The sequence below is a fragment of the Moraxella sp. CTOTU48268 genome (assembly GCF_032069585.1).
In the GTDB taxonomy this organism is placed as follows: domain Bacteria; phylum Pseudomonadota; class Gammaproteobacteria; order Pseudomonadales; family Moraxellaceae; genus Faucicola; species Faucicola cinerea.
Genome location: NZ_DAMALV010000018.1, coordinates 1 through 50,872, shown reverse-complemented (window position 1 = coordinate 50,872; position 50,872 = coordinate 1). Strand labels below are relative to the sequence as shown.

Genomic DNA, 50,872 nt, shown 5'->3' with positions numbered 1-50,872 from the left:
TTTAAATAACAACACTCTAAAATAGACGCTGTATTCTAGGTCAAAACTACCAATAACGCAACATTTTTTTTAATAACTTATTTGGCAGGTGTAGGGCTTGCAGGTGCAGTACTAGTCGCTAGGCTAGTATCAAGGGTACGACTAGATAGCGATTGCTGTTTAGCAAATACTGCCAGTGTCATACTGGTGATAAAGAAGATTGCTGTTAAAACCGCCGTCAAGCGCGTCAAAAAATTGGCAGAACCAGACGCACCAAATACGGTTGCCGAACCACCTGCACCAAATGACGCGCCGGCATCGGCACCTTTACCATGTTGAACCAAAATCAGACCAATCATTGAAATCGCGACAATGATATGAACCACTAAAATTGCATTATACATACTTATCTCTACAAAACTTGATAGCACTGATGCCCAATAAGAACGCTGTCAGTGGCAAAAGTAAAAAATTTTAAATGAGTGATATTTTACCTTAAATTTGGGCAAATGCTTGAATAATTTGTGTAAAGCCAGTCGCGTCAAGTGACGCCCCACCTACCAACACTCCATTTACATTTGGGCATTGGGCGATTTCTGCCGCATTATCCGCTTTCACACTGCCACCATACAATATCGGTGTGGTGGCTAAAGAGGCATCGATGTCCGTTAAGGTGGTGTTGATAAAGGCATGAATGTTTTGTACTTCTTGTATGGTTGGGATTTTACCTGTACCAATTGCCCAAACGGGTTCATAAGCAATAATCAATCGCGATGCTAAGTTATCCGATTGGGCATTAGCAAATTCGGCGGCTAGTTGTTTAACTACCATTAATTGTGCTGATAGCACATCTTGGGTCTGATTTTGCTCATACTGGGCTTGTGTTTCACCGATACAAAAAACAACGGTTAAATCATGTGCAAAGGCATGGCGAATTTTTTGGATTAAACAAGCGTCATCTTCATTAAAATATTGACGGCGTTCTGAATGTCCGACTAAAACATAATTTACCTGAGCGTCCTTGAGCTGAGCCCCCGAAACCTCCCCAGTAAACGCGCCTTTATCGGCGTGTTGTGCACATAAGTTTTGCGCAGCTAGCCCGATGTTACATGACCCATGTTGGATGGCTTGTTGCGTGGTCGATAAATGTATAAAACTCGGGGCGACAACCACGTTACAGCTTTGCAGTGCATCTGCAGGTATCTGCTGCTGTAAATCGGTCATGAGGGCTGTGACAGTCAGCTGTGTGCTAGGATTCATTTTCCAATTAGCAATCACCCAAGAATTCTGCCAATTTGCTACATAATCAGATGCTTTCATAATGTCCCTGTCAATTGAGGTAAATGGTTATCTATGAATTTACAAAGTATAAATGTCAAGATAACATTAAAATATAAGTAACGCTATTTAACATATCATGATATAAAACATCACCATTTAAAGATATCAAGATATGAAAATAGGAATATTTAAAATACTAGGCGTAAAATGGTACGTATTATATAAGCAATTGCCGCGATTTGCCGAATAAATTATTGGGTCACGCAAGTGAGGGGTTTAAAGAAGGGATAAAGTATAAAACAGTTTTATGAAGGTTGATGGAGATAAAATGCGATAAAAATTATTTATCGTTGAATTCACGGATTTGTCGAGAATGATTTGTTAATATATAAATGAATAGTTTACACTAACAAACATTAGCCCATTTGAATAAATATTGAGTAAACGAGAAAAACGATGGCGGCATCACTTCCTGGTTTTGGTGGCATTGCATCGCGATTAGTGCATGAAGGACTAATTAGCGAAGCGGCAATGCAAAAAGTATTGGCAGAATCGCAGCAGCAAAAAATAAATTTAATCGCCTATGTAGTTGATAATAAGCTTGCGCAACCTGACGCAGTAGCGTGGGTGATTTCGCGAGAATTTGGCGATCCCCTCATTGATTTGGATGCCATCAATGTCAACTATATTCCAAAAGAAGCGGTTGATGAAAAAATTATTCGCGAATTTAATATTGTGCCGATTTTCCAACGAGGTAGCCGCTTATTTGTTGCCATGAGTGACCCAACACGGGTAGATGCTTTAGACGCGCTACGATTTGGTACAAGGTTTACTGTAGAAACAGTGGTTGCCGAACACCACAAAATCAAATCACTCATCGAAAAAATCTTTACTACCAGCAATTTAGCTGATTTTGATGATATGGAAGCGGTGGAGTTTGATGAAACCCGTGCCGATGACGACAGTAGTGCCACCAGTCATTTAGATGTCAATGATGAAGCGCCTGTCGTCAAGTTCGTTAATGGGATGCTTATCAAAGCCATTACCATGGGCGCCTCAGACTTACACTTTGAACCCTATGAAAAATCTTATCGCGTGCGTTTTCGTATTGATGGCGTGTTACAAAAAATGGCAAATCCACCGACGCAGCTAGCGGGTAAAATTGCTGCCCGCCTGAAAGTCATGTCACAAATGGACATCTCTGAACGCCGTGTACCGCAAGATGGTCGTATCAAATTAAAAATTTCCAAGGATAAGGCGATTGATTTTCGTGTCAACTCATTGCCAACCTTATTTGGTGAAAAAATCGTACTGCGTATTTTAGACCCATCATCAGCGATGCTAGGCATTGATGCACTCGGCTATGAGCCGGACCAAAAGCAGCTATTTATGGATGCGCTGGCAAAACCGCAAGGGATGTTATTGATTACCGGCCCTACTGGTTCGGGTAAAACCGTCTCCTTGTACACGGGTCTTAATATCTTAAACACAGTTGAGACCAATATATCCACCGCAGAAGATCCCGTTGAAATTAACCTTGAAGGCATTAATCAGGTCAACGTGAACAATAAAGTTGGCTTGACCTTTGCCAGTGCGCTCAAATCATTCTTGCGTCAAGACCCTGATATTGTGATGGTCGGTGAGATTCGTGACTTGGAAACGGCGGAAATTGCTGTCAAAGCTGCCCAAACAGGGCATATGGTGCTGTCAACCTTGCATACCAACTCAGCGCCAGAAACCTTAACGCGTCTGCGGAATATGGGTGTGGCATCTTTTAACATTGCCACCTCAGTCAATTTGGTAATCGCACAGCGCTTAGCACGTCGCCTATGTAAATCCTGCAAAAAACCGACAGATGTACCAAAAAATAGCTTGCTTGAAATGGGCTTTACTGAAGAAGATTTGGCAGATCCCAGCAATGTCATTTATGAGCCCGTTGGCTGCTCTGAATGCCGCGATGGCTATAAAGGACGTGTTGGTATTTATGAAGTCATGAAAGTAACACCAGAGATTGCCCGAATTATTATGGAAGACGGCAACGCTATTGAGATTAAAGACGCTGCTTTAAAGCAAGGGTTTAGGGATTTAAGGCGCTCAGGTATTTTAAAGGTTCTAAAAGGCACGACCAGTATCCAAGAGATGTATCGTGTTACTAGCGAATAGTGCGTTTTTCATCCGTCTTTATTTAAGATTAGTTCAGATAGTAAGGGGTTAAGGGTATGGCAAAAGTCCAAACAGAAATGTTATTAGACTTTGTCTATGATGGGGTCAATCGCCGTGGCGAGAAAGTCAAAGGCGAAACCACTAGCCGCAATATTGAGCTGGCAAAGGCGCAACTACGTAAGCAGGGCATCCAAGTCAAGACGATTAAGAAAAAACCTAAGCCCATTTTTCAAATGAAAAAAAGCATCAAGCCAATTGATATTGCTATCTTTGTGCGTCAGTTGGCTACAATGATGAAAGCAGGTGTACCCCTTACACAGTCGTTTGAAATCGTTGCAGATGCGCTCGATAACCCCTCAATGAAAGAGTTGGTGCTTAGTGTCAAGTCAGAAGTGGAATCAGGAAGCACCTTTGCTGCAGCGCTGCGCAAACATCCCAGATATTTTGATGACTTGTTTTGTTCATTAGTAGAGGCAGGTGAGCAATCAGGTGCGCTTGAAACCATGCTTGAGCGTGTCGCGACGTATAAAGAAAAAAGCGAGCTACTAAAAGCAAAAATTAAAAAAGCCTTGAAATACCCGATTGCGGTTATCGTGGTGGCGATTATCGTTACCATTATTTTGCTGGTCAAAGTAGTACCGGTGTTTGCTGATTTATTCAATTCATTTGGCGCAGAGTTACCCGCATTTACCCGAATGGTAGTCAATATGTCGGAGTGGATGCAAAAATGGTGGTGGTTATTGCTATTTAGCATTGCAGGCGCTGTCATTGGCTTTTCTGAAGCTAAAAAACGTAGCAAGCCCTTTAATGATTTTTTAGACCGACTTACCTTAAAATTACCAATCTTTGGCAATATTGCTTATCAAGCGGTGGTTGCCCGTTTTTCCCGCACTTTATCTACCACTTTTGCAGCAGGTGTGCCGCTGATTGATGCGTTAGATTCAACCGCTGGGGCAACCAACAATGTGGTGTTTTATAATGCCACGCAAAAAATTAAAGGCGATGTTGCGACCGGTCAACAATTGCAGTTTTCGATGCGTTCTACCAATCTTTTTCCGAGCATGGCTATTCAAATGGTCGGTATTGGTGAGGAGTCAGGTAGTCTAGAGGAGATGCTTGATAAAGTTGCGACTTATTATGAAAACGAAGTAGATAACGCCGTAGATGGGTTAACAAGCCTGATGGAACCGATAATTATGGCTGTTTTGGGGGTGCTGGTAGGGGGTCTGGTGATTGCCATGTATCTACCAATTTTCCAAATGGGCTCAGTGGTGGGCTAGATACGATGGGGATTTTTTCAGATTTTATTTTGTTGTTACAACAGTCGCAATGGCTTACTTTGCTCATCGTATCAATCTTGGGCTTGTGTGTGGGTAGTTTTTTAAATGTAGTGATTTATCGCACGCCTTTAATGATGGAGCAGCAGTGGAAGAACGAATGCCAGCTATTGCTCCATCCAGAAACCGTTATTGACAATCATGAATCCATTACCTTAAGCAGTCCTGCTTCTCGTTGCCCGCATTGTGGGCATTCAATACGTTGGTTTGAAAATCTACCTGTTGTTAGTTGGCTGCTGTTAAAAGGAAAATGTAGTGAGTGTCATCACGCCATTGGTTATCGCTATCCGCTTGTGGAAATCATCACCGCTATTTTGTCTGTGCTGGTGGTGATGAAATTTGGCGTTACTTGGCAAGCGCTGGCAGGATTAGTATTAACATGGACATTAGTGGCTTTGACAGGCATTGATTTTGATACCCAATTATTGCCTGACCGATTGACATTGCCGTTAGCGGGATTGGGCTTATTTGTCAATGCCTTTGGCTTGTTTGTCAGTCCCACGGCGGCTATTTTTGGCTATGTGTTTGGGTTTTTATGCCTGTGGATTGTCTACCAACTGTTTTTGCTGATTACGGGCAAGCACGGGATGGGGCATGGCGATTTTAAATTATTAGCGGCTTTGGGGGCTTGGCTAGGGCCTTTGATGCTACCCTTAATTGTGCTTTTATCTGCGTTTGTCGGCTCGGTTGTGGGTGTGATATTGATGAAGCGCTCAGGTGAAAGCAAACCTTTTGCTTTTGGACCTTATATCGCGATTGCCGGCATGATAGCGCTTTTGTATGGGCAATCAATAATGTCGTGGTATCTAGGCAAAATGTCATGAAGTCGTTTATGGGTCAATTTTGCGTGAATCAAGGAGGGGTTGCTATGTTGGTAGTGGGACTTACAGGTGGTATCGGTAGCGGCAAATCACAAGTGAGCCGTTGGTTTGCTGAGCATGGAATTGTCATTATTGATGCCGATGTATTGGCACGTGAAGTCGTTGCCAAAGGTACGCCAACGCTAAAAAAAATTGTCGCCAAATTTGGTGACTGGGTGATTGATGAGGCAGGCGAGCTTAATCGCCGTGCCATGCGAGAGCATGTATTTGGTAGTGCGCAAGCGTTAATGGATTTGGAACAAATTACCCATCCTGCCATTCGCAGCCGTGCCAAAGAATTACTAGCAACTGCACAGTCGCCCTATGTAATTTTGGTAGCACCCTTATTGCTCGAAGCATCCGAAGCAGGGTTAGCCAATCTGTGTGAGCGAGTATTGGTGGTCGATAGTCATGAATCCTTGCAGATTGAGCGTGCTAGTCAACGCGATGGTCAAACACCTGAACGTATTCAAAATATCATGGCAAATCAACTGTCGCGTCATGACAGACTCAGGCAAGCCGATGACATAGTTGATAACAACGGTAGCTTAGACGATTTGTATCTAAAACTTGAACAGTTGCACCAAAAATATTTGGCAATAGCAGGGTTAATTAGCTTTAACGATAAAAAGCCGTCTGATTAAGACGGCTGTTAAGATTGCGACAAGTTAAATTATGATTTTACCGATGAGCGTTGACGAATCGCGGTTAGCGTATCATCAACTAGTAAATCACCGTTCAAAAATACATCCTGCAACAAATTATTTTGCTCAGCAAGCTCATCTTCACGCAGCGTCATATAACTACCCTGACGTTTGACCAAGGCTAAACGCCCGCGTTTGCTGCGTTTGCTCACACTGGTAATCGGGTCTTTATATACATCTCGCCAAAAACCGTCCACCCGTGCGCTGCTGGTCTTCATGGCAAAATTCAAGGTATCGCGGTTGACTTGTTGCAGTAGCCCGCCACCCATCCCAAAGGTGATATTGTCACTACTAAACCCGGCTTTAATCACCGCATCAATTATTTTACCCATGCTGGTGGGATTAATACCATCCCCTTGGATGAGTCGCACATAGCTCGGCAGTAGCTTATAGCCTTTTGAGTTGGTGGTGGTGCCAAATTTTGCTGCCAGGCGCTGCAGGGCTTCACGCACCACTTTTATCGGATCGCCACTATCAGGGCGAATGACTAACGTGCCCCCTGTTTGCGCTACTTTTTCTTTTAGCTCACCACCCCAAATATTATCAATGGCATTCCATAAATCGTAGCTATCACTCACCACCGCAAAGGTTTTACCTTCACCGCCAAATTTGGCAATCATATTGCCATAGGCATCCGCTTCATGCTCACGTCCCCAAGTGGTCATGGTGCTATGCTCTGCTGCGGGAATGGAAAAAGCAGTCATGTCATTTTGCATACCATACCAACGATTGGCAGCCACAATCGCGCTTAAGGTATCCGTACCCGAAAAATTTACCAAGTGTGCAAGAGCGCCAAGCGCAGCTGATTCAAGGCTAGACACCCCACGGGCGCCAAAATCATGCAATTTAAACGGTAGATTATTTAAGTTATCAGCCGATTTTTCCAAGCCTGCTTTGATGATTTGTTTACAATAATAAGAAAGGCTTGCCACAGTGCTAGGATACCAAATAGCGCGTAATAGGGTGGTCTCGATATAGCTCGTCAACCAGTAAAACTCAGGGTCAGTATTCACCACCTGACACAATACTTGACCCGTTGGTACCACCATGCCTTCTGGTATCGCTTGAATGCGAAGCGGTAATAGACCGCCATGTTTGGCGACTAATTGTCGCCAGCCTGCTTCATTAAACGGTACGCCATGAGCAGCAAGTAGCACTTTGGCTTCGTCTATATCAGCGTCGGTAATGGGTTTGGTAAGATACTGTTTTAAAAAAGCTTGTAGACCAAAAAATAGCACATTTTCAAAGTTGCTATTGCCGCCACGCGCTTCAATATAGCTAGATACGTACTCGGTATTTGGTGGGTACTGCAGCCAATGCGACGTCTTATAGCTGTCAGTATTTAAAATAAAATTGTCAAAATTTTGACTAAACATCACAGAACTCCTCTGGTGATTGCTTGCGCAGGTTAAAACCAAACCGTCTATCAGTTTGGCGGGAAAAAATCAGAGACCGACCATTTTGCAAATAATGGCATAATGGTCTTCAAACAGTTTATCGGCTCTTAATTCAGCCAAGGGTAGCCAAAACGCTTTTTTGGCATCATCGCCACCTTTCACTGATGGTAAGCCTTTGGGGTCGTTTTTGAGCATAAAGTAAAACGCTTGGGTGATGGTACGACCACGAGCCGAGCGATACGGGTCATCAAAGGTGTGTTGACTATGGCGCGAACCGCGCAGAACCGCTTCAGGCACTTTTAACCGAGTCTCTTCACGTAGCTCACGAATACACGCATCAAATAGCGTCTCTTTCGGGTCAATAAAGCCACCAGGCAATGCCCATAGTCCTTGACCTGGCATACTACGACGCTCAACCAATAAGATGTGTCCTGATTGAATGACCACGGCATCAACCGTCATAAAGGTGGGTGGGTAGGGGCTTGATTCCCATTGTTTTTTGTATTTATCAATGAAGCCAGCCTCTTCGTGTAGGCGTTTATATGCTTCGGTCTTTTTAAATGCCTTCATGACATCAGTTGTCGATTGCGGTACCGTATCGGTTAACGGATCGGCACCCAGCAAAAAGCCTTCACGGATTGGCGTGGCAGACAACTCATGAAAATTAGGCACAGCCACTGACTGCCAATTTGGGAAAAGTGACAAGTAATACGATGAGCTGTCTTTTGAATGCCCAATTAGACCAATATTGGCGTTTAAATCGCCGGTAACCGACTTCACGCACTGCTGCACGTATTGAAGCCATTTTGTGTCATTGTATAAAGCATCATCCAAACCGACACAATGTATGCGTTTGGCATCTTTTTTGTCAAACGCGCCCAAAATCATCTGGCTACGTGCTTCGACACTAAAACTATTGCGGATACTACTTGGCAAATTGGCAGAGCCAATGAGCATAATCACATTTTCAGCAAGCTTTAATGCTTCATCGACAACCGATTTATGACCTAAATGAAACGGCTGAAAACGCCCGATAAATACCAAATAGTCATATTGATAACCTTTTTTATTTTTGGGTGTGCTAAATCGCCCTTTATCCTCGGTAACGTCGTTTTTAGCAACCATGATAGTGTCAGTCGTTTTATTTGGCATGACGCAAACTCCTTGCGAATGATAACGCCCTCGGTCTATCCAATAGCGTTTTGGTGATAAAGTTCGGTGATAAAGCATGTTTTTTTAACTATCTTGCCTAAACTTTTAATCAATGCCAAGTTATTTTTGGTTAAAGATAATGAATAGATTCAAGTTTTAGCTTACCTAAAAAATGTTGTGACGACCCTTGATAAGCCAAACAACCACCCCCAATAAAATCCGAGTAAATTACTCAAGTTTATGCTAAAATATGGGTAAAAATTGATGACAAGCTAGGGTGACATATGAGCGATATAGAAAAAACCACAAATATCAAAATTACCGATTCAGCGCAAGGTTATCTGACTGAGTTGTTGGCAAAACAAAATACTGACGGCATTGGCGTGCGTATTTTTGTTGAACATCCAGGCACGCCGCGAGCAGAATGCTGTATGTCATATAGCCAGCCAGATGAACACAATCCGGATGATTTAAAATTGGATTATGAGACATTCACCGCTTATATAGATACCCCGTCTATTCCTTATCTTGAAGATGCAGTGATTGATTACAATAAAGACCGTTTTGGCGGTCAATTGACATTCCGTGCGCCCAACTCGAAAGTGCCAAAACTGGGTGAAAATGCGAGCCTAGAGGAACGTATCAATTACGTGTTGTCTTCGGAAATCAATCCAAATCTAGCGGCCCATGGGGGTAACGTGCAATTGGTGGATTTGGTACATGAAGAAGGGGTTGGTATCACCGCCGTGCTTAAATTTGGTGGCGGCTGTCAAGGCTGCTCTGCAGTTGATATGACGCTAAAACAAGGGGTTGAAGTCTCGCTAAAACAGCAAATACCAGAATTAACCCAAGTGATTGATGAGACCGACCATACTTATACTGCCAATGCGTTTTATAAGTAAGGTGAAGTGATTAGCAAGTTATAGTTAAATGAAAAGGGCGTTGCAAAACGTCCTTTTTTATTGATTAACATCTAATAATAAAAAACCCAGTGTAACACTGGGTTTTGGTTCGAAACATTTTTGAAGCATTGGCTTAGTCGCGGTCTTCAACAGCCACAAAATCACGCTGGGTGTAGCCAGTATATAACTGACGTGGACGACCGATTTTGTAAGGTGCAGAGTGCATTTCTAACCAGTGACTAATCCAACCAGAAGTACGTGCTAAAGCAAAGATTACGGTAAACATAGAGGTTGGAATACCGATGGCTTTTAGGATGATACCTGAGTAGAAGTCAACATTTGGATATAGGTTACGCTCTTTAAAGTACGGGTCATTCAAGGCGATTTGTTCAAGCTTCATCGCAAGTTCAAGTTGTGGATCTTTGATGCCAAGCTCGCCCAATACTTCGTCACAAGTTTCTTTCATCACTTTGGCGCGTGGGTCAAAGTTTTTATAAACACGGTGACCAAAGCCCATCAATTTCACTTCTTTACGTTTGACTTTTTCCATGAATTCGTCAACGTTGTCTACGCTGCCGATTTCATCCAGCATTTTGAGTACAGCTTCGTTGGCACCACCGTGCGCAGGTCCCCAAAGAGCCGCAATACCTGCCGCAATACAAGCGTATGGGTTAGCGCCCGTAGAACCTGCTAGACGTACAGTTGACGTAGAGGCATTTTGTTCATGGTCAGCATGTAACGTAAAGATTTTATCCATCGCTTTTGCAAGGATTGGATTGACTTGATAGTTAACATCCGCTGGGGTTGCAAACATCATGTGTAAGAAGTTTTCAGCGTAGTTTAAATCATTACGCGGATACATGAATGGTTGACCATTGCTGTATTTGTAGCACATTGCGGCGATAGTAGGGACTTTAGCAATCAAACGAATCGCAGTGATTTCACGATGGTCTTGCTTGCTCACATCAAGATTGTTGTGGTAGAACGCAGATAATGCACCCATCACACCGACCATAATCGCCATCGGATGAGCGTCACGGCGGAAACCTTCAAAGAAGCGACGTAATTGGTCATTCACCATTGAATGTTTACGAACTTTTTCGTAGAAGTCAGCTTTTTGCTCAGCATTGGGTAATTCACCATGAATAAGTGCATACGCAACTTCTAAGTATTCTGCTTTATCAGCTAATTGGTCAATTGGATAACCACGGTGTAATAAGATACCTTTGTCACCATCAATGAAGGTGATTTTTGACTCAGTGGAAGCGGTTGACATGAAACCTGGATCGTATGTCCAAAAACCAGCTTGGGGTACTGCCTTAATATCGAGTACAGGATCGCCTAATGTTCCTTCAATGATAGGAAGCTCATAGTCCTGGCCATTGACGTGCAAGGTTGCAATATTGTCTTTCTCTGACATAAAATCCTCTCAGACGTGTAAAAAAAAGAAGACCTATACTTGCTCAAATGCATTGGCGCAATGACAAGGATAGGTGACTGCCCAGCCACATAGAGACGTGCAGGGCGACTTTAATAGCGAAAAAATAGCGAAAACCCAAAACTAAAACATATCTATATTAACAGCATTTTTGCCAAAAATGAAAGTAAATTTACGCCTTACGCGTACAAACAGTTAGTTATAATTAACAGGAGTTAGCTAAAACTATGCTCTATACTACTGACATTCTATGAACCCTTGATGCGGTTAAATATCTACATAGGTGAGTCTCGAAACGCGCAATCTTATCAAATTATTTCTGAATTTTAATAGTGCGCTACAGGGGTTTGATAAAAGATGGTTTTTTTTCTGTTTTTGTTTGTATTTGTAATCAAAGACTCTTATAATTATAAAAATTTTACTGGTGGCTAGCTTTGTATTATTAATATTTGCTAAACATAATTTACTTTTTAGCTTTGTAATTTAACAAAATTAAAAAGTAAATTGTGGGTGGCTTTTTGTCGATTATTAGTTGGTAATTTATTAGTTTTTAATTGTGAGATACGATTAGGTTTGCGGCTAATAACTATCTATTATTTAAATAATCCAAAGTACGCTAGCTATTCCTTATCTTCGATTTACCTGTTTTTTGACAGGCTATGTGATTCATCAAATCCTGCAAGTGATTTGAAGTTCGTGCTTGATATTTTGGATATTGGCATAGCGACAACACAGGTAAGTTATAACTGCGAATAAAGGATGCCCGCTGTGAAAAGCAACCGACCGATTGACCTTCCTTTAAGCCAAGTAATTAATGTTAATTCAAAAAACCCAATTGCTTTGGCTTCAATTACCCACCGTGTTTCTGGTGTGGTGCTATTTCTCCTAATTCCTGTGATGTTATGGATTTTTCAAACGTCGCTTGCCAGTGCTGAAGGCTTTGCAGATATTTTCACCAACCCAGTGGTGAAGTTTTTGGCTTGGATCTTTGTGGCTGCATTAGGCTACCATTTTGTGATGGGCTTCAAACATTTATTTGCCGACATGGGCATGAATGAAGAATTAAACAGTGGTCGCACCGCGACATTCATTGGCTTTGTACTTGCAGCGCTTTGGGTTGTGGGTTCATTTGTATGGGTGATGTTCTAATGAAAAGTGCAACAGGTTTAACAGGCTCAGGCTCTCGCGATTGGGTGGTACAACGTATTAGTGCGGTTGTATTGGCAGTTTATTCATTGGTGATGTTGGGTTGGTTCTTAACCCACCAACCAACGTTTGAATTATGGCAAGGCTTTATGCTAAGCCTACCGATGCGCTTATTTACGCTATTGATGATACTAGCATTAGTGGGTCATGCGTGGGTAGGGATGTGGACTGTATTAACAGACTACGTTAAGTCAAATGGTTTACGTTTTGTGCTGCAATCTGCCATGATTCTTGCAGTCCTGGTTTATTTATTTTGGGGCGTGATGATTTTCTTCTAAACATCCTGTTAGATAAATTTTGTTAACGTATTTATCGATTTTGACATCCATGGCTTTTAAGCATTTATGGGGATAAAATCGAACCATCATTTAGGAAATTAAAGCAATGGCAACAAAACAAGACAACACCATTAGCAATATTCAAACCTTAACCTTCGATGCGGTTATCGTTGGCGGCGGTGGCTCTGGTATGCGTGCGTCGCTACAATTGGCGCGTGGCGGTATGAATGTTGCGGTATTAACCAAAGTGTTCCCAACGCGTTCTCACACGGTTGCTGCGCAAGGTGGTATTGGCGCAAGTTTGGGCAACATGAGTGATGATAACTGGCACTTTCACTTTTATGACACCATCAAAGGTTCTGACTGGTTAGGTGACCAAGACGCCATCGAATACATGTGCCGTGAAGCACCAAAAGTGGTATATGAACTTGAGCATATGGGTATGCCATTTGACCGTAACGCGGACGGTACGATTTATCAGCGTCCATTTGGTGGTCATACTGCCAACTATGGTGAAAAAGCGGTACAACGTGCGTGTGCGGCAGCTGACCGTACAGGTCATGCATTATTGCATACGCTATATCAAAAAAATCTTGAGCAAGGCACAGAGTTTTTTATCGAGTGGATTGCGCTAGATTTGGTCAAAGATAGCAAAGGCGACATTAACGGGGTTATCGCGCTGGAGCAAGAAACAGGTCGTGTTGCCGTATTCCAAGCGAAAACAACTGTCCTAGCAACGGGGGGTGCAGGTCGTATTTTCGCTGCGTCTACTAATGCCTTTATTAACACCGGTGACGGTCTAGGTATGGCAGTACGTGCGGGTATTCCACTACAAGATATGGAATTTTGGCAATTTCACCCAACAGGCGTCGCAGGTGCGGGTGTATTATTGACAGAAGGTTGTCGTGGTGAAGGTGCGCTACTTCGCAATAAAGATGGCGAAGCCTTTATGGAACGTTATGCACCAACCCTAAAAGACTTGGCACCACGTGACTTTGTATCACGTTCAATGGACCAAGAGATCAAAGAAGGTCGTGGTTGTGGTCCACAGGGCGATTATGTGGTACTTGATATGACGCACTTAGGTGTGGATACCATCATGAAGCGTTTACCATCGGTTTATGAAATTGGTAAAAACTTCGCGAACGTTGACATTACCAAAGAGCCAATCCCAGTTGTACCGACTATCCATTACCAAATGGGCGGTATCCCAACCAATATTCATGGTCAGGTTGTCATGCCAGATCTTGAGGCAGGTACGGATGCGGAAGGTTTATACGCCCAGCAAAAAATCGTGAAAGGCTTATATGCGATTGGTGAATGTTCATGTGTATCTGTGCACGGCGCCAACCGTCTAGGTACTAACTCATTACTCGACTTGGTAGTATTTGGTCGTGCAGCGGGTCAACATATCATTGATGAGTTCCACGCCGCTGACCGTCATGACTATGAGCCACTATCACCGCGTGTTCTTGACAAAACCTTGGCGCGTTTGAATGTGTTACAGCAATCTACGCAAGGGCTAAATGCGCAAGATGTGGCTGACGAAATCCGCCGTACCATGCAACAACATGCGGGTGTATTCCGTACCCAAGCGTCAATGAATGAAGGTGTACAAAAAATCTTGGCACTTGAAAGCAAGGTCAATAGTCTTCACCTAGCTGATAAATCGCAAGTGTTTAATACCGCCCGCATTGAAGCGCTTGAAGTGGCGAATCTCTATGAAGTTGCCAAAGCGACGATGATTTCAGCTTCCCTGCGTCAAGAATGTCGTGGCGCGCACACCGTCGTTGACTACGAACGTGCCGCAGATGATGCGTATGCCCCGCTTGGTCGTAATGACCACGAATGGATGAAACATACCCTTTGGTTCTCTGAAGGTAACCGTGTTATCTACAAACCTGTTCGTAAGAGCCCACTGACTGTAGACTATGTTGAGCCAAAAGTACGTACATTCTAATTAATATTTTTTGGTCTTTGCAAACTGTTGTAAAGACCCTATAAACCAATACCATAAACGTGTGGAGTTTAGCATTATGAGCAGAGGTACTCGCACCATCGAGATTTTCCGCTACGATCCAGATAAAGACGCAGCACCCCGTATGCAGACATACCAAATTGAGCTTTTAGATTCTGACCGTATGTTATTAGACGTACTTGTCCGTTTGAAAAAAATGGACGAAACCATCAGTTTCCGCCGTTCGTGCCGTGAAGGTATTTGTGGCTCTGACGGTATGAACATCAATGGTAAAAACGGTCTATCATGTCTTATCAACATGAACACGCTACCACAAAAAATTACTTTACGTCCGCTACCTGGTTTACCTGTCGTGCGCGACTTAGTGGTAGATATGAACCAATTCTATGAGCAGTATGAAAAAGTTCATCCGTACTTGATTAATGACCAGCCAGCGCCACCGACTGAACGTCTACAATCACCTGAAGACCGCGAAAAGTTAAACGGTCTATATGAATGTATTTTATGTGCCTGTTGTTCAACTAGCTGTCCATCATTCTGGTGGAACCCAGATAAGTTCTTAGGTCCATCTGCGTTGTTGAATGGCTACCGCTTTGTAGCAGATAGCCGTGATACTAGCACACAAGAGCGTTTAGCGCGTTTAGACGACCCATTTAGCTTGTTCCGTTGCCGTGGCATCATGAACTGTGTGTCGGTTTGTCCAAAAGGCTTGAATCCTACCAAAGCGATTGGTCACTTACGTAACATGCTTTTAGATCAAGCAGGTTAGTACCAAAATTTGGTGACAAAAAAGCTCTGTATCGACAGGGCTTTTTTTATTGGGATGTGATAAATTAATAGTAATTGGCTATCTATTAATGAAAGTAATAAATGATATCCAAATATCATAATATTTTTTATACCTTTTCCGCCTAATGAATGAGATAAATTATCATGAATTTTGTATAATATACGATAGGTATCTATAGGGAATATTCATTTAGATTTTCTAAGGAAGGAGAAAACTAACTTTCACATTACTCTTCTTTTACTGCCATTTGATAGCCATTTATCCACACGCCAAGCGGCGTGAGTCGCTATATTTAGTAAATGAATGGTAACTATTACCTTAACAAAATTTTTTGTTAATTATAAAAATGCTAGGCTATTCCCTAAAATTTTTATTTCCACCTTTAAATACTACAGTAGAAAGAATCATGGCTAACCAAAACCAAACTTCTGTCTCATCTGCTCAGTTTACCGAACTGTCAGCAGATAACGCAGTCTATCTTGAATCACTCTATGAACAGTATCTTCAAGATCCACAAAGCGTTGATGAAAAATACATTCCTTACTTTGCGCAGTTTGCCAAAGATGATGATAAGAACGCCCTTCACCATACTATCCAAGACCAATTTTTGCTATTAGCTCGCAATACCACTGCCCACAAAGTTACCGGTCAATCAGCTGCAGGTACCGTCAGCCCTTCTGAAATTCGCGAATTTGCGGACAACCAAATGGGCGTGCAAAAATTGATTACCAGTTACCGCCGTCGTGGTCATCGTATTGCTAATCTAGATCCTTTAGGACTGATGCCACGTCCCGAAGTTGAAGAATTGACTTTAGCTTACTATGGCCTATCTGAAGCGGATTTAGACACTGTTTACCCTGTCAGCGACCTAAATATCGGTAAAGACAAAGCCACTCTGCGTGAAATCATTCAAGTGTTAGAGCGAGTTTATTGTAGCAGCATCGGTGCAGAATATTTCCATGTGACCACCGCCAAAGAAAAACGCTGGATTGAAAAATACCTAGAACAAAATCTTGGCTATGTCAAATTTGACAATGAAAAACGTAAATCTATCCTTGAGCGTTTGACAGCAGCGGAAGGATTAGAAAAATACTTAGCGCGTAAATATACCGGTGTGAAACGTTTTGGTCTTGAGGGTGGCGAAAGCTTTATCCCGATGGTCAATGAGATAATTCAGCGTGCGGGTGAAAACGGTACCAAAGAAATGGTTATCGGTATGGCACACCGTGGGCGTTTAAATTTATTAGTGAATATCTTAGGTAAAAACCCTAAAGATTTGTTTGATGAGTTTGATGGTAAAAAACAACCGACCGTGGGTTCAGGTGACGTAAAATACCACAATGGTTATTCATCTAACGTAATGACACCGGGCGGCGAAGCGCACTTAGCCTTGGCATTTAACCCCTCGCATCTTGAGATTGTATCGCCTGTATTGATTGGTTCAGTGCGTGCGCGTCAAGTACGCCGTCATGATAAAACCGGTGACGCCGTTTTGCCAATCGTGGTACACGGTGACGCTGCGTTCGCCGGTCAAGGTGTCAACCAAGAAACTTTCCAAATGTCACAAACCCGTGCCTACTCAACAGGTGGTACGCTGCATATTATTATCAATAACCAAGTCGGTTTTACCACTAGCCGCTTAGAGGATGCGCGTTCAACCGAATATTGTACCGACATCGCCAAGATGGTACACGCACCGATTTTTCATGTAAACGGTGACGATCCAGAAGCCGTGGTATTTATGGCGCAGCTTGCCCATGACTATCGCCAAACTTTCCATAAAGATATCGTGATTGATATGTACTGTTACCGTCGTAACGGTCACAATGAAGCGGATGAACCTTCAGCCACTCAGCCACTTATGTATTCGGTCATCAAAAAACTGCCAAGTACTCGTGAGCTATTTGCCAATAAATTGGTTGCCGAAGGCGTTATTAGCAAAGCAGAAGCTGTGGCATTTGAAGATGACTACCGTGAGTCACTCGATAAAGGCGAATATGTTGCTAGCGCACTCGTCCGTGAGCCAAATAAAACGCTGTATGTAGATTGGACACCTTATATTGGTCATAAGCTTGAAGACAATTGGGATACGGGCGTTGATATCAATAAATTAAAAGCTTATGGTGAAAAAATGGCGCAAATGCCAGCAGGCTATGAGCTACAACGCCAAGTGCAAAAAGTGGTTGAGCAGCGCAAAGCCATGCAAACCGGTCAAGAGCCATTGAACTGGGGCGCGGCAGAAACCTTGGCTTATGCGTCACTGGTCGAAGAAGGCTACCCTGTGCGTATCACGGGTGAAGATGTGGGACGTGGTACTTTCTCGCATCGCCATTCAGAACTGTTCAACATGAAAGACGGCAGCATGTATGTACCGCTTGCTAACATGAGCCCTAACCAAGCACGCTTTGACACCTTTAACTCATTGTTGTCAGAAGAAGCGGTATTGGCGTTTGAATATGGTTACGCAACGACAGTACCCAATGCGCTAGTGATTTGGGAAGCGCAGTTTGGTGACTTTGCCAATGGCGCACAAGTAGTTATTGACCAATTTATTTCTTCAGGTGAAACCAAATGGCAACGTCTTTGTGGTTTGACCATGCTATTACCACACGGCTATGAAGGTCAAGGTCCTGAGCATTCATCAGCGCGCCTAGAGCGTTACTTGCAGCTATGTGCTGAAGACAACATGCAAGTGTTAACCCCAACTACACCTGCACAGATTTTCCATGCCTTGCGTCGTCAAGTGGTTCGCCCAGCGCGTAAACCGCTGATTGTGATGTCACCAAAATCACTGCTACGTCATAAGTTGGCGGTGTCAACGCTTGAAGAGCTTGCGCAAGGTCAGTTCCAAACCGTGATTCCAGAGATTGACCAACTTGATAATAACCAAGTGACGCGTTTAGTGTTGTGTGGCGGTAAGGTATATTATGACTTGCTTGAAAAACGTCGTGAATTGGGTCTCAACCATGTGGCGATTGTGCGTATCGAGCAGCTTTATCCATTACCTGAAGCACGTATTTTGGAAGAAGTGGCAAAATATCCAAACCTTGAAGGTATTGTTTGGACACAAGAAGAGCCACGTAACCAAGGCGCTTGGTACTATCTAGCACCGCACTTATTCCGTTTGATTGCACCGCCAAAACCAGCGACTCGTCCGACCAAAGCCTACTTGCTTGAGCCAGTGGCTCGCCCTTCATCAGCAGCACCTGCGGCAGGTTCGATGCAAATGCACGTTGCCCAGCAACAAAAAGTTATCAACGAAGCATTGGGTTTGCCAAAGAATGAAGATTCAACCGAAGACAAGCTAGAAGCTAAAGCGGAAATAGCAGAAAAACAAGCGACTGACTAAGCATTTTAAAGGATTAGTACTTAATAGATGCGTACTAATCCTTCTTGGTTTTTGGTATAGGCAATTGCGCCGAGTGCTAAGACAACAATGAATTTAACCCATTAAAAATGAAAGAATGTGAAATTAACTAGGAGTTTTCCATGAGTGAGATTAAAGTCCCCGTATTCCCAGAATCCGTTGCTGACGGTACAATTGTTGCTTGGAATTTTAATGAAGGCGACCAAGTAAGCCGTGATGCTGTATTGTGTGAAATCGAAACCGATAAAGTTGTGATGGAAGTGGTGGCACAAGCTGATGGCGTGCTTAGCAAAATTCTTAAACAAGTTGATGATACAGTGCTTTCTGCTGAAGTCATCGGTGAGCTGACTGAAGGCGCAACCGCGGCTGCACCAGCAACCCAACCTGCTGAAACCCAAGCACCGGCTGCCCAAGCTGAAGCCGCGCCTGCAGCTGCAGCACAACAAGCGCCTACCGCTCAAGCGACTTCTGAAGCAGATTATAAAGACCAAAGCCCAGCGGTTCGTAAAGCCGCGAATACCACAGGCGTCAATCCTGCAGACGTTGAAGGTTCAGGTCGTGGCGGCCGTGTAACCAAAGAAGACATGGCAAACCCAACCTTAAAAGCCAACAATGCAATTAAAGCAGACAACGGCCAAGTGGTTGCCAATGCAGTCGGTCAACGGGCAGACAAACGTGTGCCAATGACGCGTTTACGCGCCCGTGTTGCTGAGCGTCTGTTAGCCGCTACGCAAGAAACTGCAATGTTGACGACGTTTAACGAAGTGAACATGAAACCTATCATGGACTTACGTAGTGAGTTCAAAGAGCGTTTTGAAAAACGTCACGGTGTAAAACTAGGCTTCATGTCATTGTTTGTAAAAGCCGCTACTGAAGCGTTAAAACGTTTCCCAGCGGTAAATGCCTCTATTGATGGCAGCGATATCGTTTATCATGGTTATTATGATGTGGGTGTTGCGGTATCGAGCGACCGTGGTCTTGTGGTGCCGGTATTACGTGACACTGACCAAATGGGTATGGCAGATATCGAACGTGCGATTGGTAACTATGCATCAAAAGCGCGTGAAGGTAAATTAGGTATTGAAGACATGACGGGTGGTACCTTCACCATTACCAATGGTGGGGTATTTGGTTCATTGATGTCAACCCCAATCATCAATCCACCACAAACAGCGATTTTGGGTATGCACGCGACTAAAGAACGCCCAATGGCAGTGAACGGTGAAGTGGTAATTCTACCTATGATGTACTTGGCATTGTCGTATGACCACCGTTTAATTGACGGTAAAGAAGCCGTACAATTCTTGGTCACTATCAAAGAATTGGTTGAAAACCCAGCGATGCTACTTCTCGATTTATAATGAAAAAAGCCTGTATTGGCAAAGGTTGATACAGGCTTTTTTGTTTAACAACTTTAACAATAACAATTCAAATTTTTGGTGAAGATTATGAAAGAAAGCTATGATTTGGTAATTATCGGTGGTGGCCCTGGTGGCTATGAAGCAGCTATTCGTGCAGGACAACTGGGTATGAGCGTGGCTTGTATCGAAAAACGTATTAATAAAGGTGAGCCAGCGTTAGGCGGTACCTGTTTGAACGTCGGTTGTATTCCTTCAAAAGCATTACTAGACAGCTCACATCGCTACGAAGCAACCAAGCATGACTTAGCCGACCACGGTATCACCACAGGTGAAGTGGCGATTGACATCAGTAAAATGTTAAGCCGTAAAGACGCTATCGTTAAACAATTAACCGGTGGTGTCGCTGCGTTATTAAAAGGTAACGGTGCTGACTGGCTACAAGGTACAGGTAAATTACTTGATGGTAAAGGTGCGGATAAACAAGTTGAATTTACTCCATTAGATGGTTCTACGCCTACCACTATTACCGCTAAAAATGTGATTTTAGCCTCTGGTTCTGTGCCCATTGATATCCCTGTTGCCCCGATTGATAACGAATATATCGTTGATTCAACCGGTGCGTTAGACTTTACCGAAGTGCCTGCGCGTTTAGGCGTCATTGGTGGTGGTGTGATTGGTCTTGAACTGGGTTCGGTATGGCGTCGTTTGGGTAGTGAAGTAGTGGTATTTGAAGCCATGCCAGAATTTTTAGCAGCGGCGGACAAAGCCGTAAGCAAAGAAGCGGCAAAACTACTAAAAGCCCAAGGCATGGATATCCGTATTGATACCAAAGTTACTCAGGCTCAAGTAGAAAACGGTAAGGTACTTGTATCGTTTGATGCTAAAGGTCAAGCAGGCCAAGAAACCTTCGATAAACTCATCGTTTGTGTGGGTCGCCGTGCTTATAAAGAAAACTTACTTGGCGAAAATTCAGGGGTAGAGCTTACTGAACGTGGTTTGGTAGCGGTAAATGACTTCTGTCAAACCAACCTTGATGGCGTATATGCAATCGGTGACTTGGTGCGTGGTCCAATGCTAGCGCACAAAGCGATGGAAGAAGGCATGATGGCAGTTGAACGTATTCATGGTGAAAAAGTTCAAGTCAATTATGACACCATTATTAGCGTAATTTACACACACCCAGAAATTGCATGGGTGGGCTTAACTGAAGAACAAGCCAAAGAGAAAGGTCATGAAGTCAAAACAGGTCAATTCAGCCTAGCTGCCAATGGTCGTGCATTAGCCGCTGGTGAAGGCCAAGGGTTCATTAAAGTGGTCGCCGATGCTAAAACGGATCGTTTATTAGGTATGCATGTCGTATCAGCGGGTGCAGGCGATATCGTTCATCAAGGCATGATTGCGATGGAATTTGTGTCAAGTATTGAAGACTTGCAATTGATGACGTTTGCTCACCCAACCATTTCTGAAGCGGTACACGAGGCGGTGCTATCAGCGGATGGTCGTGCGATTCATGCGATTCAACGTAAGCGTAAGTAACCTAGTTCATAAGTAATTTGGCTCACAAACAATTAACTTAGTTCATAAGTAACTGGGCTAATTAGCTTATGCATCAATAGTTTGAATAAGGCAAGTGACCTAACCTCATTATCAACTAGGTTAGCTCACTGTTGACCACAATATTCATAAATAATTTTAAAACAATGTAAACCAAAACCGAGAGGATAAATTCATGAATTTACATGAGTATCAAGCCAAAGAATTATTAAAAAGCTATGGATTGCCAGTACAAGAAGGTATCATCGCTAAAAATGGCGACGAAGCCGCCGCAGCGTTTGATAAAATGGCAGGCAATGCTGGTGCCGTGGTTGTTAAAGCCCAAGTACATGCCGGTGGCCGTGGTAAAGCGGGCGGCGTAAAAATCGCTAAAACGCGTGAAGAAGCGAAACAAATTGCTGAAGAATTAATTGGTAAAAACTTGGTAACTTACCAAACTGACGCCAACGGTCAACCTGTTAATAGCGTACTTATCGCCGAAGACATGTACCCAATCGCAACTGAATTGTACTTAGGTGCAGTCGTAGACCGTTCAGCACGCCGTGTGGTATTCATGGCGTCAACTGAAGGCGGTGTTGAAATTGAAAAAGTTGCCGAAGAAACCCCAGAAAAAATCTTGAAAGTAGAAGTTGACCCACTGGTGGGCTTACAACCTAGCCAAGCTCGTGAAGTGGCTTTCAAACTGGGTCTAAAAGACAAACAAATCAACGAATTTGCCAAATTGATGACAGGGGCTTATAAAGCCTTTACCGAAAATGACTTTGCTTTATTTGAAATCAATCCATTAGCCGTTCGTAAATCTGGTGAATTAGCCTGTGTTGACGCCAAAATCGGTATCGACTCAAATGCCCTTTATCGCCTACCAAAAGTCGCTGAACAACGTGACAAATCACAAGAAAATGAGCGTGAATTAAAAGCCTCAGAATTTGACCTAAACTATGTTGCGCTTGAAGGTAACATCGGTTGTATGGTGAATGGCGCCGGTCTTGCGATGGCAACCATGGATATCATCAAACTATATGGTGGTCAACCCGCTAACTTCCTAGACGTAGGCGGCGGCGCGACCAAAGAACGTGTGGTTGAAGCGTTCAAATTGATTCTTGAAGACAAATCAGTACAAGGCGTACTCATCAACATCTTTGGTGGTATCGTACGTTGTGACATGATTGCCGAAGCGATTATCGAAGCGGTAAAAGAAGTCAACGTCACCGTGCCTGTGGTTGTGCGCCTCGAAGGTAACAATGCTGAAAAAGGTGCGCAAATCCTACGTGATTCAGGTCTTAAATTAATTCCTGCTGAAGGTCTTTCTGAAGCCGGTCAAAAAATTGTTGATGCGGTTAATAATGCCTAATGAAGAAAGTATAGGTATGAGCGAGTAGGGCTATGTGCCCTACTGGTTAATCGTTTAAATCAAACATAAAAAGTAAAAGGAAAAACAATGAGCGTATTAGTTGGAAAAGACACTAAAGTATTAGTGCAAGGTTTCACAGGTAAAAACGGTACTCTACACTCAGAGCAATCAATTGCTTATGGTACCAACATCGTTGGCGGTGTTACCCCAGGTAAAGGCGGTACAACCCACCTTGATCGTCCAGTATTCGATACAATGGATGAGGCAGTAACAGCAACGGGTGCTAATGCCTCTGTTATCTTTGTACCAGCACCATTTGTATTGGACTCAATCGTTGAAGCGATTAACTCTGGCGTAAAATTGATTGTGGTCATCACCGAAGGCGTACCTACCCTAGATATGCTAAAAGCCAAACGTTACTTAGAAAACGTCAACGCTGACCTACAAGCCAAGGGCGAAGAAATCATCCGTATGGTGGGTCCAAACTGTCCAGGCGTCATCAGCCCAGGTAAATGCAAAATTGGTATCATGCCAGGTCACATTCACCAAGAAGGTAAAGTCGGTATCATCTCACGTTCTGGTACATTGACTTATGAAGCGGTGGCTCAAACTACTAAACTTGGCTTTGGTCAATCAACCTGTATCGGTATCGGTGGCGACCCCATCCCAGGTATGAACCAAATCGACGCATTAAAATTGCTTCAAGACGACCCACAAACCGAAGCAATTGTATTAATCGGTGAAATCGGTGGTACGGCTGAAGAAGAAGCGGCTGCATACGTCAAAGACCACGTGACTAAACCCGTTATTGGTTATATCGCAGGTGTCACAGCACCAAAAGGTAAACGTATGGGCCATGCCGGTGCGATTATCTCAGGTGGTAAAGGTACAGCGGAAGAAAAATTCAAAGCCTTTGAAGAGGCTGGTATTGCTTATACCCGTGATCCTTCAAAAATCGGTGAAAAAGTAAAAGAAGTCACTGGTTGGTAATCATCCGCTATTTTGACTAATCAAGAGCAGATAATCATTGGGTTATCTGCTTTTTTATTATCCGCTGGTGTTAGCAAACGCTGGTGTTAGCAAAATACCCTCAATCAGTTTTAATAATGCCTTTAAAATATTCGGGCAGATAAAATATTTGCCATAAAAATATGTTAAGCTTGATATAAACTATTTGAAAAACTTGTCTTATTAAGAGTCACTATGTCGACAAAAATCACTCACGCTGTTATCCCTGTGGCAGGGTTTGGCACGCGTATGCTACCACTATCAAAAGCAGTGCCAAAAGAATTACTACCACTTGGCAATAAACCAGCCATTCAATACGTCGTTGAAGAAGCGATTGCCGCAGGTTTAACCAATATTGTCTTGGTCAATCATGCGCAAAAAATCGCCATTGAAAACTATTTTGATATCAATAGCGAGCTTGATACCCAATTACGCGGTAAAGGCAAAGCGGCGCTAGCAGATAGTTTGAACTGGCTACCTGCAGGGGTCACGGTTACCAGTGTGCGCCAAGGCAAACCGTTAGGATTAGGGCATGCTGTGTTGCAAGCCCGTGCCATTGTAGGTGATGAACCGTTTGCTGTGCTATTACCCGATGTGATTTTAAACCCTTATAACACTGACTATACTCAGCAGAATTTAGCTTACATGCTACAGCAGTTTGCCAAGCAGCAGCATTCACAGATATTGGTTGATCCAGTGAAAGAAAGTGATATTCATAAATATGGTATTGCCAAGCTAGCCACCACACAAATGGTAGCAAAGTCTGAACAAAACCAGTCGTTTGCTGTGACGGGTTTTGTGGAAAAACCCAAAGCTGAGGACGCGCCTTCTAACTTGGCTGTCGTTGGGCGCTATGTATTTAATAATGCTATTTTTGATTATCTAGCCAACACGCAGCCAAGTGTGGGGGGGGAAATTCAGCTGACCGATGCCGTTGATGCGCTTATTAGCACGCAAGGGGTGGACGTGGTTAGCATGGTAGGTAACAGCTTTGATGCAGGTGATATGAATAGCTATTTACAAGCCGTGGGTTATTTTGCTACCCAATTGGGTATTGAAGCGTTTCAACATACAGCAAATTAATATAGGGTCATAGACGAATGTCAACCGATACAAGTGCGAATCGTACATGGCAAACACTGTCTACTCAAGCAGATAGTATGGCCACGCTTAATCAATTGTTTAGCCAACAATCCAATCGCGGCTCACAGTACCGCGTTGCTGCGTGCGACATGATCATGGATTTTAGTAAACAAAAAATTGATGAGGCTGTGCTCAGTAATTTAATCACATTGGCAAATGAGCGTGAGTTAGCGCAAGAAATCCATCGGCTGATGACAGGCGAAATCGTGAATGATACTGAGCATCGCCCTGCACTGCATACCGCGTTAAGACAGCCGCAAGGTGAGCAAGTTTGGGTCGAAGGTATCAATGTCATTGAGCAGGTGCATACCAGCTTACAAAAAGCGGAAAAGTTGGTTGAGCGGATTCGTAATGGGGTCTGGCGTGGTTATTCTGGTCAGGCAATCACCGATGTCGTGAATATCGGGGTCGGCGGCTCAGATCTAGGGCCAGTGATGGCAACAACGGCACTAAAAGAATGGACAGATACCCCTATCAGTGTGCATTTTGTCTCCAATATGGATGGCACCCAGCTCGATAGTTTGCTCAAAGTATTAAATCCGCAAACCACGCTATTTATTATCTCGTCGAAATCATTTTCCACCATTGATACGCTGTCCAATGCCAAGACGGCGATGTCATGGTTGTTAGCCAGTCATGATAACAAAGCCACTATTTTGCGTCGTCATTTTATTGGGATTTCTACCAAAGCAGATAAGATGTCAGAATGGGGTATCCATGTCGATAACCAACTAATGCTCTGGGATTGGGTTGGGGGTCGATTCTCCATGTGGTCGGTGATTGGACTGGCGATTGCCATAAAAATTGGCATGCACAATTTTTATGAATTGCTAGCAGGTGCCTATGAGATGGATCGGCATTTTGCCACCGCCGATTTTTCTCAAAACATGCCTGTGTTGTTAGGGCTACTCGGTGTTTGGAACAGTACGTTTTTACACATTAACGCCCATACGGTGTTACCTTATGATGGTCGGTTATCTTTTTTTCCCAACTATTTAACCCAGCTTGAGATGGAGAGTAACGGTAAATCTGTTAATCGCCAAGGCGAGGCCGTGACTTACAATACTTGTCCCATTTTGTGGGGTGATATTGGCTCCAATGCTCAGCATGCGTTTTATCAGTTGTTACATCAAGGCACACAGGCAGTCAGTTGTGATTTTATTGCCCCCATCAAACGCTACGCAGATGCCCAAACAATCAATAAAAACTTGCTTGAGCAGCATGGACTTTCGCTTGCCAACTGCTTAGCGCAAAGCCAAGTGTTGGCGTTTGGCAATGCCGCCATCAAAGACAGCAATAATGGTATGGATAAATTCAAGCATTATCGCGGCAATCAGCCGTCAACCACCATTCTACTCAAACAGCTGACCCCAAGAACGTTAGGGGCATTGATTGCGCTGTATGAGCACAAAGTGTTTGTTATGTCAGTCATTTGGCAGATTAACCCATTTGACCAGTGGGGGGTTGAAGTGGGTAAAGTGATGGCTAATGCCGTCTTTGATGCCTTAGTATCAACGCAAGAATTATCGCCGCAACAAGCGCAGCCGTTTGACAGCTCAACCAATCAGTTGCTAAATACCATTAAAACAACCTTTGCAAGCTGATGATGGATAGGGATAAAAGAAGAAAAAAATGACAAAAACTGTATATGTAATTGGCAGTACCAATGAATCAATCAATGCCTGTATTTTGCTTGCCACCCTTGAATATCAAGTCAGGCTATTGACCGATGACGATAGCCTTCAGCAGGTCATGAATGATTACCAGTTTGATCGGCAGATGGTGCTACTGTGGCAGTTGTACCAATCTCAAGGCAACATCGTTACCCAGCCTTTGCCAATCCATGATTTTTCAGCCTATGTCAGCGCAGATGATATTTGGTTGTTTGTCGATGGTGTGTCAGCGCAGGCGCTTGACCAATTTGGCTCATTTCATTTTAACCCAACCACCCAGATTATCATCAGTGGTGTCAAAGCCATTGGTAAGATTGAACAATTCGCCCGCAAATTGACGACTACTTGGGTGTATTATCTTCCGTTTATTTTTATGAAAGATGGGGCGAATTTTAGTTCTTTTTTCCAAGCCGATTTGGCACTGATTGGTGAAAAAACGCAAGGCAGTAGCGCGCACAACAACATTTTGCTGTTTTTTATTGAAAAAAGTGACAAGCACTTTATTACCGATATTAAAACGGCAGAATTTGCGCGCAGTAGTATCATGGGAATGCTGGCAACACGCTTGTCTTTCATGAATGAAATGGCGCGTCTCGCCGCCAGTGAACAGGTCAATATCAAACAAGTTGAGCAAGTCCTTGGGCTAGATAAACGCATTGGTAAAGATTATCTCAAAGCAGGTTGGGGATTTGGTGGCAAGTCATTGCCGCTAGAATTGGATTTTTTGATTGATGGATTTAAGCACAATCAAGTAGAGACATCATTGCTAGAGGCGGTAAAATCCATTAATGAAGACCAAAAAGAACTGATTTTCCGTGAATTTTGGCAATATTTTGATGGCTTTATCGAAAATAAAACGGTGATGATTTGGGGCTCAGGCTATCGTAATGGGACGGGACGCACCACCCATTCAGCGTTTCATCCACTGATCAAATTATTATGGTCATACAATATCAAAACGATTGTGTATGCCAACAATACCAAAGAAGAATTGTTAGAGTTATACGGTAATCATCCGCTGTTTTCATTGACCGACGATGCCTATGCGCCGCTTACACAAGTGCAAGCATTGTTTATTGTCAACTGGTCGCTACCGATCAAGCCGGATATCAATCGTTTAAATAACATTGCATTACCCATTTTTGATGCAAAAAATACGTTAACCGAATCACAAATTCAGCAGCTCGTTGGTTTTTATACGGGTATAGGCTGTAAAAAATAGGCAAAACAATGATAAATCAAAGCAAAAAAATCTTAGTGACTGGCGGGGCAGGCTATATCGGCTCACATACGTTAATAGAGCTAATTGCGGCAGGATTCACCCCCGTGGTGTATGATAATTTATCCAATAGTAGCCGGACTTCGCTGGCGCGTGTCCAGCAAATTGTAGGGCAGTCCATTGAATTTATCGAAGGCGATATTTTGGACACACAGCTGCTTGCCAAAACCTTTGCCGCGCATGACTTCACTGCGGTGATTCATTTTGCAGGACTAAAGGCGGTCGGTGAATCGGTTGCCAAGCCACTTTGGTATTATCAAAACAATGTCGCAGGCACGCTCAATCTACTCGATGCGATGACCAACGCCCAAGTAAAAAACTTGATTTTCTCGTCATCCGCAACCGTGTATGGTGACCCAGAAGCCTTGCCGATTGTCGAATCCTCACCGCGTTCTGCGACCAATCCGTATGGGCAAAGCAAGCTGATGATTGAACATATGCTTGAAGATTTGGCAAAATCAGATAACCACTGGCAATTAATTTCACTGCGCTATTTTAATCCCATTGGTGCCCACCATACCGGAACCATAGGTGAAAATCCCAATGGCATTCCAAACAATTTGATGCCGTATGTTAGCCAAGTGGCAGTGGGTAAGCTGCCGCAGTTAAGCGTGTTTGGCAATGATTATGATACCGTGGATGGGACAGGCGTGCGAGATTATATTCATGTGGTTGATTTGGCAAAAGGGCATGTCGCCGCTTTACAGTATTTGGAACAGCAAACCCAGCTCGGATTTGAGCCGATTAACTTGGGTACAGGTAAAGGGACATCTGTATTAGAATTGGTGAATGCCTTTATCAAAACCACGGGTCAACCCGTGCCTTATAGTATAGCACCAAGACGACCTGGCGACATTGCCAGTTGTTATGCCAGTAGTGATAAAGCCAAGCATCTGTTGGGCTGGCAAGCCGAGTTTGATATCGAGCGTATGTGTACCGACACTTGGCGTTGGCAAAGCCAAAACCCTAATGGCTATGATGATTAAGCGCCCCGTTACTATTATTGGATATTAGCGAGTATTAACGAATATTAATGACGGTTTTATGACCGTCTTTTTTATCGGTAGGTTTTATCAAAGATGAGTATTTTTATCATAAAAACCCAGTTAAGGTTATGATTTTACTTGACCCTAGGTTCGCTTCAGCGATAATAGGGGATTAGATAAATTATGATTTTTATTTGTTTTCACCCTAGCGATTGTTTAGCGAATTTCTTTTTTCTTATTGTCCCATTGAGCCTGTTATGACTGTTAGCGCACCTGAATTTATCCATGAAACTGTTTTGCTAAAAGAAACGGTGGCAAGTGTGCTCAATGTAACTGTAGCGGCGCTAGAAACAGGAACCATCAAAAAAACGGGCACCTTTGTCGATGCGACATTTGGGCGCGGTGGGCACAGCCGATTGCTGTTAACTTATTTGGATAAAGACAGTCGTCTGCTCGTATTTGATAAAGATCCCCAAGCCATACAAACGGCGCAAGCATTGGCAGCCAGTGATGCGCGCGTGATAGTGATTCATGATAGTTTTGCCAAGCTACAGGACAATCTGCAGCGATTAGGGATTGAACAGGTCGATGGGATTATGGCAGATTTGGGCGTGTCCTCGCCGCAGCTGGATGACGGTAGCCGCGGCTTTAGCTTTATGCGTGATGGTGCAGTTGATATGCGCATGGATACCACCCGTGGCGAATCGGTCGCCCAATGGTTAAAACGCGTGGATGAAACCGTGCTTGCCGATGTGCTGTATAACTATGGCGAAGAACGACACAGTCGCCGTATTGCAAGGGCGATCAAACAAATGGAGCACTATGATTCTACCCTAGCGCTGGCAGAAACCATCAAACAGGCGCATCCCAACTGGCAAAAAGGCAAGCACCCTGCCACCCAAAGTTTTCAAGCCATGCGTATTTTTATCAATAATGAACTCGGTGATATTGACAGCTTCTTGGATCAATCGCTCATGGCGCTTAACGTAGGGGGACGCTTGGCGGTGATTAGTTTTCATTCGCTAGAAGACCGTATCATCAAGCAGTTTTTGCAAAAACACAGTAAAGGTCAATATCCTGAAGATGCCAATTTGCCGATGCCACCCAAACGCCCCAAACTGCTATCTAAACCTGAGCGTGTCGCCCCGTTGGATACGGAAATAAGAAACAACCCGCGCGCCAGAAGTGCGTGGCTTCGGTCAGCCACCCGATTGTAAAAGTAGCCGTTTTTGTAACATGATATTTATAACAAACAATAAAAAGCGATTGCATTAACCAAACTTAGATGGGTTGCGTTATAATGACTTGTTTTATCTTGATACCCTGCTCTTTGATATAAAAAGCTCTTTGATATAAAAATGCCAAAATCTCAGCCCCTGCCTCCCATGACGAGTGATCCCATGCCGAATGGCCGCGATAACCAAAATTCGCTCAAAAAAACTCGTTTTTTCTCCGCCAAAAATAACCACGCAACGGTAAAAAATAACACGCCGATGAAAAAAAGCAGTGAAGGCTTGGGTGCCAGTATTAGCGAGATGCTCGATACCGAGTATCGCGGCGTTAGTCTATATACGGTTGCGATGATGCTATTAGTGATTGCGATTTTATGGACAGGGGTGAGCGTCGTCGAGCAAATCCAAACTTATCACCAACAATATGGCGAGCTGCAAAAACTCAAAAAACAATTTCGCCAGCTGCAAATGGAACACCAACGTATGCTGATTGAGCAGCAAACTTTTAGCGCCACCCCGCAAGTGACCAACCGCGCGGTGACTGAACTCAATATGTTTTACCCTAACTTGTCTGATCGTATGATTATTCACGACAACAAAGTCACGGTATTTACTAGTGACGCCAGCAGCAACGAGTCAAACACTCCAGCTATCAATCCAGAAACGCAGCATTGATGAGGCAACCGCGTGAATACTCGCAATAAAAAATCGATAACCACCAAAGTTGCCAATGCCATGTCAGGGCGACCCACCAAAGTGCCTGTGCTCAAAGTCACTGCCCCTAAAAGAAATGCATCAAAGCGTCGTAGTGGGGCGTCACGCCAAGGCAGTATTGAAGAAGATGCCATTCGCTTTAAGTCCATTTGGATAGCGATGGGGTTAGTATTTGTGGCGATTTTTGGACGATTGGCATACATCCAAGTCATTAATAAATCCTACTATCAAGACAAAGGTAATTCGCTCATTACCACCGTCAAAAAAGAGCCGTCTTACCGGGGTATGATCACCGATCGCAATAACATGCCGCTTGCGATTTCAGCGCCATTAACCTCTGCGTATTTTAGTCCGCATGATTATGCGGTGGAATACTATGAGCTTAAAGCGCGCCAACAAGAATTGCAAAAGTCTAAACCGAGTAAATCAGTCAGTCGTGAGCTTGAGCGCGTTGCAAAACGTTTGCAAAACATGGATTTAGCCAAACTTTCGGCATTGACAGGCATTAGCGTCAGCGAATTTAAAAATGCGGTGCGTATCAATGACAATATCAATCTTGCCGATAAAGAGGCGGTAAAAGCTGTATTGCCCACAGGCGCAGGGTCGCATTATTTTCCATTGATGAAAAATGTGCAACCTGAAGCGGCACAGCCGCTCATCGATGCCAATTTTGCTGGGGTCAGTACCGACACGTTTTATCAGCGCTACTATCCACAGCCACAACCGAATGCCCAATTGTTAGGCTTTATGGCGCGTACCAATCTGGCAGATGGCACGCATTACCAAGGGCAAGCTGGGGTAGAGCGCGTATTTAATGACATGCTATCGGGCAAAGATGGCGAAGTCATGGTCATGCGTGATGCCAAAAACAACAGCATTAAAGAAATCGAACAAGTCAAACCTGAAGTCGCTGGTAAAGATTTACAATTAACCGTTGATTCACGGCTACAATATATCTTGTACCAAGAACTTGAAAAAGTCGGACGTGTGCAGCAAGCGCGCTGGGCAGCGGGTATGATTGTTGATGTCAACTCGGGCGAAGTGATGGCGATGTCCAACTGGCCGTCGTTTAACGCCAATGACTTAAATAGCTTATCCAATGAAAACCAGCGTAACCATGCCTTGATGGATGTATTTGAACCCGGTTCGGTGATGAAACCCATCACCGTTGCCACGGGCTTAAAGTCAGGACAATACAATGCCAACTCGCTGGTTAATACCAGTCCAGGTAGCATGGTGGTGCAAGGGCATACTATTCGTGACCATGGCAATTTAGGCACTATTAGTCTGCGTACCCTATTGCAAAAATCGAGTAATATCGGCTCAGCAAAAATTGCCCTTTCTTTGCCCGCCACCGCGATGAGTGATACGCAAAAAGCCTTTGGGTTTGGCGCAAAAACCAACCTAAAATTACCCGGTGAGTCCGCAGGTCTAGTGCCAACGCCTGAGCAAAATGAAATCGCACGCCGCGCAACTGTGTCGTACGGTTACGGTCTGCAAGTCACGCTGGCGCAGCTTGCGCAAGCTTATAGTGTGTTAGGGGCAGGGGGCGTGATGCATCCGTTGACGCTCCTTAAAAGTACCCGTGATAACGCGCTTAATAGCAGTAGTACCAATAATGTCGCCGTCCCTTTTGCCAAACCTGCTGCCAAGCAAGTCATCAAAACCAGCGATGCCCTTACCATTGTCGATATGATGACGTCAGTCACTGAGCCTGGCGGTACGGCAACCTTAGCCGCTATCGATGGCTATCGTGTGGCGGGTAAAACCGGTACGGCAAGACGCACTAATCCCAAAGGCGGTTATTACAATGACCAATACCGCACCGCGTTTGTCGGTATTGCCCCTGCTTCCAACCCACGTTTTGTGGTCGCCATCATAGTTGAAGACCCGCGTGTTAACAAATTTGGTGGTTTGGTTGCAGCACCCGTGTTCCGCAGTGTGATGAAAGAAGCCTTGCGTTTGTACAATGTGCCGTTTGACAAGCCGCTATCGGGTAAAGAAACCACTACCACCAGCATCGAAAGTGTCAATGACTTATAACAACCCTATGGAAAAAGCTATGATTACGTTGCAACCGATGATGTCTGCGCTATCGCTACCAGAAAGCGTGCGACAACTGTTAAACCCTGTCATGAATCAACCATTTGGGCAGTTTGTGGTCGATAGCCGTCAAGTGGGTCAGGGCGATGTATTTGTATTGCTAAAGAGTCAAAACGCGACCGACAGCCTCGATTTGGAAAAAGTTGCAGGTTATCTTACCCAAGTCGCAGACAAAGCGGCGTTTGTGTTGTCAGAAATTGATGTATCCGCGATCCAGTCGCAGTTTACGTTACCGATTATTTATTTACCCACCATTCGTGATTTTTTAGGTTCTCTGATTCAAACCAGTTTGCAACAGCAACATCCTACCAAGTTACCGGCGGTCATCGCGGTGACAGGCACCAATGGCAAGACCACCGTAAGCCAATTGGTCGCCCAACTCATCAGTCAATCGGGCATCAAAACTGCGGTGATGGGCACGGCAGGTAATGGGGTTTTGCCAAATTTGACCCCAAGTACCCATACCACCCTAGAAGTCTTTAATCTGCAACATGCGATTGATGATTTTGCCAAACACGGGGTACAAGCCTTAGCCATTGAAGCCAGCTCTCACGGATTGCACCAGCAGCGGCTGCAAGGCGTACCTGTCAACGTGGCGACGTTTACCAATTTAAGTCGTGATCATCTCGACTATCATACTGACATGGACGATTATGCGCAGGCGAAAGCGCGACTGTTTGATAAAGCGCATTTTCCCACTCTCACTCACGCGATTATTAATTTAGATGATGAATTTAGTGCGTTGATGATTGAGGCAGCTAACGCATCCCATTTAACCGTGTGGACGTATAGTTTGACCAATGACAAAGCCGATTTTTTTGCCAAGACTATCCTGCCTAGCTTGCAAGGGGGTGATTTGACCATTGCTCTTTCAAAAGCTGTCACGCCACAAGGTGAATTAACGGTGAGCAGTCCATTGTTAGGGCGATTTAATGTGGCTAATTTGTTGGCGAGTATCGCAGGCGCCTTAGCGTTATCGCAAAGTGCCGCGATGGGATTGAGTGTGGCGCAAATCCAAGCGGCAGTGCCAAAGCTTCGTGGCGCCACAGGTCGTATGGATCGGGTGCCGTCGACCAGCAGCTGTTTTATCGTGGATTATGCGCATACGCCAGATGCGCTAGAGCAAGTGTTGACCAGTTTAAAATCGCACTGTACGGGTGAGCTTTGGGCAGTATTTGGCTGTGGTGGCGACCGTGATAAGGGTAAACGTCCACTGATGGCGCAAGCAGGACTGCGCCTAGCTGACAAAGTGATTTTGACTGCCGATAACCCACGCAGTGAAGACCCCAATGCGATTTTGAACGATATGCAAGCGGGCATGACTTGCCAGCAGCACTATCAAGCCATTATCGAGCCAGACCGTCAAAAGGCCATTGAATATGCAGTGCAACATGCGAAGCCTAGTGATATCGTGGTGATTGCAGGCAAAGGGCATGAGACTTATCAAGAAATCAAAGGGGTGCGCCACGATTTTGATGATAAAGTAGTGGTAAAAAATGCCATTGAAAAATTCGGCAAATAACTTAGCCTAGCATCATGAAAAAAATCTACCTAATCCGTCATGCCCAAAGCGAGTCCAATGCAGGGCAAGCGGTGCGCCCCAATCATGCCATCAATCTTACTGACGTTGGCAAGACGCAAGCGCAAGCATTAGCGGATTGGCTCACTGACCATATCAGCGAGCCAGTCACCGAGATTTTTGTATCCCAGTATCTTCGCACCCAGCAAACGGCTCAGCCTTATCTACAACGCACTAAGCGTACAGCCACTGTCATCGACGAATTGCATGAATTTAACTTTTTGGATTTTGACACCATCAAGGATTTGTCATTTGATGACATCCGTGTGATTGCCGATGATTTTTGGCAACAGCATTCTGCGCACCGAGCCAGTGAGGTGACGGACAGTTTTGAGCATTTCGTAGCGCGGGTACAAAAGGTGCGCGCGTATTTTGATGCCTTGCCCGATGGCACCTATCTAGTATTTACTCATGGCATGTGGATTGGCATGCTTATCTGGCAACTGCTACTTGGTGATAGCCCGCGTCTATATAATATGAAAAAATTCCGTGAGTTTGAACTGGCAACGCGCCCCAAAAATTGCGAAGTGTTGTTGCTCGCTGCTGCAGGGATCAAGAAAGTATGGGTGCGCAATGATGGGCAAGATGACGAGATTCGCTAGTAGTAAACTATAAAGAGAACCCAATAAAGAGACCCGAATAAAGAGACCCCAACAAAGAGACTAAAATGACTGCATATATTTGGCAATCTGCCAACTTAACCGAAGCTGTGAAAGACCTAAACCCAACCTTTCACAGTGATTTTACCCAGACATCCACAAAAATTATCACCGATACCCGCAAAATTGAACAAGGCGATATCTTTTTAGCCATTAAAGGTGACAACTTTGACGGGCATGATTATGTAAAAACTGCCAAAGATAAAGGCGCGGTCTTAGCGATTGTCAGTCGTGCAGTCGAAAGTGACTTGCCGCAACTTGTAGTGACTGACACAAAATTGGCACTCGGCAAATTAGGTGCTTACCGCCGTGACCAACATCCCAATCTAAAAGTCGTCGCGATTACAGGCTCTAGCGGTAAAACCACTGCCAAAGAAATGCTTGGCAGTATTTTAAACCGTATTGCGCCGACACTTATCACTCGCGGCAATCTCAACAATGATTTGGGTGTGCCGATGATGCTACTAGAGCTGACCGATGCGCATCGTTACGCCGTCATGGAGCTTGGCGCCAATCATGTCGGAGAGATTGCTTATACCACCCAGCTTGTCAAACCCGATGTCGCTTGTGTGCTCAATATCGGCACAGCACATTTGGGGGAGTTTGGCGGGCGTGATAATATCGCCAAGACCAAATCTGAGATTTATCAAGGATTAAGTAACACAGGTACAGCGATTGTGCCATTTGGTGATGATTATTTTGATACGCTACTCAATAATGCCCAACAATTTACCCAAAATATTCTCACCTTTGGCGAGCGTGACGTGTCTTTGGCGGATGCTGGCGTGGATATGCAACAAGCCAAAGAAATTGGCTTAACAGATGAAGATACGGTGCTACTGATGGGCGATGTGTTTGCCGATGATGTGGAAGTCGGTAATACCAGTACCTTTAGCCTAAATTTCAATTTTGAAATTGATGAAATCGAGAGTCAAAACGTCAGCTTAAACTTTGCAGGTGAACACAACATCAGCAATGCCTTAGCCGCCGCGGCCTGTGCGCAAGCCTTGGGGCTGTCGATTGATGATATCGCCAAAGGACTTGATGCTGCCAAACCTGCCAAAGGTCGACTCAATTTTATTGAGTTTGGCAAACATACTTTAATTGATGACACTTATAATGCCAACCCTAGTGCCGTCGTTGCTGCCGCGCAAGTATTGGCTAGCCAAGGTGCGCCCACCATGTTGGTATTGGGCGATATTGGTGAGTTGGGTGACGCTGCGCAAGAGGAGCATCGCAAGCTCGGTGAGGCTATTGTCGCTTCTGGCGTGACTGTGCTGTATACGGTGGGGGAGTTAACGCCTGTTACCGTCGCGCAAGCGCAAGCATCTGGCATGCAAGCACAGGCTTACCCAGACAAAGCCTCCCTACTTGCGGCCATTAAAGATAAGCTGGCGAGTAGTGATGACGCCTGGCATATCTTGTTTAAAGGCTCGCGCTATATGAGGATGGAGCAGGTAATTGACGAGTTAACCCGTCAGCCATCCTAGCTAGAAACAGAACTTTCATCAGTCATTTGATAAAAATTGGCTGATTTTTTGTGAATTTTTACTTAAAATAGTCAACTTTTCATGATGGGTTTTTGATGATGAGTCAAGGTGAGACAGTTTTTATAGACGGTTTTCACAGATAGTTTTCATAGCGAGTTTTCATTTATTTCATCATGATCATAATAGGGAGATTGCATCCCTGTTTTACCCGACATTCCCTAAGGAGTCCACTCGTGCTATTGTGGTTATTTGAATGGCTAAGCCAATTTTATTCCCCATTTTCGGCTGTGTCGTCGCTGACCTTACGTGTTTTATTAGCGGTGCTGACTGCGCTGGGTATCAGTATGGTGTTTGGTGGGCGCGTCATTGAACGGCTGCGTGCGCTCAAATATGGACAAGCCATTCGTAACGATGGACCACAGAGCCACCTTGCCAAAACAGGCACACCCACCATGGGCGGGATTTTGATTTTGGGCAGTATTTTGGTGACCACGCTACTGTGGGCGAATCTAACCAACCCCTACGTATGGATTTTGCTGGTGGTGTTGGTGATTTTTGGTGCGGTGGGCTGGGCAGATGACTGGCTAAAAATCAAATATAAAGACCCAAAAGGCTTGATTGCACGCAAAAAATACTTTTGGTTGTCGGTTGGTGCTTTATTTGTTGGTGTGTCCTTGTACTGGATTGCCAGTCAGCAGCCGCATGTGGCGACAGCTCATGCCATGCAAGATTTACTGATTCCATTATTCAAAAACGTGTCAATTCCTTTCTCCGCTGTACCATTGGGTTTGGCGTTTATTATTTTTACTTATTTTGTGATTAATGGCACCTCAAATGCGGTCAACTTAACCGATGGTTTGGATGGTCTCGCCATTTTTCCTGTGGTGTTGGTGGCCGCAGGCTTAGGGGTGTTTGCTTATGTGTCAGGGGATTTTCGCTTTGCTGAATATCTCCACGTGCCCTATATTGCTTATAATAGCGATGTGACAGTCGTGTGTGGTGCCATGGTTGGGGCGGGCTTAGGGTTTTTATGGTTTAATGCGCATCCCGCCCAAGTGTTTATGGGTGATGTTGGTGCATTAGCCTTGGGCGCGATGCTTGGCACCATTGCTGTGATGACGCGTCAAGAGATTGTGCTGTTCATCATGGGTGGTTTATTTGTGGCAGAAGCGGTATCGGTCATGCTACAAGTAGGCTCTTACAAACTTCGTAAAAAACGCATCTTTCGCATGGCGCCCCTGCATCACCATTTTGAAGAAGGCGGCTGGAAAGAAACCCAAGTGGTTACCCGTTTTTGGATTATTACCATTGTCTTGGTTATTTTAGGGCTGATGACGTTGAAACTTCGCTAACTTTGCTACGTTCGCTAACAGCGCTTTGCATCAATTGGGTTTTTAACAGCTTTTTTGAGATATTTTTATGGTGGCATTGCCTTCGACATTTTCTGCAATTTTTCGCTGCCCGATTTGCCAAAGTCCGCTAAAGGTGGGTGAAAAAGTTTGGCAATGCACCGGTGAAAACGCGCAGCAGCGGCAACATGGCTTTGATGTCGCCAAACAAGGGTATGTGAATCTACTGCCGGTGCAAAATAAGCATAGCAAAAACCCTGGCGATAGTGATGAGTCGATTATGGCGCGTCGTCGTTTTCTACAAGCCGGGTTTTATCAGTCGCTGCAAGATGGGCTGTATGACTTTTGCAAAGGGCTATTATCCTCCCAACAATCAGTAAATTGGCTAGACATTGGCTGTGGCGAAGGATATTACACTGAGCGATTTTTACAGCTTAACCTAAGCAAGTTAGTCGCGCTTGATATTAGCAAACCTGCCATACTTGCCACGGCCAAACGACTTAAACCAATTAGCACGACCACACAAAAATATTGCTTAGTGGCATCTGCTTCGCAAGTACCATTGGCCAGTCAGGCGGTGAGTATATTGACCAGTATTTTTAGCCCGATTTTGGCGGATGAATTTCATCGGTTGGTCAGCGACCAGGGCTTTGTAGTGATTGCCAAGCCTGCCGTCAATCACTTGATTGAGATGCGTGATGGGCTATTTGAACAAATCGTGGCACACGACTCAGACAAATTTATCGATGAATTAGCACCGTATTTTGAGTTGGTCAAGCAAACGCGGGTGGAAACCACGATTTCGCTTACCGCTACGCAGTTACAAGATTTATTGACGATGACACCCTATGCGTTTCGGGCGCAGCCAGCCAGACGTGAGGCGTTAATCGACCGCTGCCAGCAAGCAGGGTCAATGCGCTTTACGACCGATTTTATGATTTATGGGTTTCAAAAAATTTGTCTGTAAACAAACAGCCTTAAGCGCGCGGATGATGCTGCTGATGCAGCTGTTGCAGCCTTGCTGTAGCCACATGGGTATAGATTTGGGTAGTTGATAAATCGCTGTGACCCAATAACATCTGTACACTGCGCAAGTCAGCGCCGTGATTGAGCAAATGAGTAGCAAAGGCATGACGTAAGGTATGCGGAGAAATTTCGCTTTCGATGCCGGCTTGCTTGGCGTAGCGTTTAATGACATACCAAAAGTTTTGGCGGGTCATGTAGCCGCCTTGTTGGGTCAAAAATACCGCTTGGCAGCGACTTTCTCGCCCATTTTTCATGATACATAGCTGCGGTCGCGCAAGAGTCAAATAATCGGTCAATACATCAATCGCCACTTCGCCAAGAGGTACCAGCCGCGTCTTATCGCCTTTACCGGTAACCTGTAACCAGCCAGCATTGAGATTGACTTCACTTAACGATAAATGAATAAGCTCAGAGACACGCAGCCCGCAGGCATAGAGCACTTCAAACATGGCTTGGTCACGCATGCCCAATGGTGTCGATGTATCTGGGCTAGCGAGTAGGGCATCGACATCACTTTCGGATAAATCTTTGGGCAGCGCGCGCCCAAGTTTTGGGGTCTTGATATGCTCACACGGGTTGTCATCACGCTGATTGGCGTTGATTTGCCATAAGAAAAACTGTTTAAGCGATGATAAGGCACGCGCTTGGCTGCGTGCTGTTTTACCTTGTTTATAAAGCGCCGCTAGGCAAGCCAACACGTCACTGGCATCCCAACGGGTGATGGCTTTGCTACAGGTGGTTTCGCACAGCATCAAGTCACGAATATAAGCATTGCGTGTATTGGTGGCAAGTCCCCGCGTCAGCAACTCTTGGCGAAACTGCTGAATATAACTGGGCTCATCATGAAGGTGTAAGGCTTTGACTTGGCGGGGTTGGCGCGCGGCGACTTGGGACATAAATGACTTGAAATCTCAGGATAAGGGGGCTTTTTTTTAACCAGCTTTCTTCTTAATCCAGTAATGATACACATTGGCATACGGATCAGGGTTTTGATGTTGTTGCGGGTTGATGATGTCTTGCTGCTCGATAAGCTCATGCCCCAGATGACGACAAAAATTGGGGATATCGCGCGTGGTCGCAGGGTCAGTGGCGATGACGTGAATCACTTCCCCCGACTGCGCTTTACGAACGGTTTTATGCAGTAGCATAATCGGCTCTGGGCAAATCAGCCCTTGGGTATCGAGTTGGTAATTGGCATCAGGCATGTTGAGTCTCTGTTTTTTGAGTTTCTGTTTGTCGACTTTCTTGGATAAAATTAAAAAAACGGGTTAAATTGGCTTTAAACATAAACGCCACCCCAATCCAGGCGGCTAGGGCGACATAGCTACTGATAACAAACAAGCCAAATCCCATACCGATACACAGCGCAAGCATGCTCGGCTGGCTTAAACGGTAACGGTATAAAATAAACGCCACATAGCAGGATAGGGGTATGGTCAGTCCAACGAGTCCGTAAGGCACCCAATGAAATAAAGTATAAATCGTTTGACTGTCCTTAAACTGTGATAGGCTCTTTAGGGTACCAAATAATAAAAATAGCGCAATTGCCAAATAAACCAGATAAATTGACCATTTGTTGAGTCGCTGTGCGTGCTCAATCAAACCAAGAACAGGGGCAGAAAAGCCTTTGGTCGTTGGCGTAGCAGACGCGTTTAATTGAGTCATGATAACAGCGCTCCTTCGCCACTTCTAAGCCAACTGCCAAGCATAATCGCTGAGGCAATACTATCAATCGGCTCTTTGTCACTTTTGATTAGACCATATTCCCAAGCCAAATTTTTGGCTTCACGGCTAGTTAAGCGCTCATCTGCCAAAATAATCGGGCATGGTCGATGCGCTTCCTCGAGCTGGTGTTTAAGCCTACGAGCAAATTTTTTGGCACGATTACCAAGCTCAGATGCAGTGCCATCCATATTCAGCGGCAAACCAATGATGATGGTGCTCACTTGCCATGACTCGATAATTTTTAGCAATTCATCCCAATTGGGTTTGCCATTATCCATTTTAAACTGCATCAATGGGCTTGCGGTTTGGGTTAAGGTATTGCCTAAAGCGATACCCATTTTTGCGATGCCAAAATCAAGCCCCATCACCGTTTCGATAGTTTGGGTGTGATGAGTATCTTGCGGCTTATTTAGGTTAAGCATGCCCGATATCCGTACTCAGTTTGTTAAAATCAACGCCCAACTGCTGAGCGGCGACTTGCCAGCGAGTCTGATGGTCGATATCAAACAATAGCCCCATTGATGCCGGCAAAACAAACCAATCGCCTTGGTTGATTTCTTCTTCTAGCTGCCCTTTTCCCCAGCTGGCATGACCCAAACAAAGCTCAAAATGCTCAACGCCTTGACCATTGGCGATACTTTGTAAAATATCCTTGCTAGTGGTGATACAGACGTTTTCGGTGATGGCAAACGAAGATACCCAATCGGGCTGTCCCGTATGGAGCACAAACCCAACTTCCGGGTTCATAGGACCCCCATCTAAGGGTAATTTTCGGTGCAAGTCGGTGATTGTCACATCAATATTTAGTTCTTCAAACAATTTGGCGACGTTGCTGGTTTCGATAGGTTTGTTAATTACCAGCCCTAACGTGCCTTGTTGGTCTTGACGGCAAATATAGACCAAGGATTGATAGAAAATCCCGCCGTCAATATTGGGCGAGGCTATCAAAAAATGGTTGGTAAGATTTTGGTTTTTTGACATTCAGTGGCATACCTAATTAAAAGCGATAAACATTAAAAGCGACAGGCGATATTAAATTAACTCACCCGGCGACTTGCTAGCAAACTGCGGGCATGTTTGAGCGTGTCTTCGGTGATATTGACCCCGCCCGACATGCGCGCTAATTCCTGCACTTGGTCATCGCCCGACAGAATTTTTAAGTGAGACTGCGCCTTCTCTTGCTGGGTCTTGTACACCAAAATATGCTGATGGGCTTGTGCGGCGACTTGCGATTGGTGAGTGATCGCAATGATTTGTTGTTCTTCACCCAGTTCACGCAGTAACTCGCCCACCACTTGCGCCGTGCCACCACTGATACCCACATCCACTTCATCAAATACCAATAACTGACGGGTGGTGGTTGCCATATCGGTCGTCGTATTACGGCAAACCCCTTGCGCATCAATGACTTGCATGATAAGGGCTAACCGTGATAATTCACCGCCTGAGGCGATTTTGTGAATCGGTTGCATTGGCATACCGACATTGGCACTAAATAGCAAATCGATTTGCGATAACCCGATACTTTGTGGTTTATCAAGTGGGGTAAATTCAAATGCTGCCTGCACATTAGGCAATGCCAATGCTTTTAACCGTGCAACTAGCGCTTCAGCTAATGTCTTGGCATTGGCTTGGCGACTGTCATCCAACGCTTGGGCTTTTTGCAAGTAGGCTTGATAAGCTTGTTCAATTTGCTCTGCCATCGCTTCAGGCGACATCACCGATTGCAAATCATCTAATTGCTGTTGCCAGGCTTGGCTGTCTTCAACAAGGCTTTCAGGGGTGGTGTGATATTTGCGCGCGAGTCGGTGAAACGTCGATAACTGCTCATCAAGTAGTGCTAACCGCTTGGGGTCAAGGCTTTGTCCCTCAGCATAATTGCTCAGGGTGCTAGCCACTTCAGCGATTTGGGTATGTGCTGAATACAACTGTTCAACGCAATCAGCATAGGTTTGGCTAAGCTCGGTCTGCGCTTCACACAGTTTAATCGCCCGATTAAGCAGGCTTATCACATCGGGCTCATCGCTGTCATTATCGAGTAGTTGCACCGATAATGCGGCTTGCTGCATGAGGTTTTCAAGGTTAGATAATTCATCGTATTCAGCTTCAAGTTCACTGTATAAGACAGTGGCAATAGGCTCGATATCGGCTAATTGATTACTCAATAGCTGAATTTGCTGCTGGCGCAATTGCTCGTCTTTGGCGTGCTGGGCGGCTTGTGATTTAAGGCGTTCGTACTGCAAAAACGCTTGTTTCACGTCGCTTGCTTGGCTGTTTAAGCCCGTAGCACTATCAAGCCATTCCATCACAAACTGCGGACGTAGCAAACTTTGCTGGGCATGTTGGCTGTGAATATTCACCAGTAGCCCACCCAAGGTTTTAAGCTCATTCATACTAATGGGCATGCCATTGAGCCAAGCTTTACTACGAAGCGTACCGTTTTGGTTGGCAAGTTGCCGGCGAATCAGCAGCGTATCGTCTTCAAATGGGTAATTTTGCTCACTAAGCCATGCCATGACTTCGGGTAATTGACCGATATTAAATTCTGCAAAAGCGTCTGCCGTGGTCTGTCCATGCCGAATCAAACCTGCGTCACTACGACCACCCACGCACAAGGTCAAGGCGTCAAGCAATAGTGATTTACCAGCACCTGTCTCGCCAGTGATAATGTTAAATCCAGCATTCATCTCAATCTCAGCATTGGTGACGAGGGCTAAATTTTGTAAGGTTAACTGTGTCAGCATATCAATCCTATCATTGACGTTAAGAGTGGCACATTGGCGGTCAAATTCGCGAAAACTTTATTGTAACCTGGTCATGAAAAGCTCACAATAATCCTAGACAAGTCTTCAAAAATCAGTAAAAATTCCATCTAGCTGTTTCACACTAAACAATAGCATAATTGGGACAATTACAAAATAAGCAACGCAAAAATCCAAATTTCCGTCAGCTGGCTATCTTTGATGGGTATCTGTGTCTAGCAATCTTCGCCTAGTTGAGTTAAGGGCGGTTTCATCGATTGTCATAAAACAGAGATTGTTATTAATAGATTGTCATAAAAGTTGACTAAATTTGATGCTATCCTATTGCTCTAAACAACGTCTGCATAAGGATAACGGAACATAATTTTTTATCAACCGTTAACAATCTATCGGCAATAGCATTGGCTGATTGCGACAAGTCACGGACTGCGTTTGATTATAAAACCCATTTGTCGACTAAAAAAAGCGGGTTGCCGCAAAACGACCTGCCATTCTTTATAATTCTTTATAATAAGGCAGCGTTATCAAGTCAACTGACTGTGTATTTTAAGGAGAATCTCATGACGTCACCTAATCGTTTCGACCATGTATCGGTAGAAAAAATAGCGAATGTTTACTATGAAGGTCGTACTTTTAGTCGAACCGTTTGGTTTGAAGATGGACGCAAAAAAATGCTAGGAATCGTGCTACCTTGTGATGCCAATGTGCCTGCCTATGAATTTAAGACTGACTCATCTGAACGTATCGAAATTTTGGCAGGCGAGTGTGAAGTCAAACTGGCAGGCGAGGAAGAATTTACCTATTACCGTGCCGGTCAAGCATTCTTGGTCGAAGGGCATAGCAGTTATGAGCTACGTAATGAAGCAGTCGTGCAGTACATTTGCCACCTAGAAGGCTAGCGGATAATATACAAGGCTAGGGCAAGGCAAATATAAAATCGAAAAAAGGGTCATTAATTATGGCAAAACCGAGTTATTTTTATGGCATTCATGCCGTGCAATCCATCTTGCAACACCGCGGTATCGATGGGTTGACACTCTTTATTCAAGACGGTAAAAAACAAGATGATGCCACGGTAGCCAACATCACTGAGCTTGCCCAAACCTACGGGATTGCGATACAAATCAGCGCTAAAGACAAACTCACCAAACTTGCAGAAAGTCCGCAGCATCAAGGCGTGGTATTACAAGCCCGTCCTGCTGAACTCCAAGATGAGGTAGATCTCAAATACCTCGTCGACAAACACCAAACCGAGCGAAAACCGCTATTACTACTGGTGCTTGATCAAATCACCGACCCGAACAACCTTGGCGCGTGTTTGCGTACCGCTGTGGCAATGGGCGTCTCAGCCGTCATTATTCCCAAAAATCATAGCTCAAGCATCACCCCAGCCGTGGCAAAAGTCGCTGTCGGTGCGGTGGAATTAATGCCTTTTATCCAAGTTACTAATCTTGCACGTACGCTCACTGACATCAAAAAACAAGGGGTGTTTGTGTTTGGTACGGCTCTAGATGACACGGCAAAGCCCGTGCAAGACTGTGATTTGACAGGTGATGTGGCGATTGTGATGGGCTCAGAAGGTGACGGTATTCGCCGTTTGACCGCAGATACCTGCGACCAGCTAGTTTATATCCCGATGCCCGGCAATGAACATGGGCAAATCCAAAGCTTAAATGTCAGTGTCGCCACTGGCATGGTACTATACGAAGCCAGTCGTCAGCGTTTTAAGAAATAATTTACGTTATCAGTAATGTTTACCAATCTTTTAGACTTTGATGAAGAAAAAATTTGGTCTGGCACAATTTTAAGAATTTGTTTGTCTGAAAAGTCAGAGTTTTATTATACCGACAAAGTTTTTGACCTAATGGTATTTGAGAACTATACGGAAGTGATGGGCTTAGGTGCTGTAATCATCAATGGCTATAAAGCAGGAAAAATCAGCTTTTTCTTTCCTAAAGATGCTTATTATGACATGTCGCTTTATTCAGTTAGTACAAAATGGCTGCAACAAAATTTATTGGCGATTTTGAATATTGAGCCAAATAAAGCAGATATATTTATTTTGAAAAGTCAGAACGTATTGCCTTTTAGTAACTAAAGAATTTGTTGAAACCCATAGTTAAAATAATAAAATGAATCTTTAATAAGTAAAAAAATATCAAAAAGGAAAAATATAATGCAATTTGCCATTATCGGACTGGGTGTTTTTGGTATTACCTGCGCTAAAGAGCTTGAAAAATTGGGCAACCAAGTCCTAGCGATTGATATTGATGAAAAACTGGTCGATGACATCAGTGAATATGTCACCCGTGCCGTGATTGCTGACGCCACCGACAAAGACACCATAGAAGAGCTTGACCTTGCAAGTTTCGACGGCGTACTCGTCAGCATTGGTGATAACCTTGAAGCCAGCTTGCTATGTACACTCAACCTACTAAGCCTGAACGTACAAAACCTATGGGTGAAAGCCAAAACCGACTCCCATCACCAAATCCTACAAAGCTTAGGGGTGAACAATATTATTCACCCTGAACAAGACATGGGGATTCGTATTGCCCAAAAGATGAACTATCCGATGGTCAAACAATACATGGCATTGGGTGACGAGCAGTTTTTGGTTCGTTTAGACCCACCTGAGCAGTGGCGAGGGCACCCGTGGTCGGATGTCCAACACAACCATCCTGATATTACTTTTATCATGCTAAAACGCAACCAGCAAATCTTTAACCAATTACCCGATGGCTTTTTCTTTCAAGGTGGGGATAAATTGGTGGTGGGTGGTGATACCCAAGCGCTGCGTCGCCTTGCCAAAGCCATTCGCCAAACGGCTATTTAGCCCACCACTCACGCAAAAAAAGTAATTAGGTGTAGATATGCCGTTTCGTGAAGTCAAAAAAGGCGACAAACCAAAGATTGTTGATAAATCAAAATCCAGTGCTCACGACCCAGAGCCGCCTACCAAACAGGGACTGCATTTGTCCTCGCCTGCTATTTTGTCCTTGGGATTTTTAGCGTTGATTGTCATTGGTACGGTTTTGCTGTCATTGCCAATCGCAACGATTCAACCGATTAGTCTGTTAGCCGCAGCCTTTACTGCGACGTCTGCGGTGACCGTCACGGGGCTAAATGTCGTAGATACCGCCAACTATACCACGTTTGGACAACTGGTGATTGCCGCGCTGATTCAATTTGGCGGTCTAGGCTTTATGACCTTTGCAATTTTGGTATTGACCAGTTTGCAAGGCAAAATGGGATTATCCGGCTCAATCACGGCGCAAGAAGCGTTGGGTACCCATAGCAACCAAATTGGTAGTACAGCCAAAGCGGTAATCAAAATTGCCTTTATCACCGAGAGCTTGGGTTTTTTAGGGTTAACGCTATTGTTAGCACCGCTAAAAGGGCTAAAAGATGCGATGTATGAAGCGTTTTTTCTGTGTATCTCAGCATTTAACAATGCAGGTTTTGCGCTAAATGGCAACAATATGACTGCCTATGTGCACCAGCCGATGATTAGTTTTATCATTAGCTTGCTTATTATCACGGGCGGTATCGGGTTTTTGGTGATTTTAGATATCATCAAACACAAGCGCTGGCAAAAATTTACCCTGCACACCAAAGTCATGGTTTTGGGCACACTGGCACTCAATATCATTGGTTGTATGGGGTATTGGTTACTTGAGCGTCATAATGCCAAAACGATTGGCGGATTGAGCGAAGCTGGTCAGTGGTTTGCGTCTTGGTTTATGGCGGTGACGTCACGTACCGCAGGTTTTAATAATATTGATTATAGCCAAGTGACAGATGCCAGTACGTTATTGACCTTTATATTGATGTTTATTGGCGCAGGCTCAATGTCCACAGGTGGCGGTATCAAAATCGGCACCTTTGTGGTTATCCTAGCATCGACTAGGGCATATTTGCGTCAGCACCCGCAAGTGACGATTTTTCATCGTGCTATCTCTGATCACTTGGTAAAAAAATCGTTTGCGGTGATGAGCACCTCGATTTTGATGATTGCTTTAGCGGCGTTTATGTTAACCATATTTGAGCCAGAAGGGCATTTGGTTGATATTTTATTTGAAGTGATATCGGCATCGGCAACCGTCGGTTTATCGCGAAATTTCACCCCGACCTTGAGTGAGCCTGGGCAATGTGTGATTATGTTTATGATGTATATGGGGCGTCTTGGACCGTTAACTTTGGCGTATTTTATCGCAACCCCTAAACCGACCCGTATTCGTTATCCTGAGACCCATACCCTTGTTGGTTGAGTTGGTTAAGCTGGCTAATTTAACAGGATTGGCGAAGTGACAAATACCAAGCACAACCTTTAGACAGCGGTTGGTGTACCCAAGATACTGAAAATAAGATACCGAAAACCCAAGATACTGAAAATCCAAGATACCGAAAACCTAACGAAGCTATCGCCAAATCGTGTATGATGATTGTCTACAACTGGTGAATTGAGCGATTTAGTAAGTTTTAAGGTTATGAGTAGTTATATTTTAGATACAGAAGCGCATGGATTGGTTGAGCCACATGCGACCGAAATTGCCTACATTGGCGTGGTGTTTAGTCCAGCAGGCGAGCTGATACTACAGACCCACAACGCCTTTGAGCAGCGCTTTAACCCACACAAAAAAATTACTTTGGGTAGCCAAGCCATCACAGGGATTTTTGACGACGATGTGGCAGACAAGCCGCCGCATACTGATTTTGAGTTACCAAAAGACTGCGAGTATCTCATTGGGCACAATATCGACTTTGATGCTGAGGTGCTCTCCAATGCTGACTGTGATTTATTAAACATTAAGCGTATTTGCACTTTAGCCCTGGCGCGGCATTTTTTTCCGCAGTTAGATAGCCATAGTTTGGGGGCGCTACTGTGTTTTTTTGAGCCGCAGGTTGCCAAAAAAAATATCAAATTCGCGCATGGTGCCAAATACGATATTTGGTTTACCTTTTTGGTATTAAAAGCTATCTGCTATCAGCATCACATTACCGATATGGCTCAGCTGTATCAAGCCAGTGAACATGCCCGAAAACCCACGGTAATGCGCTTTGGCAAACATAAAGGGGTTGCTATTAAAGACTTGCCGCCTGATTATGTCGATTGGCTGCTCAAACAAGCTGACCTTGACCCGTATTTACACCTTGCGCTCACCGAAAATAGCGCAGGCAATCATGGCAATCTTCTATGATTGAATCCATGAAATACTAAAATGATTACGCGCCAAATTGCGGTTTAACAATCACCAAAATCACCACAGCGACTAAAATAAACACAGGCACCTCATTAAACCACCGCCAAAAAATATGGGTTTTATAGTTAGGGTTATCAATCAGTTTTAAGCGAAATCGACCACAAGCTACATGATATACTGTCAACGCAATGACGCAGGCTAGCTTGATATGTAGCCAAACTTGGGTTTTATAACTGTCCCAATTAGGTAGCAGCATACACAAGCCAAAAATCCAAGTGGCAATCATCGCAGGTGTCATGATGCCGCGATACAGTTTACGCTCCATCAATGCAAATCGCTCTTGACTGATTTTATCGGCACTCATGGCATGATAGACAAACAAGCGTGGTAGATAAAAAATCGCGGCAAACCAACACACCAATGAAATCACATGCCAAGCTTTAAACCATAAAAAATATTCTGTCATTGCTTACTCCGATGATGATGCAACTAAACAAGCTTGCCCTAAATTAGCTTACTCTAAATAAACTTGCCCTAAAAAAGTCTGCAAATAGCCGTTATTTTAAAGTCTGCATGACAGCAAGTAAATCCGAGATTTGTTGTTCACTATGACGAGCACTCACGCAAAAGCGTAGCCGTGCTGTGCCTACAGGCACTGTAGGTGGGCGGATGGCCGACACCCAAAAACCGCGAGATTTTAACGCGTTGGCAAGCTGCAGGGTTCTATCATTATTGCCAATGACCACAGGAATAATGGCGGTGGTCGGTATTTGATTATCAATACCTACTTGCCAATTTTGCTGCAATAGCCCTTGACTGAGCTGTTTGATATTGGCAAGTAATTGATCGCTGCGCAAAGTATCGGTGTTCGACATGGCTATGCTAGTTTTAGTCACGCTGGCAAGCACAGGGGGCATCGCCGTGGTGTAAATAAATGAACGGGCAAAATTGGTCACATAGTCAATCAACTCACTCGAACCTGCGACAAATGCGCCACTGGTACCTATCGCTTTACCAAAGGTGCCGATATAGATATCCGCTTGCGGTTGGGCTTTTTTATAAGCTTGATAGGGCAAACCAAAACCGTGCGCATCATCTACCATCAAGGCGCATTCATAGCGAACCGCTAACGCATGCAGCGCAGCCAAATCCGCAATAGTACCATCCATACTAAAAATATGATCGCTGATAATCAGTTTTTGCTTAGCGCTACTTTGCGACAGCAATTGTTCTAATTGGCTATAATTGCGATGCCCAAAACGCATGACTTTGGCACGGCTAAGGATTGCCCCATCGACAATGGAGGCATGATTGAGCTTATCACTGAAAATCACGCTATCTTTACCACACAACGCTTGAATCACACCGACATTTGCCATATACCCTGTGCTAAAAGTTAATGCCCGTTCATAGCCTGTCACTTGGGCAAGGGTGGTATCCAATTGTTCATGCCAAAGCGTATGCCCCGTAATCAGGTGCGACGCGCCACTACCGACTTGCTGGATAGTTTTTGCAGCTTGGCTAAACGCTTGTATGAGCTGCGGGTCGGTGGCAAGTCCCAAATAATCGTTGCTGGCAAAGTTGACGTAGGTTTTGCCATCTATGTCAATGGTGGGCGTCACGCCTTGACTAATGGGTGTCAGTTGACGATACAAGTCTTTTTGGCGCTGTTCATCAAGGGCTGATTGAAGGGCAAAATTGGCTAACATACTGTTGAACTCTGTTGAAGCATCGTTAAAGCATCTAAAAAAAACCGCCACTTCGGCGGTTTCTTGGCATATCAAACGACAGCCAAACTCCCGATGCGACCATTCATCGCATTGGTCACCGGGATTTGTCTAG

At 44.4% G+C, this 50,872-nt stretch carries 45 protein-coding genes; 32 read left to right on the top strand and 13 right to left on the bottom strand.

Going from position 1 to position 50,872, the window contains the following annotated elements:
• Positions 1–77: 77 nt before the first annotated feature.
• Both secG and tpiA read right to left on the bottom strand, forming a co-directional pair.
• Entirely contained in the window at positions 78–383 is a 306-nt protein-coding gene (gene secG / locus RT143_RS07725; protein WP_313092243.1) for a preprotein translocase subunit SecG, read from the bottom strand.
• 91 nt (positions 384–474) lie between these two features.
• A complete protein-coding gene (gene tpiA / locus RT143_RS07720; protein ID WP_313092241.1) occupies positions 475–1,299 on the bottom strand; it encodes a triose-phosphate isomerase in 825 nt (274 codons plus the stop codon).
• 417 nt (positions 1,300–1,716) lie between these two features.
• On the opposite strand from tpiA, the gene pilB reads away from it, so the two are divergent.
• The 4 genes from pilB to coaE are packed head-to-tail and all read left to right on the top strand — an operon-like array spanning position 1,717 to position 6,264.
• Positions 1,717–3,423 carry a type IV-A pilus assembly ATPase PilB gene (gene pilB, locus RT143_RS07715; RefSeq protein WP_313092240.1) on the top strand — a complete coding sequence of 569 codons (1,707 nt, stop codon included), beginning with the start codon at positions 1,717–1,719 and terminating at the stop codon, positions 3,421–3,423.
• 56 nt (positions 3,424–3,479) lie between these two features.
• Positions 3,480–4,703, top strand: coding sequence for a type II secretion system F family protein (locus RT143_RS07710; RefSeq protein ID WP_313092238.1), 1,224 nt, complete (start codon positions 3,480–3,482; stop codon positions 4,701–4,703).
• 5 nt (positions 4,704–4,708) lie between these two features.
• Positions 4,709–5,584 (top strand): prepilin peptidase, encoded by an 876-nt coding sequence (locus tag RT143_RS07705; protein ID WP_313092236.1) that lies wholly within the window; start codon positions 4,709–4,711, stop codon positions 5,582–5,584.
• Positions 5,581–6,264: a dephospho-CoA kinase gene (gene coaE / locus RT143_RS07700; RefSeq protein ID WP_313092235.1), complete on the top strand. Its 684-nt coding sequence runs from the start codon at positions 5,581–5,583 to the stop codon at positions 6,262–6,264. Before RT143_RS07705 ends, coaE begins: the two co-directional genes overlap by 4 nt.
• A gap of 29 nt (positions 6,265–6,293) precedes the next feature.
• On the opposite strand, the gene RT143_RS07695 is transcribed toward coaE, so the two are convergent.
• Together RT143_RS07695 and RT143_RS07690 are read right to left on the bottom strand one after the other, a co-directional pair.
• Positions 6,294–7,700: a nicotinate phosphoribosyltransferase gene (locus RT143_RS07695; RefSeq protein WP_219331961.1), complete on the bottom strand. Its 1,407-nt coding sequence runs from the start codon at positions 7,698–7,700 to the stop codon at positions 6,294–6,296.
• A gap of 69 nt (positions 7,701–7,769) precedes the next feature.
• A complete protein-coding gene (locus RT143_RS07690; RefSeq protein WP_313092234.1) occupies positions 7,770–8,873 on the bottom strand; it encodes a bifunctional nicotinamide-nucleotide adenylyltransferase/Nudix hydroxylase in 1,104 nt (367 codons plus the stop codon).
• Positions 8,874–9,157: 284 nt separating this feature from the next.
• Here RT143_RS07690 and nfuA point away from each other — a divergent pair, with 284 nt between their 5' ends.
• Positions 9,158–9,775 carry a Fe-S biogenesis protein NfuA gene (nfuA, locus tag RT143_RS07685; RefSeq protein WP_313092232.1) on the top strand — a complete coding sequence of 206 codons (618 nt, stop codon included), beginning with the start codon at positions 9,158–9,160 and terminating at the stop codon, positions 9,773–9,775.
• Positions 9,776–9,908: 133 nt separating this feature from the next.
• On the opposite strand, the gene gltA is transcribed toward nfuA, so the two are convergent.
• The gene (gene gltA / locus RT143_RS07680; RefSeq protein ID WP_050324880.1) at positions 9,909–11,195 is read right to left on the bottom strand and encodes a citrate synthase; all 1,287 of its coding nucleotides are present in this window, start codon (positions 11,193–11,195) and stop codon (positions 9,909–9,911) included.
• 777 nt (positions 11,196–11,972) lie between these two features.
• Between gltA and sdhC the strand changes: the two genes are divergently transcribed.
• The 21 genes from sdhC to RT143_RS07575 all read left to right on the top strand — a co-directional run bounded on the left by sdhC (position 11,973) and on the right by RT143_RS07575 (position 39,280).
• Positions 11,973–12,362, top strand: a complete 390-nt coding sequence (sdhC, locus tag RT143_RS07675) for a succinate dehydrogenase, cytochrome b556 subunit (RefSeq protein WP_188875239.1) — start codon at positions 11,973–11,975, stop codon at positions 12,360–12,362.
• The gene (sdhD, locus tag RT143_RS07670) at positions 12,362–12,697 is read left to right on the top strand and encodes a succinate dehydrogenase, hydrophobic membrane anchor protein (RefSeq protein WP_036594948.1); all 336 of its coding nucleotides are present in this window, start codon (positions 12,362–12,364) and stop codon (positions 12,695–12,697) included. The genes sdhC and sdhD overlap by 1 nt, the downstream gene beginning before the upstream one ends.
• A 97-nt stretch (positions 12,698–12,794) precedes the next feature.
• Entirely contained in the window at positions 12,795–14,657 is a 1,863-nt protein-coding gene (gene sdhA, locus RT143_RS07665) for a succinate dehydrogenase flavoprotein subunit (protein WP_179286586.1), read from the top strand.
• Positions 14,658–14,733: 76 nt separating this feature from the next.
• Positions 14,734–15,444 carry a succinate dehydrogenase iron-sulfur subunit gene (locus tag RT143_RS07660; RefSeq protein ID WP_007115066.1) on the top strand — a complete coding sequence of 237 codons (711 nt, stop codon included), beginning with the start codon at positions 14,734–14,736 and terminating at the stop codon, positions 15,442–15,444.
• Positions 15,445–15,871: 427 nt separating this feature from the next.
• Positions 15,872–18,814, top strand: coding sequence for a 2-oxoglutarate dehydrogenase E1 component (locus RT143_RS07655; protein WP_313092230.1), 2,943 nt, complete (start codon positions 15,872–15,874; stop codon positions 18,812–18,814).
• Positions 18,815–18,954: 140 nt separating this feature from the next.
• Positions 18,955–20,193 carry a 2-oxoglutarate dehydrogenase complex dihydrolipoyllysine-residue succinyltransferase gene (odhB, locus tag RT143_RS07650; RefSeq protein WP_313014624.1) on the top strand — a complete coding sequence of 413 codons (1,239 nt, stop codon included), beginning with the start codon at positions 18,955–18,957 and terminating at the stop codon, positions 20,191–20,193.
• Positions 20,194–20,280: 87 nt separating this feature from the next.
• On the top strand, positions 20,281–21,729 hold the full coding sequence (gene lpdA, locus RT143_RS07645; protein ID WP_313092228.1) for a dihydrolipoyl dehydrogenase: 1,449 nt from the start codon (positions 20,281–20,283) through the stop codon (positions 21,727–21,729).
• Positions 21,730–21,922: 193 nt separating this feature from the next.
• Complete coding sequence (gene sucC, locus RT143_RS07640) at positions 21,923–23,098, top strand: ADP-forming succinate--CoA ligase subunit beta (RefSeq protein ID WP_007115062.1); 1,176 nt, start codon at positions 21,923–21,925, stop codon at positions 23,096–23,098.
• 87 nt (positions 23,099–23,185) lie between these two features.
• On the top strand, positions 23,186–24,088 hold the full coding sequence (gene sucD, locus RT143_RS07635; RefSeq protein ID WP_007115061.1) for a succinate--CoA ligase subunit alpha: 903 nt from the start codon (positions 23,186–23,188) through the stop codon (positions 24,086–24,088).
• A gap of 213 nt (positions 24,089–24,301) precedes the next feature.
• Complete coding sequence (locus RT143_RS07630) at positions 24,302–25,189, top strand: UTP--glucose-1-phosphate uridylyltransferase (RefSeq protein ID WP_313092226.1); 888 nt, start codon at positions 24,302–24,304, stop codon at positions 25,187–25,189.
• 17 nt (positions 25,190–25,206) lie between these two features.
• Complete coding sequence (gene pgi / locus RT143_RS07625) at positions 25,207–26,853, top strand: glucose-6-phosphate isomerase (RefSeq protein ID WP_313092224.1); 1,647 nt, start codon at positions 25,207–25,209, stop codon at positions 26,851–26,853.
• Between the two features lie 28 nt (positions 26,854–26,881).
• Positions 26,882–28,144, top strand: a complete 1,263-nt coding sequence (locus tag RT143_RS07620) for a UDP-glucose 6-dehydrogenase (RefSeq protein ID WP_313092222.1) — start codon at positions 26,882–26,884, stop codon at positions 28,142–28,144.
• A gap of 8 nt (positions 28,145–28,152) precedes the next feature.
• On the top strand, positions 28,153–29,187 hold the full coding sequence (gene galE / locus RT143_RS07615; RefSeq protein WP_313092221.1) for a UDP-glucose 4-epimerase GalE: 1,035 nt from the start codon (positions 28,153–28,155) through the stop codon (positions 29,185–29,187).
• A gap of 257 nt (positions 29,188–29,444) precedes the next feature.
• Positions 29,445–30,404 (top strand): 16S rRNA (cytosine(1402)-N(4))-methyltransferase RsmH, encoded by a 960-nt coding sequence (rsmH, locus tag RT143_RS07610; protein ID WP_313092219.1) that lies wholly within the window; start codon positions 29,445–29,447, stop codon positions 30,402–30,404.
• Positions 30,405–30,545: 141 nt separating this feature from the next.
• Positions 30,546–31,094, top strand: coding sequence for a cell division protein FtsL (ftsL, locus tag RT143_RS07605; protein WP_313092217.1), 549 nt, complete (start codon positions 30,546–30,548; stop codon positions 31,092–31,094).
• A 12-nt stretch (positions 31,095–31,106) separates the two neighbouring features.
• Entirely contained in the window at positions 31,107–33,176 is a 2,070-nt protein-coding gene (locus RT143_RS07600) for a peptidoglycan D,D-transpeptidase FtsI family protein (RefSeq protein WP_313092215.1), read from the top strand.
• A 19-nt stretch (positions 33,177–33,195) separates the two neighbouring features.
• The gene (locus RT143_RS07595) at positions 33,196–34,758 is read left to right on the top strand and encodes a UDP-N-acetylmuramoyl-L-alanyl-D-glutamate--2,6-diaminopimelate ligase (RefSeq protein ID WP_313092213.1); all 1,563 of its coding nucleotides are present in this window, start codon (positions 33,196–33,198) and stop codon (positions 34,756–34,758) included.
• A gap of 14 nt (positions 34,759–34,772) precedes the next feature.
• Positions 34,773–35,417, top strand: coding sequence for a histidine phosphatase family protein (locus RT143_RS07590; RefSeq protein WP_313092211.1), 645 nt, complete (start codon positions 34,773–34,775; stop codon positions 35,415–35,417).
• 65 nt (positions 35,418–35,482) lie between these two features.
• Positions 35,483–36,964 carry a UDP-N-acetylmuramoyl-tripeptide--D-alanyl-D-alanine ligase gene (locus RT143_RS07585; RefSeq protein WP_313092209.1) on the top strand — a complete coding sequence of 494 codons (1,482 nt, stop codon included), beginning with the start codon at positions 35,483–35,485 and terminating at the stop codon, positions 36,962–36,964.
• 233 nt (positions 36,965–37,197) lie between these two features.
• Complete coding sequence (mraY, locus tag RT143_RS07580) at positions 37,198–38,316, top strand: phospho-N-acetylmuramoyl-pentapeptide-transferase (RefSeq protein ID WP_007115049.1); 1,119 nt, start codon at positions 37,198–37,200, stop codon at positions 38,314–38,316.
• A gap of 67 nt (positions 38,317–38,383) precedes the next feature.
• A complete protein-coding gene (locus tag RT143_RS07575) occupies positions 38,384–39,280 on the top strand; it encodes a putative RNA methyltransferase (protein WP_313092207.1) in 897 nt (298 codons plus the stop codon).
• A 10-nt stretch (positions 39,281–39,290) separates the two neighbouring features.
• On the opposite strand, the gene xerD is transcribed toward RT143_RS07575, so the two are convergent.
• From xerD to recN, 6 genes are read right to left on the bottom strand one after another with little or no spacing between them, the layout of a single operon-like run.
• Positions 39,291–40,235: a site-specific tyrosine recombinase XerD gene (xerD, locus tag RT143_RS07570; protein WP_007115047.1), complete on the bottom strand. Its 945-nt coding sequence runs from the start codon at positions 40,233–40,235 to the stop codon at positions 39,291–39,293.
• 36 nt (positions 40,236–40,271) lie between these two features.
• Entirely contained in the window at positions 40,272–40,544 is a 273-nt protein-coding gene (tusA, locus tag RT143_RS07565; protein WP_050324895.1) for a sulfurtransferase TusA, read from the bottom strand.
• Positions 40,537–41,004 (bottom strand): hypothetical protein, encoded by a 468-nt coding sequence (locus RT143_RS07560; RefSeq protein ID WP_313092204.1) that lies wholly within the window; start codon positions 41,002–41,004, stop codon positions 40,537–40,539. Before RT143_RS07560 ends, tusA begins: the two co-directional genes overlap by 8 nt.
• Positions 41,001–41,486 (bottom strand): Holliday junction resolvase RuvX, encoded by a 486-nt coding sequence (gene ruvX / locus RT143_RS07555; protein ID WP_313092202.1) that lies wholly within the window; start codon positions 41,484–41,486, stop codon positions 41,001–41,003. The genes RT143_RS07560 and ruvX overlap by 4 nt, the downstream gene beginning before the upstream one ends.
• Positions 41,479–42,045 (bottom strand): YqgE/AlgH family protein, encoded by a 567-nt coding sequence (locus RT143_RS07550; protein ID WP_050324897.1) that lies wholly within the window; start codon positions 42,043–42,045, stop codon positions 41,479–41,481. The genes ruvX and RT143_RS07550 overlap by 8 nt, the downstream gene beginning before the upstream one ends.
• Positions 42,046–42,101: 56 nt before the next feature.
• Entirely contained in the window at positions 42,102–43,808 is a 1,707-nt protein-coding gene (gene recN, locus RT143_RS07545; RefSeq protein WP_313092200.1) for a DNA repair protein RecN, read from the bottom strand.
• Positions 43,809–44,386: 578 nt separating this feature from the next.
• On the opposite strand from recN, the gene ppnP reads away from it, so the two are divergent.
• The 6 genes from ppnP (at position 44,387) to RT143_RS07515 (ending at position 49,027) form a co-directional block, all read left to right on the top strand.
• Entirely contained in the window at positions 44,387–44,725 is a 339-nt protein-coding gene (gene ppnP, locus RT143_RS07540; protein ID WP_313061927.1) for a pyrimidine/purine nucleoside phosphorylase, read from the top strand.
• Between the two features lie 59 nt (positions 44,726–44,784).
• Complete coding sequence (gene rlmB, locus RT143_RS07535) at positions 44,785–45,561, top strand: 23S rRNA (guanosine(2251)-2'-O)-methyltransferase RlmB (protein ID WP_313092199.1); 777 nt, start codon at positions 44,785–44,787, stop codon at positions 45,559–45,561.
• 15 nt (positions 45,562–45,576) lie between these two features.
• Positions 45,577–45,924: an Imm45 family immunity protein gene (gene imm45, locus RT143_RS07530; protein ID WP_159375365.1), complete on the top strand. Its 348-nt coding sequence runs from the start codon at positions 45,577–45,579 to the stop codon at positions 45,922–45,924.
• A 78-nt stretch (positions 45,925–46,002) separates the two neighbouring features.
• A complete protein-coding gene (locus RT143_RS07525) occupies positions 46,003–46,662 on the top strand; it encodes a potassium channel family protein (protein ID WP_219299538.1) in 660 nt (219 codons plus the stop codon).
• A 37-nt stretch (positions 46,663–46,699) separates the two neighbouring features.
• Positions 46,700–48,097 carry a TrkH family potassium uptake protein gene (locus tag RT143_RS07520; RefSeq protein WP_313092197.1) on the top strand — a complete coding sequence of 466 codons (1,398 nt, stop codon included), beginning with the start codon at positions 46,700–46,702 and terminating at the stop codon, positions 48,095–48,097.
• A 219-nt stretch (positions 48,098–48,316) separates the two neighbouring features.
• The gene (locus tag RT143_RS07515) at positions 48,317–49,027 is read left to right on the top strand and encodes an exonuclease domain-containing protein (RefSeq protein WP_313092195.1); all 711 of its coding nucleotides are present in this window, start codon (positions 48,317–48,319) and stop codon (positions 49,025–49,027) included.
• A gap of 25 nt (positions 49,028–49,052) precedes the next feature.
• Here the strand turns inward: RT143_RS07515 and hemJ are convergent, their stop codons facing one another.
• On the bottom strand, positions 49,053–49,496 hold the full coding sequence (hemJ, locus tag RT143_RS07510) for a protoporphyrinogen oxidase HemJ (RefSeq protein WP_313092193.1): 444 nt from the start codon (positions 49,494–49,496) through the stop codon (positions 49,053–49,055).
• A gap of 91 nt (positions 49,497–49,587) precedes the next feature.
• The gene (locus RT143_RS07505; protein ID WP_313092192.1) at positions 49,588–50,739 is read right to left on the bottom strand and encodes an aminotransferase class I/II-fold pyridoxal phosphate-dependent enzyme; all 1,152 of its coding nucleotides are present in this window, start codon (positions 50,737–50,739) and stop codon (positions 49,588–49,590) included.
• Positions 50,740–50,872: the final 133 nt, after the last annotated feature.

What these genes read in the sequence shown, in the direction of transcription:
- pgi (WP_313092224.1), top strand. Translation starts at nt 25,207, where the DNA reads ATGTCAACCGATACAAGTGCGAATCGTACATGGCAAACACTGTCTACT.
- recN (WP_313092200.1), bottom strand. Translation starts at nt 43,808, where the DNA reads ATGCTGACACAGTTAACCTTACAAAATTTAGCCCTCGTCACCAATGCT.
- imm45 (WP_159375365.1), top strand. Translation starts at nt 45,577, where the DNA reads ATGTTTACCAATCTTTTAGACTTTGATGAAGAAAAAATTTGGTCTGGC.
- tusA (WP_050324895.1), bottom strand. Translation starts at nt 40,544, where the DNA reads ATGCCTGATGCCAATTACCAACTCGATACCCAAGGGCTGATTTGCCCA.
- RT143_RS07520 (WP_313092197.1), top strand. Translation starts at nt 46,700, where the DNA reads ATGCCGTTTCGTGAAGTCAAAAAAGGCGACAAACCAAAGATTGTTGAT.
- coaE (WP_313092235.1), top strand. Translation starts at nt 5,581, where the DNA reads ATGAAGTCGTTTATGGGTCAATTTTGCGTGAATCAAGGAGGGGTTGCT.
- ppnP (WP_313061927.1), top strand. Translation starts at nt 44,387, where the DNA reads ATGACGTCACCTAATCGTTTCGACCATGTATCGGTAGAAAAAATAGCG.
- RT143_RS07620 (WP_313092222.1), top strand. Translation starts at nt 26,882, where the DNA reads ATGACAAAAACTGTATATGTAATTGGCAGTACCAATGAATCAATCAAT.
- odhB (WP_313014624.1), top strand. Translation starts at nt 18,955, where the DNA reads ATGAGTGAGATTAAAGTCCCCGTATTCCCAGAATCCGTTGCTGACGGT.
- RT143_RS07575 (WP_313092207.1), top strand. Translation starts at nt 38,384, where the DNA reads ATGGTGGCATTGCCTTCGACATTTTCTGCAATTTTTCGCTGCCCGATT.
- RT143_RS07690 (WP_313092234.1), bottom strand. Translation starts at nt 8,873, where the DNA reads ATGCCAAATAAAACGACTGACACTATCATGGTTGCTAAAAACGACGTT.
- galE (WP_313092221.1), top strand. Translation starts at nt 28,153, where the DNA reads ATGATAAATCAAAGCAAAAAAATCTTAGTGACTGGCGGGGCAGGCTAT.
- lpdA (WP_313092228.1), top strand. Translation starts at nt 20,281, where the DNA reads ATGAAAGAAAGCTATGATTTGGTAATTATCGGTGGTGGCCCTGGTGGC.
- RT143_RS07705 (WP_313092236.1), top strand. Translation starts at nt 4,709, where the DNA reads ATGGGGATTTTTTCAGATTTTATTTTGTTGTTACAACAGTCGCAATGG.
- pilB (WP_313092240.1), top strand. Translation starts at nt 1,717, where the DNA reads ATGGCGGCATCACTTCCTGGTTTTGGTGGCATTGCATCGCGATTAGTG.
- RT143_RS07590 (WP_313092211.1), top strand. Translation starts at nt 34,773, where the DNA reads ATGAAAAAAATCTACCTAATCCGTCATGCCCAAAGCGAGTCCAATGCA.
- sdhC (WP_188875239.1), top strand. Translation starts at nt 11,973, where the DNA reads ATGCCCGCTGTGAAAAGCAACCGACCGATTGACCTTCCTTTAAGCCAA.
- RT143_RS07515 (WP_313092195.1), top strand. Translation starts at nt 48,317, where the DNA reads ATGAGTAGTTATATTTTAGATACAGAAGCGCATGGATTGGTTGAGCCA.
- RT143_RS07550 (WP_050324897.1), bottom strand. Translation starts at nt 42,045, where the DNA reads ATGTCAAAAAACCAAAATCTTACCAACCATTTTTTGATAGCCTCGCCC.
- xerD (WP_007115047.1), bottom strand. Translation starts at nt 40,235, where the DNA reads ATGTCCCAAGTCGCCGCGCGCCAACCCCGCCAAGTCAAAGCCTTACAC.
- sucC (WP_007115062.1), top strand. Translation starts at nt 21,923, where the DNA reads ATGAATTTACATGAGTATCAAGCCAAAGAATTATTAAAAAGCTATGGA.
- RT143_RS07710 (WP_313092238.1), top strand. Translation starts at nt 3,480, where the DNA reads ATGGCAAAAGTCCAAACAGAAATGTTATTAGACTTTGTCTATGATGGG.
- hemJ (WP_313092193.1), bottom strand. Translation starts at nt 49,496, where the DNA reads ATGACAGAATATTTTTTATGGTTTAAAGCTTGGCATGTGATTTCATTG.
- RT143_RS07660 (WP_007115066.1), top strand. Translation starts at nt 14,734, where the DNA reads ATGAGCAGAGGTACTCGCACCATCGAGATTTTCCGCTACGATCCAGAT.
- sucD (WP_007115061.1), top strand. Translation starts at nt 23,186, where the DNA reads ATGAGCGTATTAGTTGGAAAAGACACTAAAGTATTAGTGCAAGGTTTC.
- secG (WP_313092243.1), bottom strand. Translation starts at nt 383, where the DNA reads ATGTATAATGCAATTTTAGTGGTTCATATCATTGTCGCGATTTCAATG.
- sdhD (WP_036594948.1), top strand. Translation starts at nt 12,362, where the DNA reads ATGAAAAGTGCAACAGGTTTAACAGGCTCAGGCTCTCGCGATTGGGTG.
- nfuA (WP_313092232.1), top strand. Translation starts at nt 9,158, where the DNA reads ATGAGCGATATAGAAAAAACCACAAATATCAAAATTACCGATTCAGCG.
- RT143_RS07655 (WP_313092230.1), top strand. Translation starts at nt 15,872, where the DNA reads ATGGCTAACCAAAACCAAACTTCTGTCTCATCTGCTCAGTTTACCGAA.
- RT143_RS07630 (WP_313092226.1), top strand. Translation starts at nt 24,302, where the DNA reads ATGTCGACAAAAATCACTCACGCTGTTATCCCTGTGGCAGGGTTTGGC.
- RT143_RS07695 (WP_219331961.1), bottom strand. Translation starts at nt 7,700, where the DNA reads ATGTTTAGTCAAAATTTTGACAATTTTATTTTAAATACTGACAGCTAT.
- rsmH (WP_313092219.1), top strand. Translation starts at nt 29,445, where the DNA reads ATGACTGTTAGCGCACCTGAATTTATCCATGAAACTGTTTTGCTAAAA.
- RT143_RS07585 (WP_313092209.1), top strand. Translation starts at nt 35,483, where the DNA reads ATGACTGCATATATTTGGCAATCTGCCAACTTAACCGAAGCTGTGAAA.
- gltA (WP_050324880.1), bottom strand. Translation starts at nt 11,195, where the DNA reads ATGTCAGAGAAAGACAATATTGCAACCTTGCACGTCAATGGCCAGGAC.
- RT143_RS07525 (WP_219299538.1), top strand. Translation starts at nt 46,003, where the DNA reads ATGCAATTTGCCATTATCGGACTGGGTGTTTTTGGTATTACCTGCGCT.
- ruvX (WP_313092202.1), bottom strand. Translation starts at nt 41,486, where the DNA reads ATGCTTAACCTAAATAAGCCGCAAGATACTCATCACACCCAAACTATC.
- RT143_RS07505 (WP_313092192.1), bottom strand. Translation starts at nt 50,739, where the DNA reads ATGTTAGCCAATTTTGCCCTTCAATCAGCCCTTGATGAACAGCGCCAA.
- rlmB (WP_313092199.1), top strand. Translation starts at nt 44,785, where the DNA reads ATGGCAAAACCGAGTTATTTTTATGGCATTCATGCCGTGCAATCCATC.
- RT143_RS07595 (WP_313092213.1), top strand. Translation starts at nt 33,196, where the DNA reads ATGATTACGTTGCAACCGATGATGTCTGCGCTATCGCTACCAGAAAGC.
- ftsL (WP_313092217.1), top strand. Translation starts at nt 30,546, where the DNA reads ATGCCAAAATCTCAGCCCCTGCCTCCCATGACGAGTGATCCCATGCCG.
- tpiA (WP_313092241.1), bottom strand. Translation starts at nt 1,299, where the DNA reads ATGAAAGCATCTGATTATGTAGCAAATTGGCAGAATTCTTGGGTGATT.
- RT143_RS07560 (WP_313092204.1), bottom strand. Translation starts at nt 41,004, where the DNA reads ATGACTCAATTAAACGCGTCTGCTACGCCAACGACCAAAGGCTTTTCT.